General features: G+C 52.7%; 47 protein-coding genes and 2 pseudogenes (1 of these 49 running past the window's edge). 18 read left to right on the top strand and 31 right to left on the bottom strand.

What is annotated here, in order from left to right:
* From OR1_RS21680 to OR1_RS23310, 3 genes and pseudogenes are all read right to left on the bottom strand, one after another.
* Positions 1-3,818, bottom strand: the 5' portion of a protein-coding gene (locus tag OR1_RS21680) for a CxxxxCH/CxxCH domain-containing protein (RefSeq protein WP_082002957.1). Its footprint begins 2,362 nt before the window's first position; the window shows 3,818 of its 6,180 coding nt (coding positions 1-3,818); it begins with the start codon at positions 3,816-3,818; its stop codon lies off the left edge, out of view.
* Between the two features lie 98 nt (positions 3,819-3,916).
* Complete coding sequence (locus tag OR1_RS21675; protein WP_237754300.1) at positions 3,917-7,270, bottom strand: CxxxxCH/CxxCH domain-containing protein; 3,354 nt, start codon at positions 7,268-7,270, stop codon at positions 3,917-3,919.
* Between the two features lie 135 nt (positions 7,271-7,405).
* Positions 7,406-7,603, bottom strand: a pseudogene (locus OR1_RS23310) (CxxxxCH/CxxCH domain-containing protein); the annotation flags it as partial.
* 66 nt (positions 7,604-7,669) lie between these two features.
* Between OR1_RS23310 and OR1_RS22820 the strand changes: the two are divergent.
* Positions 7,670-7,822, top strand: a complete 153-nt coding sequence (locus tag OR1_RS22820; protein ID WP_237754299.1) for a hypothetical protein — start codon at positions 7,670-7,672, stop codon at positions 7,820-7,822.
* Positions 7,823-8,442: 620 nt separating this feature from the next.
* Here OR1_RS22820 and OR1_RS21670 read toward each other — a convergent pair.
* The 12 genes and pseudogenes from OR1_RS21670 to murI all read right to left on the bottom strand — a co-directional run bounded on the left by OR1_RS21670 (position 8,443) and on the right by murI (position 29,586).
* Positions 8,443-12,711: a CxxxxCH/CxxCH domain-containing protein gene (locus OR1_RS21670; RefSeq protein WP_160295253.1), complete on the bottom strand. Its 4,269-nt coding sequence runs from the start codon at positions 12,709-12,711 to the stop codon at positions 8,443-8,445.
* A 670-nt stretch (positions 12,712-13,381) separates the two neighbouring features.
* Positions 13,382-15,958 (bottom strand): CxxxxCH/CxxCH domain-containing protein, encoded by a 2,577-nt coding sequence (locus OR1_RS21665; protein WP_160295252.1) that lies wholly within the window; start codon positions 15,956-15,958, stop codon positions 13,382-13,384.
* A gap of 730 nt (positions 15,959-16,688) precedes the next feature.
* Positions 16,689-19,694 carry a hypothetical protein gene (locus OR1_RS13705; protein ID WP_041972467.1) on the bottom strand — a complete coding sequence of 1,002 codons (3,006 nt, stop codon included), beginning with the start codon at positions 19,692-19,694 and terminating at the stop codon, positions 16,689-16,691.
* 203 nt (positions 19,695-19,897) lie between these two features.
* The gene (locus OR1_RS13700) at positions 19,898-21,271 is read right to left on the bottom strand and encodes a sigma-54 dependent transcriptional regulator (RefSeq protein WP_041972466.1); all 1,374 of its coding nucleotides are present in this window, start codon (positions 21,269-21,271) and stop codon (positions 19,898-19,900) included.
* The gene (locus OR1_RS13695) at positions 21,268-22,782 is read right to left on the bottom strand and encodes a PAS domain-containing sensor histidine kinase (protein ID WP_041972465.1); all 1,515 of its coding nucleotides are present in this window, start codon (positions 22,780-22,782) and stop codon (positions 21,268-21,270) included. Before OR1_RS13695 ends, OR1_RS13700 begins: the two co-directional genes overlap by 4 nt.
* Before the next feature lie 87 nt (positions 22,783-22,869).
* The gene (locus OR1_RS13690; protein WP_041972464.1) at positions 22,870-23,406 is read right to left on the bottom strand and encodes a type II secretion system protein; all 537 of its coding nucleotides are present in this window, start codon (positions 23,404-23,406) and stop codon (positions 22,870-22,872) included.
* Positions 23,406-24,347: a transketolase family protein gene (locus OR1_RS13685; RefSeq protein ID WP_152609899.1), complete on the bottom strand. Its 942-nt coding sequence runs from the start codon at positions 24,345-24,347 to the stop codon at positions 23,406-23,408. Before OR1_RS13685 ends, OR1_RS13690 begins: the two co-directional genes overlap by 1 nt.
* A 69-nt stretch (positions 24,348-24,416) precedes the next feature.
* Complete coding sequence (locus OR1_RS13680; RefSeq protein WP_237754298.1) at positions 24,417-25,247, bottom strand: transketolase; 831 nt, start codon at positions 25,245-25,247, stop codon at positions 24,417-24,419.
* Positions 25,248-25,360: 113 nt separating this feature from the next.
* Positions 25,361-25,612 (bottom strand): annotated as a pseudogene (locus OR1_RS13675) (hypothetical protein); the annotation flags it as partial.
* A 113-nt stretch (positions 25,613-25,725) separates the two neighbouring features.
* The gene (locus OR1_RS13670) at positions 25,726-28,143 is read right to left on the bottom strand and encodes a homocysteine S-methyltransferase family protein (RefSeq protein WP_041972462.1); all 2,418 of its coding nucleotides are present in this window, start codon (positions 28,141-28,143) and stop codon (positions 25,726-25,728) included.
* The gene (locus OR1_RS13665) at positions 28,140-28,760 is read right to left on the bottom strand and encodes a GerMN domain-containing protein (RefSeq protein ID WP_041972461.1); all 621 of its coding nucleotides are present in this window, start codon (positions 28,758-28,760) and stop codon (positions 28,140-28,142) included. The genes OR1_RS13670 and OR1_RS13665 overlap by 4 nt, the downstream gene beginning before the upstream one ends.
* Positions 28,747-29,586, bottom strand: a complete 840-nt coding sequence (gene murI / locus OR1_RS13660) for a glutamate racemase (protein ID WP_041972460.1) — start codon at positions 29,584-29,586, stop codon at positions 28,747-28,749. Before murI ends, OR1_RS13665 begins: the two co-directional genes overlap by 14 nt.
* A 194-nt stretch (positions 29,587-29,780) precedes the next feature.
* On the opposite strand from murI, the gene OR1_RS13655 reads away from it, so the two are divergent.
* The 3 genes from OR1_RS13655 to OR1_RS13645 are packed head-to-tail and all read left to right on the top strand — an operon-like array spanning position 29,781 to position 31,049.
* Complete coding sequence (locus tag OR1_RS13655) at positions 29,781-30,122, top strand: hypothetical protein (RefSeq protein WP_041972459.1); 342 nt, start codon at positions 29,781-29,783, stop codon at positions 30,120-30,122.
* Between the two features lie 26 nt (positions 30,123-30,148).
* Positions 30,149-30,433, top strand: coding sequence for a hypothetical protein (locus OR1_RS13650; protein WP_041972458.1), 285 nt, complete (start codon positions 30,149-30,151; stop codon positions 30,431-30,433).
* Positions 30,434-30,464: 31 nt separating this feature from the next.
* The gene (locus tag OR1_RS13645) at positions 30,465-31,049 is read left to right on the top strand and encodes a putative metallopeptidase (RefSeq protein ID WP_041972457.1); all 585 of its coding nucleotides are present in this window, start codon (positions 30,465-30,467) and stop codon (positions 31,047-31,049) included.
* Between the two features lie 67 nt (positions 31,050-31,116).
* On the opposite strand, the gene OR1_RS13640 is transcribed toward OR1_RS13645, so the two are convergent.
* Together OR1_RS13640 and OR1_RS13635 are read right to left on the bottom strand one after the other, a co-directional pair.
* Positions 31,117-31,521, bottom strand: coding sequence for a hypothetical protein (locus OR1_RS13640; protein WP_041972456.1), 405 nt, complete (start codon positions 31,519-31,521; stop codon positions 31,117-31,119).
* 4 nt (positions 31,522-31,525) lie between these two features.
* Entirely contained in the window at positions 31,526-32,704 is a 1,179-nt protein-coding gene (locus tag OR1_RS13635; protein ID WP_041972455.1) for a VWA-like domain-containing protein, read from the bottom strand.
* Positions 32,705-32,944: 240 nt separating this feature from the next.
* On the opposite strand from OR1_RS13635, the gene OR1_RS13630 reads away from it, so the two are divergent.
* The 9 genes from OR1_RS13630 (at position 32,945) to OR1_RS13590 (ending at position 41,210) form a co-directional block, all read left to right on the top strand.
* Positions 32,945-35,251, top strand: coding sequence for an ATP-binding protein (locus OR1_RS13630; RefSeq protein ID WP_041972454.1), 2,307 nt, complete (start codon positions 32,945-32,947; stop codon positions 35,249-35,251).
* Positions 35,252-35,260: 9 nt separating this feature from the next.
* On the top strand, positions 35,261-36,682 hold the full coding sequence (locus tag OR1_RS13625) for a sigma-54 dependent transcriptional regulator (RefSeq protein WP_041972453.1): 1,422 nt from the start codon (positions 35,261-35,263) through the stop codon (positions 36,680-36,682).
* Between the two features lie 310 nt (positions 36,683-36,992).
* Positions 36,993-37,271 (top strand): hypothetical protein, encoded by a 279-nt coding sequence (locus OR1_RS13620; RefSeq protein ID WP_041972452.1) that lies wholly within the window; start codon positions 36,993-36,995, stop codon positions 37,269-37,271.
* 28 nt (positions 37,272-37,299) lie between these two features.
* Positions 37,300-37,695 (top strand): chemotaxis protein CheY, encoded by a 396-nt coding sequence (locus tag OR1_RS13615; RefSeq protein WP_041972451.1) that lies wholly within the window; start codon positions 37,300-37,302, stop codon positions 37,693-37,695.
* 38 nt (positions 37,696-37,733) lie between these two features.
* Positions 37,734-37,973, top strand: coding sequence for a hypothetical protein (locus OR1_RS13610; protein ID WP_041972450.1), 240 nt, complete (start codon positions 37,734-37,736; stop codon positions 37,971-37,973).
* A 41-nt stretch (positions 37,974-38,014) separates the two neighbouring features.
* Positions 38,015-39,106 (top strand): cytochrome c3 family protein, encoded by a 1,092-nt coding sequence (locus tag OR1_RS13605; protein ID WP_052440456.1) that lies wholly within the window; start codon positions 38,015-38,017, stop codon positions 39,104-39,106.
* 2 nt (positions 39,107-39,108) lie between these two features.
* Positions 39,109-39,786, top strand: coding sequence for a cytochrome b/b6 domain-containing protein (locus OR1_RS13600; RefSeq protein ID WP_041972449.1), 678 nt, complete (start codon positions 39,109-39,111; stop codon positions 39,784-39,786).
* A 25-nt stretch (positions 39,787-39,811) separates the two neighbouring features.
* Entirely contained in the window at positions 39,812-40,354 is a 543-nt protein-coding gene (locus OR1_RS13595; protein WP_041972448.1) for a hypothetical protein, read from the top strand.
* A 166-nt stretch (positions 40,355-40,520) separates the two neighbouring features.
* Positions 40,521-41,210: a hypothetical protein gene (locus OR1_RS13590; protein ID WP_041972447.1), complete on the top strand. Its 690-nt coding sequence runs from the start codon at positions 40,521-40,523 to the stop codon at positions 41,208-41,210.
* Between the two features lie 45 nt (positions 41,211-41,255).
* Here the strand turns inward: OR1_RS13590 and OR1_RS13585 are convergent, their stop codons facing one another.
* Complete coding sequence (locus tag OR1_RS13585; protein WP_041972446.1) at positions 41,256-42,314, bottom strand: hypothetical protein; 1,059 nt, start codon at positions 42,312-42,314, stop codon at positions 41,256-41,258.
* A 135-nt stretch (positions 42,315-42,449) separates the two neighbouring features.
* Here OR1_RS13585 and OR1_RS13580 point away from each other — a divergent pair, with 135 nt between their 5' ends.
* Genes OR1_RS13580 through OR1_RS13570 form a run of 3 tightly spaced genes read left to right on the top strand, consistent with a single transcriptional unit; the run spans position 42,450 to position 43,999 of the window.
* Complete coding sequence (locus OR1_RS13580; protein WP_041972445.1) at positions 42,450-42,833, top strand: hypothetical protein; 384 nt, start codon at positions 42,450-42,452, stop codon at positions 42,831-42,833.
* Positions 42,830-43,411: a YqeG family HAD IIIA-type phosphatase gene (locus OR1_RS13575; protein ID WP_041972444.1), complete on the top strand. Its 582-nt coding sequence runs from the start codon at positions 42,830-42,832 to the stop codon at positions 43,409-43,411. The genes OR1_RS13580 and OR1_RS13575 overlap by 4 nt, the downstream gene beginning before the upstream one ends.
* 12 nt (positions 43,412-43,423) lie before the next feature.
* Complete coding sequence (locus OR1_RS13570; protein ID WP_041972443.1) at positions 43,424-43,999, top strand: flavodoxin family protein; 576 nt, start codon at positions 43,424-43,426, stop codon at positions 43,997-43,999.
* A gap of 67 nt (positions 44,000-44,066) precedes the next feature.
* Here the strand turns inward: OR1_RS13570 and OR1_RS13565 are convergent, their stop codons facing one another.
* The 8 genes from OR1_RS13565 to obgE form a co-directional block, all read right to left on the bottom strand.
* Positions 44,067-44,630 carry a M23 family metallopeptidase gene (locus OR1_RS13565; RefSeq protein ID WP_041972442.1) on the bottom strand — a complete coding sequence of 188 codons (564 nt, stop codon included), beginning with the start codon at positions 44,628-44,630 and terminating at the stop codon, positions 44,067-44,069.
* Between the two features lie 213 nt (positions 44,631-44,843).
* Entirely contained in the window at positions 44,844-46,385 is a 1,542-nt protein-coding gene (gene gpmI / locus OR1_RS13560; protein ID WP_041972441.1) for a 2,3-bisphosphoglycerate-independent phosphoglycerate mutase, read from the bottom strand.
* 173 nt (positions 46,386-46,558) lie between these two features.
* Positions 46,559-47,020 carry a 23S rRNA (pseudouridine(1915)-N(3))-methyltransferase RlmH gene (locus OR1_RS13555; RefSeq protein ID WP_041972440.1) on the bottom strand — a complete coding sequence of 154 codons (462 nt, stop codon included), beginning with the start codon at positions 47,018-47,020 and terminating at the stop codon, positions 46,559-46,561.
* Positions 47,017-47,403 (bottom strand): ribosome silencing factor, encoded by a 387-nt coding sequence (rsfS, locus tag OR1_RS13550; RefSeq protein WP_041972439.1) that lies wholly within the window; start codon positions 47,401-47,403, stop codon positions 47,017-47,019. Before rsfS ends, OR1_RS13555 begins: the two co-directional genes overlap by 4 nt.
* Entirely contained in the window at positions 47,393-48,043 is a 651-nt protein-coding gene (gene nadD, locus OR1_RS13545) for a nicotinate-nucleotide adenylyltransferase (protein ID WP_041972438.1), read from the bottom strand. The genes rsfS and nadD overlap by 11 nt, the downstream gene beginning before the upstream one ends.
* Before the next feature lie 60 nt (positions 48,044-48,103).
* A complete protein-coding gene (locus OR1_RS13540; RefSeq protein WP_041972437.1) occupies positions 48,104-49,360 on the bottom strand; it encodes a glutamate-5-semialdehyde dehydrogenase in 1,257 nt (418 codons plus the stop codon).
* A 14-nt stretch (positions 49,361-49,374) separates the two neighbouring features.
* Positions 49,375-50,496 carry a glutamate 5-kinase gene (proB, locus tag OR1_RS13535; RefSeq protein WP_041972436.1) on the bottom strand — a complete coding sequence of 374 codons (1,122 nt, stop codon included), beginning with the start codon at positions 50,494-50,496 and terminating at the stop codon, positions 49,375-49,377.
* A 32-nt stretch (positions 50,497-50,528) separates the two neighbouring features.
* Positions 50,529-51,569, bottom strand: coding sequence for a GTPase ObgE (gene obgE / locus OR1_RS13530; RefSeq protein WP_041972435.1), 1,041 nt, complete (start codon positions 51,567-51,569; stop codon positions 50,529-50,531).
* A 92-nt stretch (positions 51,570-51,661) separates the two neighbouring features.
* Here obgE and OR1_RS13525 point away from each other — a divergent pair, with 92 nt between their 5' ends.
* Positions 51,662-51,853: a hypothetical protein gene (locus OR1_RS13525; protein WP_041972434.1), complete on the top strand. Its 192-nt coding sequence runs from the start codon at positions 51,662-51,664 to the stop codon at positions 51,851-51,853.
* Positions 51,854-52,035: 182 nt separating this feature from the next.
* On the opposite strand, the gene rpmA is transcribed toward OR1_RS13525, so the two are convergent.
* From rpmA to OR1_RS13500, 5 genes are all read right to left on the bottom strand, one after another.
* Entirely contained in the window at positions 52,036-52,293 is a 258-nt protein-coding gene (gene rpmA / locus OR1_RS13520) for a 50S ribosomal protein L27 (protein WP_041972433.1), read from the bottom strand.
* A gap of 57 nt (positions 52,294-52,350) precedes the next feature.
* A complete protein-coding gene (rplU, locus tag OR1_RS13515) occupies positions 52,351-52,659 on the bottom strand; it encodes a 50S ribosomal protein L21 (protein ID WP_041972432.1) in 309 nt (102 codons plus the stop codon).
* Positions 52,660-52,748: 89 nt separating this feature from the next.
* A complete protein-coding gene (locus OR1_RS13510; RefSeq protein WP_041972431.1) occupies positions 52,749-53,051 on the bottom strand; it encodes a Rieske (2Fe-2S) protein in 303 nt (100 codons plus the stop codon).
* A gap of 26 nt (positions 53,052-53,077) precedes the next feature.
* The gene (locus OR1_RS13505) at positions 53,078-54,601 is read right to left on the bottom strand and encodes an Rne/Rng family ribonuclease (protein WP_041972430.1); all 1,524 of its coding nucleotides are present in this window, start codon (positions 54,599-54,601) and stop codon (positions 53,078-53,080) included.
* Positions 54,602-54,609: 8 nt separating this feature from the next.
* On the bottom strand, positions 54,610-57,126 hold the full coding sequence (locus tag OR1_RS13500; protein WP_082002953.1) for a TIGR03960 family B12-binding radical SAM protein: 2,517 nt from the start codon (positions 57,124-57,126) through the stop codon (positions 54,610-54,612).
* Between the two features lie 287 nt (positions 57,127-57,413).
* Here OR1_RS13500 and OR1_RS13495 point away from each other — a divergent pair, with 287 nt between their 5' ends.
* Positions 57,414-57,644 (top strand): hypothetical protein, encoded by a 231-nt coding sequence (locus OR1_RS13495; RefSeq protein ID WP_041972429.1) that lies wholly within the window; start codon positions 57,414-57,416, stop codon positions 57,642-57,644.
* The last annotated feature ends 27 nt before the right edge of the window (positions 57,645-57,671 follow it).

Below are 57,671 nucleotides of genomic sequence, written 5' to 3'. Positions count from 1 at the left end.
TGGGTCTTATTCAGATGGTTTACATGGGTAACAGCCTTATTGCTCGTGGTTGAACCGGCAGTATCGGTGAATGTCGAGGTGGCCGTAGTATCACTGTGGCACTTGGCACAACCAGTTCCAGCAAGGGTTGCGCTCCAGGCAATAGAAGCGCCATGGCAATAGGTGTTCAAACAGGTACCGCCGCCGACAGCATAGGTGTAGGTAAACGACCCGGCCTTGGCTGGGTTCGGCGTAACGTCATACACCCTGTTGGCATGCTTGGTCGGGTCGGTTATCGTGGTGCCGTTGGTCGTAGTGGCGTAGTGGCACACATCGCAGGTATAGCCGCCAGTTGTAACGTGCTGTGAATGCTTGTTGACCTTGGGTGAACCGGATGTATAGCTAGGGCCGGTAGTTGTACCGCCGGTATGGCACATAGCACAGCTTGCGCTGCTGGTCCAGGTCGGAGCTAGCGCACCCTGAAGAATTGTCCTGTTGTCACCAGCCTGATTTGTCCAGCCGGTACCCTGGCTGTGGCAATAGGTAGTCTGACATGACGTTGCCGTTGACCCGACAATAGCGGTGTTGAAGTTTGCTGCAGCACCGGCATCATGGATTCTGTTGACATGGGCCGATGTTGTCTTAATGGTCGCTGCGGTGGTTGAATTTGCGGTCGTATTAACGACATTGAAATGGCAGGTTGCGCATGCAATCAGGTATCCGCCGGCAGTTGCAACGTGCTTGGCATGTGCGGCCGATGCCGGTGATGCCGTGGAAAGCACACCGTGGCAGGTGCCGCAAGCGCCTTCTGAGGTGACACCCCATGTCACGGTCTGATAAGTGGGGCTAGTGTCGAGACCATTGGAGTGGCAGTAAATGTTCGTACAATCGCCAAATGCCGCACCGCCCGCATCCTTGGCAACCTGACCGGTCGCACCCGAAGCAGCCGATTTATAGGCAGCGGTTGAACCAATCAAGGTAGAGGCAGTAGACAGTCGCCACTGGACGCTGCCGTTGACATGGCCATCAGTCGCACTGGAAACCGTAGCATGACACTTGCTGCAGTTGAAGCCATAGGTAACTGCATGGGCAGTGTGGCTGCCGGTCTGAGGGGCCTGTGCCTTAGTGGCGCCGTGACATGTTCCGCAGTTCGCCTGGCTTGCGCCTCCACCCCAACGCGGATTGGTGTTGCCATTAGAACCCGGCCAGTTGCCATGGCAATAGACGTTGCAGGAGTTATTGACGTTGTCTGTTGTCGTACGGACGGTTGTAGTTCCGCCAACACTGGCTATTGCGGGCGAACCGGCAGTCGGAGAGTTCCCGCTGAAAGTGCCGTATGCAGCTGAACCGGCAAATTTGCCCGGCCAATTGGTGTTGTTTACTACGAAATCAATCTGGATATTGTTGCTCGGGTGGCTTACACCATTAGTGTAATTATTGTGGCATGTGGCGCAGATCATTCCAAGCGTGTCATGAGCGGCGTGGGCACCAACGGTAGATGGGAGCACCGAATCTGTTCCACCGAGGGCGCGTGTTGCTTCGCCATTGTTCACTGCAAGCCCGTTAGGACCTCCGAATGCAAGCGCTACCGGCGGGAAACCGTGGCATGAAGCACAATCGGCCTTGAACCCATTTGAGTGGGCATGACAGCCGGTGCAGTCCTTGTTATTATTCGGGTGAGAAGCATGCTGAACAGGAATACCGACTTTACTGCCGCTGTATTGGTGATAGGCTGTCCTATGGTGGCAAACCTCACAAACGTTTGTAGACGCCTGAGTAGAGTAAGTACGCTGGTCATCGCCCATTACCCCTGGTACGGCATGACTCGCAGAAGTCATTCTTGTAAAGATTACCGGCTTCGGTCCTTCCAGTGTCTGGATCGGAGTGGCAATACGCTTTACGTTTGTGGTATCCGCACTGTGACACCAGGTGCAATCCTTATCATTACCCCACGAACCACCACGATATGTTGAAGAAAGGTTGTTCGCGTTGTGCATCAGCGGACTGTTGAACTGATTGGCAACTGTAGTTACCACGCTGCCGCTTCCGGTTTGTGACGAATGATTGGTGGAATCAGCAGCATTTACAGTAGAGGTAAGCGTATGTCCCAGAGTTGCAGTTGCCTGTGCCTTCACGGTAAATGTCGTATTATAGCTGCTCTGTGCTGCAAGAGTACCAGATGTGGTGCTGCCAAGAGTTGATGGCAGTGTGAAACTTGCCGTATTGCCAGTTTCTGATGGTATTGAAAGGGTAAAAGTGGAACTCGAGCAAGAAGCAGAGTCATTATTGGTAACAGTCAAGGTATAAGCTTTTTGACCGTTAACCGCTACAGTGCTGTTCGCTCCGAGTGATACTGTTGGTGCTGAGCGGGTACAGGATGCAGCAGAAGTCGTATAAGACCGGCTGGCGCTTGTTGCCATGGTGTTACCGGCAACGTCTTTAACGCTCCCGACAGTGTAGTTATAGGTTGTAGAATTGGCCTGACCTGAGATCGGATAAGTAATAGTATTGGTTGCGCAGCTCGGAGAACCTATAGTCGCACCGCTCATAACGATATTACCGGCGGCAGCGGTGGAACAGTCGACGTTTTCACTGAAAACGACTTGTAATGACGTGTTAGGCGTAATGTTCGTGGCAGCGTTTGCCGGAGTGGTACTGGATACGGCAGGCAATACACCGATGCCACCAGCATTGTCAGTGCCGCTGTTGGGAGAACCAATAGGGTTACCTGCCGCGTCTTGAGCATTGGCGACGGTAACCGTGATGTTGCCAGCATTAACCATTTCCCCTGCAGTCCAGGTCAAACGATAGGTATTGCCGGAAACAAGCGCAACGCTGTTCGGATTATTCGCCAGCGAGCCTTTACCGGTGCCTGATACCGTATAGTTGGTTGCCGTAGTAACTCCCGTGCCCATCGCCTCGTTGAACGTGACATCAATAGTGGTGCCCGTATTCACGGCAACTGAAGAAACCGTAGGAGCTGTCGTATCAGAAGTCGCGGCCTTAAGGCTCGCAGCAATCAGCCCAATGCGCCCGCTGGTGACAAATGATACGTTTGTACTTTCCGCTGACACGTTTGCTGATGGTATAGTTGTAATTCTGGCGCATAACGCGCCGCCATTTGTCGTACTGCTTGTCGCAGCGGTGGTATATTTTGCTGGTGTGTATGTCGGTGAGCCGGTCGAACTGGCAACGTTATTGTTAGCAAATATTACCGGATAGTCGTTCGCATTGTAGTTCAGAGATACGGCCGTACCTGATCCTGCGGAAGCTGTAGTCTGGGACCATTTTGAATCGGTAAATGGGGTTGTCTGATCTACTCCGGAGAAGGTAGCACATGCAATCTTGACATCTGTAACGGCAGTGCCTGTTACAGTTCCTGTAACAACGACATTGTTCGCGCCGGTTGGAATGTCGGTATCTTTAATGTACCCAAGCCACACAACTCCTCTACCCGCTGTAGTACCGTTATCACCACCAATTATCTTTGTTGCAGAGACACCACCATAAGTCGCAGTAATGGAATTATTAGTGCCGGTCATTGTAACGCCAGTGGTTGTAGTTGAAAAAGAGACCGCAATCAGCATTATCCTGCCAGTACCAGATGTACCACCGGCAGTAAAGGTAGATGCTGATGTGACATTGGGAGTCAAAGTATTTGGATTGGTGTCATTGATAAATGTCCAACCAGTTACGGAACTGATCGCTGCCTGTACTGCTTTAGGTTTATAAAAACCCTCATACATGAACACAGAGATCGCGAAGGTAAACAGCACGGTAAGTGCGACCTTTGACCAGAGATTCATGCCTCGTATTTTTTTAGCTATAACCTGTCCCATGGTGACCTCACCTCGTAAGAACTATGTATGAAATTAAAGAGTATATGATCAGTTAATAGTGCTCCATCCGGTTACAATCGGATGGAGCACTGTACACTTTAGAGCTTACTGTGGCAGGCCTCGCAGGTGAGGCTACCGGCATTCCATGTTACTGGCTTGGCCATGTGACATGCTACGTTGCTACAAGTTTTTGTCCCGCCGTTCCACATGTTGGTAGTATCAAGCGCAGACTTGGCGATGTCGTAAGCAGCAGGACCATTCTTGTAGTTGCTGCCGTTCCGGTTCCAGTAGCCACCAGCTGCAGTGTAATCGGCAAATGCAGATGTCCTGAGCTGAGCCTTGGATCTGACCTGAATCGGATTGAATGCCATTTCAAGCTTGCCGTTTACATGCATTTTCAGACCGCGGGAATTAGTATCCGTAGCGTAGATCCTGCCAGCCTCTTTGGAGTCATCCGAGTGACAGAATGAGCACTTTGAATTGTATTTGTTACGGGCAAACTCTGTGGTTACATAGTGGCAAATGTTGCAGCTGATCGTAGTAGCCTGAGCAGCATTGCCGTGTGCGGACGAGCGCACCGAGGAGCTGTAATTGCTAAGTTTTCCGCTTGTCCCATTAAAGATATCGTCAGAGTGGATACCAATGGCATGGGCAGTATGCGCTCCAGTAGCAGGGGCGTTGCCATGACACTTGCCGCAACGGTCTGCTCCGTAAGTAGAGCTCCATGGTGTAGTTGTCAGATAAGCCGTCGAACCGTTACTGTGACAGTAGATGTTTGCACAGGTCACGCTGTTAGTACCAACAGCCCCACCGACAGTCGGCGTGTATGTTGAACTTGGGTTCTTCGAACGCATGGTGCCTGCAGCGGCATCACTGGTCAAGATTACATCGACCGTCCCGTTGATGTGTGATGCGGTGCCGTATGGATGGCAACTGGCGCAACCGAAACCGTAATTTGCCCAGTTAGTGCCGTTCAATGGGTCAGTACCGGAAGAGCGGTTTGAAGTATAATTGCTCAGCGGCTGGAACGGCAGATTCTGTTGCGCAAGTTGAGTAGTTGCGAAGCTGCCGCCCATATGCCTGAAATGTGCACCACCGAGGTTCGGGTGGCATGACGAACAGTTCAATGTGCTTGCAGTCCATGCTATCGACTGGTAGGTGCCTTTCCCGTTGGAGTGACACATTACATTGTTACAGCTACCTGAAGTAAAGGTTGCCTTCCAGGATGAGCTCATGGTGGCAAACTTCACGTCTGTTCCATTGACGTTATAGGTACCGTTGATATGGGTGATTGTACCTGACTTAAGGGCTGTTGAACTAGCTGCAGTATTGGAATGGCAATCATCGCAGGTAATGGCCGTGTAGCCCAGGTGCTTAGCATGTGCGCCAGTCGGGGTATGGCATGATGAAGTACAGTTGAGCGCACCAGCCACCGATGTCCAGGAGATTGCCGGTGTCTGGTACGAGTTTTTACCGTTGGAGTGACAATAGATATTGGTGCAGTTACCACCACTGTAACGTGCAGCCCCACCGGCCCTGAGGCCGGAGTAATCCTTGAAGTTGTTTACGTGCTTGGTCTTGTCCGAAATTGCACGTGCCGGTTTAGTACTTACAGTCTTAACATGGCAGTCGACACAGCCGAACGAAACTGCCCCGCTGAAACCGGTTCTGGTGTTGGCTACGTGCTGCAGGTGAGCTCCTGAAAGAGAAGTCGAATTAGTCTCGTTGGCATGGCAACCAGCACAGTCTGAGCTAAGAACACCCTCAGCTGAACCCCAGGTTACGGTCCTCAAACCATTTCCGCCCTTACCATCACTGTGGCAGTAAGTAGTGTAGCAGGAAGCAGCCCCACCGTTTGTCCAAGCAAACGCGGCACTATTATCATTGCCTCCAACCACACCGTTATAATCATAGTATTTCCTGCCAGCAGCGCTGTAGAGGCCAAAGTACACCTCTGCTTTACCAACTGAACTCCTCGAATTAGCAAGGTTCGAATGCTGAGCAGGGGTATAGTGACATGCTGCGCAGGTGAATCTGTAGGCTGATGATGAGCTAAGATTTGACGGAGCATCGTTGAAGGTTGAGAAGGTCTCTACTTCGTAATGCTGCTTATGAGCACCTTTTTTGGTCGCCGAAGAGAAGGACCTGAACGCCGCACCATGGCATGAGTCGCAGGCAATAGATGTTACGCCCCACTGCGGGTTACCGCCACCATGACAAGAGGTATTATTGCAATTTGTACCGTTCCAGGTTCCGCCAACTGCTGCGGAGAAGATGACGTCACGGTTGCCATCAGCATGATGGGCAGAATAATCCTTAAACTTTCCAATTGTTGCACTTACCGTGTGGTCATGGCACTTGGCGCAGGAAGTGGAATTAGCTCCTGTGTTTACGTGACTTCCATGACTGTTCTCTTTACCGGCGCCTGTTGCGTAGTTCGGCTCACCAGCTATCGAGTTGAAGGCTGCGCCCTGAGCTGTCGTCTCATAGCCATGACACCCTTTACAATCAAGGGTTGCACCACCGGTCCAGAGCTTGTTGCCGGTCATGTTCCTGAACTTAGGTGTCTTGGCGCCTGAACTGTGACAGTAAGTGTTGGCACACTGGCCAGCTGCAACAATGCGGCCTGCGCGAGCACCGGAGTAGTCCTTGAGCTTGTTGACGTGGTAGGACTGAGCAGTGATCGTAGTATTATTGGCGAATGTGTTGATAGTCTTTATGTGACATGCTGCGCACTGGAAGCCATTGCCTAAACCGAGCGAAGAGCCGGGGGCAGCGGGATCAATGTGAATGCGGTGCTTGTTGGTATTGATGACATTTGCATGGGCTGCATCACCACCGTGGCAACCACGGCAGTCAAGAACGGCACCCCAAGAAGGCTGAGTTACTACTGCACCGTTCCCGTTTGAATGGCAATAGGTATTGTTACATGTGTTACTTGCATATCCTGCAGTACCGATCGCAGTGTAAAATGAAGTATCAAAACTTACCTGAATCGATCCATTCAGATGCTGGCCGCCAGCAATTAACGTTGTATTGTTTGATGCCGTATTGGAGTGACAGAGGTTACATGTCAGACCTTTACCTTGAACGTGGATTACGTGGTTATTTGCCTGATTCGTTCCGACACCAGTATTTGCATAGACAGGGCTGGATGATGTACCTGCGGAACCGTGACAACCGGTACAATCAAGAGTCGTTCCCGTACCCCACGCAACTGATTGATAAATCGGAGTCCCGGCTGCTTTTTTATTACCATTGCTATGGCAATATAGATTGGCACAACTAGCCGGTGCACTACCAGCAGCCTTGACTGATCCTGCGGCAGCATTCAACGCATCTGACCCATTATAGAGAGGAGTACCGGCATTAAGCGAAGACTGGAACTTTACGTTAACATTTTTATCGGCATGATTAGCACGCGTGCCGGCAGTTATGGCACCACCACTCACAGTTGCCGCATGGCATGTTTCACAGTTAATCACTACGCCCGTCAAGGTACCGTTAGCAAGATGCTGTTTGTGCTTACCTGAACTCATGAGATTGTAGGCAGGAATAGATGTCGTGTCATATCCGTGACATTTGTAGCAGGCCAAAACACCAGTGCCCCACTGTGCTGCAGACTTGCCTTTGAACGGAGCGGCACCTTTTGTACCATCACTATGACAATACAAATTGGAACATGAACCAAAAGTAGTCTTGGTTTGGCTGGGCAGATAATTGATTGTGGTCAACGTTCCGTTATAAGTACCCGAAGCAACGTTGGCAGCATCGCGAATTGTCATCCTAAGCGTTCGATTCCCTGCACTTGTCGCATGTGCGAACTTGTTCGTCTCTGCGGTATGATCAGCATGGCATTTATTACACTTATCGGCACCGGCATAATACTCATTATGCTTGGTGTGGCTACCATCTGCACCACCTGCATAGCTGTTGCCGGAGATCCCAGCTGGTGGCATGCCGTGGCAGTCATTACAGTCATTGGTTGTAGCATCGGTGTATGAAAGAGGTGTTGTTGCGCCCCAAGTTTGTGTCACAGATTCAAAATGGCAGTTCACATTGGAACAACTCCCGAGAGAAACAACGGACGTCTGGTTCTTAAAGGTGGATATACCGCTATATAGTGCCCCGGCCTTTGGTGAACCGTTAATACCGTTTTTCAGGCTTATCTGTCCATCCTGATGGCTGTTGGAGTTATTTGTCATATTATGACAGACATTGCAGTTTGTTAACTGCGCACCAACTGGCTGGTGAGTCTGGTGGTTACCCTGAAATGCTCCTGAATCCGGGTTCCTTGTCGGAGTCCCAGCAGAGTCGAGAGGAGGCATCCCATGACAGGAACTACAGGTCAGAGCGTATTGAGGGGCCGCGTGAGCCACTCCTCCCAGAAACAAAGCAGTAAATAGTGAGACAAACCAGATTATACGTGGTTTCGTTATGCATCCCACTTTGAAATCTCTTTCCATTGCTAGCTCCTTATCGATCACTGGGAACAGGGTAACACTTAAGAATTATTGGTCCTATAAATGGACGTATCTTAGCCTTACATCTATCCAATTGTCAACTTAGTTTTAGATTCAAATACCGGGCGGTGACAGTGTACATCACCGCCCGGGACCTTCATTTACTTCTCAGTGCTCCACTTCAGCGACTTGCCGATGTGGCAGTTCAGGTTGAAGCATGTGCCCGACTTATTGTTAGGCGGTGTTACGAACTTGGCACTTGAGTAGATGCTGAGTGTGCCAGACTTGAACTGCTTGGTCTGAGTCAGTTTAACTGTTACATTAGCAATGTTTGCCTTGATCGGTGTTGTACCGGTATGGCCGTTACTGCCAAGGTTGTGACAAGTAGTACATGCATTGAACCCGTCACCAGGCTTGGTTGTCGGTGCAATGTGAGCAGCAACAGTGTGAGCACCACCACCACCTGAGTAATCTTCAAACTTGGCACCGGTGTAGTTGTTGAGACGGCCGATGTTTGATTTGAGCGTGTAGCCTACGTTACGCGGAACCGGTGGGAAACCGTGACAACTGTCGCATGCTGATGGAGCAAACGCTGCGACTCCACCACCGGTATGGGTGTGGCACTGGAGACAGTTAGTAGTAAAGTGGACTGTTTCAGTAACTCCGGCACGATAGTACTTGGTGGAACGGTGACATGCCTGGCAGAAACCACGGTTCGTTACCAGGTTTACGAATTCAGTACCAGTGAAGGAAATCGACTGTGTAGTAGTACTGAAGAAAGCAATCTGACTCTTGATCATATGGCTGTTGGTGCCGCTGCCATGAGGATCGTGGCAGTTGCGGCAGCCTACTGCAGACTTGGAGTCAAGTGATGCAGTGAAGTGGCCGGGGAGGTTTCTTGCGTTCACGCCAACGGTTGTTGTGTTGTGGCACACAGTACAGGATGTATTGTCATCCTTGTTCAAGCCGGTGCCAAAGCTCGGCTTGAGACGGTTGCTGTCGCCAAGAGTGCCGGAAATGTGCTTTGACTGAGCATCGTGGCAGTCGGTACATGCATTTCCGCTTCCAGCAGACTTGATACCGATATTGCCGGCACCGTGGCCGTAGGTCGAGAAGTTATTCATCAGCGGTGCCGTTGCCCCACTGATTACGGATGCAGTATTAACGTGGCAGCTGCGGCAGGTTATGGATCCAACTACCCAAGATGCGACTGCGTTAGCCGAGGTGATCTGCTTGTGGCAGTTTGTGGTACAGTTACCGGTTGTCAGAACGTTGAAGCTCTTATCAAGGTGAGTTGCACCGTTTTCAGCCGTGAAAGTATGGCACTCGGCGCAACCGACTGTTGCGGTCTTGCTGAGTTTCGGACCTGCTGAGCTACTGAAGTGCTCATAGTGCGCGTTTGAACTGGCAAACGTTGTTGCGATACCGTGACAAGTACCACAGGCGCCGTCTGCTGCAGTAGTCCAACGAAGTGCTGCCGGAGCGACATATGCGCCTTTACCGTTACTGTGGCAGTAAACGTTGGAGCACTGTTGCGTAGCATATCCTGCACCTGTGTTGAACGAGTCGAAGTTTACATCCTTAACTGCGTTGACGTGAGTTGCATAACCGGTTGTTGCGTTAAGAGCGCCGTTGTTACCGGTTGCTGTGGTATTCACGTGACACTTGTCGCAGGTATAAGCAAAGCCTGCGCCACCGCTCACGTGTTTACCGTGGATTGACGAGAGCCCTGTGCCACCGGTCGCGCTAGAACCGGCATGACACGAGGTACATGAAAGCGTTCCGGACCATGCAGGAGTTGCCACCAAAGCGTAGGTATTGGTGCCGCCGGTCGGGTTTGCGTTGGAGTGACAATAGACATTGTTACAGGTACCGGCCGTCCAGCTGAAACCGTTGTCAGAGCCGGCAGCAGTTCCGGCAGGGGAGTATACAGGTGTTACTGTAAGCCCGTATGTAGCAGCATTGAGAGCGCGGAACTTAACTCTGGTTGTATCGTCACCATAGGCTGTTGTGGACCAGTTGGCAAATGCGCCGGTGTTGAAAACGACCTGAGCTGCCTGATTAGCCGATACTGCACCGCCGGCATGTGAAACGTTGACCGCTGACTTTAAAGTATGGCAGTTGTCGCAGGCAAATTTGTAACCGGCGATGTTGGTGTGCTTCTGGTGGGGAACCGTATAAGCAGCGGTCTGGGCACCTGCTCCCTGGTTGGAGTGACAGGAGTTACACTTCAAGGTGCCATTAGCACCCCAGATCGGTGCTGTTCCGGTACCGTGGCAGTATGTGTTGGTACATGCCTTGGTAGTGTTGTTATAGTAACCGGATATGTTGGCAAACGGCAGCTTGGAGAACCTGGCGTCTATAGTCATATCAACGTGATCAGTAGACCCGGCGATAATCGCCAGCCCGGTTGAAGTGGTCTTGTAGTGACACTTGACGCAGTCTGCAGCGCCGGTGACGTGCTTGGAGTGGCTGTTTGCCGTAAGAGATCCAGCAGTACCGCTTGCATAGTCAGGTGAACCAAAGGTTGCTGCAGATCCGTGGCAACCGTCACAGCCAAGGGCACTGCCAGTGAACCAGTTATTGGCTACCATGGACTTGAAGGACCCTTTACCGTTACTGTGGCAGTAAAGGTTTGAACAAACGCCGGTCGAGCTGACATAGTTTGCATTGCCGCGTGCTTTTGCACCAGAATACTCATTGAACTTGTTGGCGTGCTTACTACGGTCAGCCCAGCCCGACGCACTACGTACCTGCGCATGACATTCGTAACACCCGAGATTAGTACCAATCGCCGGGTTAAATGTTGTACTGACGTGCATTGAATGCTTGCCGGAAAGCAGGTTTGAGCCGCTGGTTGATTGGTGACATCCCGAGCATCCAAGGCTAGTTGCAGTACCCCACCAAGTCTTACTACCGGTAAGGTTACGGAATACCAGCGCTGTTCCTGTCTGGCCGCCGTCCTGCGCGTTACTATGACAATAAACGTTCTGGCAGGTGCGTGTCGTATCAACTCCCGGAGCGTGGCCGGTAGAAGGATACGTTCCGCCCCATGTTGCCGAGAAGCTTACGTCAACCTTATTGTTAACGTGATTTGCAGCATTGCTCACCGTTGTGTTACCGCTAACGGTTGTATTGTGGCACTCGACGCAGCCATAGTCATAATAAGTATTTGCAGTGGCATAATCAGAGCCGCGGGCATGCTTAGTGTGCCTACCAGTTGACATGAGTCTGAATTTACCGTTGGTTGCACTTGTTCCACCATGGCAACCGGTACAGTTAGAGGGCATTGCACCACCCCACCTTGGAGTCGACATGACACGGAAGGTTCCGGAAGAAGCGGTTCCGAAGCTGTGGCAATAGATGTTGGTACAGGTAGCGTTTCTGGTGCCGGGTGTAAGTGCGGTTTTGCCTGTCGAGGCATTAACACCATTATAGGTACCGTTAACTGCAGTTGAAGTATTGCTGTACTTAACTGTAACCAGCCTGTCAACGTGGTCAGCAAGGCTTACAACGGCATTGGTGCCGTTAACAGTTGCGGCGTGACACTTGTAGCAAGCATATGGCGTAGCAATTGATGCATTGACGTGCTTGCCGTGCGTGCCGGTCGAGAGGGTTGTACCTGTAACGTGACAGCTGCTGCAGTTCAGGTTTGTTCCCCACTGAGGGGTCTGTTGTACGGTGAAAGTCGAATTATTGGTACCATTACTGTGACAGTAGAGGTTTGCACAGTTTCCAAGCACTCTGGAACCGCTCTGGCTGTCAAGAAAGTTAAGGCCAGTCCCGGAATAAGCCCCTTCGGCCAGTTTCACCTTAATACCGCGATTGCCGGCACTGGTTGCGTGCTGGAATGTCGGAGTGGTGGAATAGTCCGGGTGACACTTGTTACAACCATTAGATGCGAATGGATAATAGGAATCATGCTTTGAGTGGCCGGTTGATGATCCTGGTGAGGCATGACACTCTGAGCAACTTGCCGTAGACGAGAAGTTTGCATCTCCCCATGTGCGGGTAGCAGACTCAAAGTGGCAGCTCACGTCACTACAGGAGCCGAGCACTGGAATTGAAGTCTGGTTCTTAAAGGCTGCAATACCCTGATATCTGGCAGCACCCTTCGGTGATGCATTGATATTTGCCTGGAAGGATATTTTCCCATCCTGATGCGCATGGGAGTTATCCGTCATGTTATGACAATTGTTACAGACACTCAAAGATGGATTTGAAGCCTGCACGTGCCTTTGATGGTTACCTTGAAATGCCCCGGTATTGGGGTCCCTGGCTGCGCCATCCAAAGGCGGGTTACCGTGACACGAACTACATGTCAATGTGTACTGAGGCTCTGCGCTAACGATCGTTGCACCTGACACCAGAAACAATGATGTCAGTGCTAGCAGCGCAAATAAGCCAGCCACTCCGCTACGTCTTCCCATAGACTTTCTCCTTTTGACTATATTTCTCATATATTTCCGTGACCACCTGGTCATATAACTGCAATTTAGCGTTTTAACCGCTACTCAGCTTATTAACAGCTTTATTACATTATTTAATAAAGCTAGTTGAAATCACTATTATTTCTTTATGGCATTGCTCTTTCATTGATGTCCAGATGTCAGAATATTTCGTTTTGCGAGGAGTATTATGCAAGGTAGAAACCAATTTACATGATTTCTTAAATGTTCTATCGCCAAATCGAATGCTATCTTTAATAAAAAATTTTATTGAACAATTCTGGGCATGTTAACCACTATCTTCATTAAAGGCAGTAAATACTATATGGCCGCATAAATATTTGAGCGTATATGCATATTTTAGCGACTAAGCAGGTGGCATTGAAGTGCCCCTGCTCCTTGGAACACACAGGCTTTACACCCGATTAACTTGCCTCCCAGCCTCACAGTTCAAAACATATTTCGTTTCGCAGTATGGATTCAGTCGCTAGAAATATGCTGTTCAAATTCAAGCCAGACGAAAACAATGCAGTTCACAAAAAGATCCGAATATTATCCATAGGCACTCGTTAAACAATAACAAGTCGTGGGAAATTGCAAAAAAAAAGGGGATGGCCTTAACCATCCCCTCAGAACAAGAGTTACCTAAAAGTTAGCGATCTTTACTCCACCGCGGAGTCGGCTGGTAGTGACAGCTGATATTCATGCAGGAACCGGATTTGTTATCCGGAGGTGTCACGAGCCGTGCACCGGAGTAAATGATCTGCAGCGAGTTATTGAATTTAGCGGCAGCATCAATATTCACCGTAATAGTCTGCAGATCCGTGCTGAGATTACCGCTCATACCGTGCGAACTCGGGCTGTTTACGCCGCCGGAATGGCATACGGCACATCTGGACCAACCGTCATCAGGTCGGGCAAAATCAGGAACATGGTTCAAGTGGGCACCGCCACCACCGGAGTAGTCCTCGTAACGAGCACTTGAGAAATTGCCGGAGAAACCATAGGTTGTCTTATAGGTGGAAGCATACAACGGATCCGACTTAGACATCCTGATCGAGGATTTCGGGATCGGCGGATAACCATGGCAACCGTCGCATCCACCGCCACTTTTTGCAAATGCGCCATCAGGACCGCCATGCTTGTGGCATTTCAGGCAGTTTGTGCTGATGTTATGAGTCTGTCCAGTCACGCCGGCCCTGTATACCTTAGTTTGAGTATGGCAAACCTGGCAGAGCCCTCTACCGTTCGGCAATACGAAGCTGGTGTTAGATGAAATAGTATTGAAAGTGATGGTCTGGGCCGTGCTGTTAATGAATGATATCGATGTCCTGATTGAAAACATATTAGTTGTTCCGTGGACATCGTGGCACTGAGTACACGCCATTGTTGCGGTTGGTTTCCCGTAATCAGCCGGCATGAAATGGGTGCTCACGTTTCTGAAGCGAGCAGTCGGGACTTGGCTGACGTTATTATGGCAATATTGACATTGGACATTCGTGGCTCCCTGCAGCTCGGGGATAAGCCTCTTGGTATTGCCATTGACAGGAATGTTGAAGTGCTTGGAATCAGGATTGTGACAACTTGAACATGCCTTCCCAAACTTTTTGTGACCATAACCAGCGACAAATAGCGATTTATCAGAAGCGGTCTTGCCGTCTATTACCGAAAGATTGCCGGCATGACATGATTCACAGGCAAGGCGGACATGCGGAACCTCTCTCCAATTCGGGAGGGGGCTGTTTTTATGGCAATTTGTCGTACAGGTTGCGTTATCCGGGAAATTGATATTGCCATCAACATGAGCCGTAGGATAGGCATGGCAAGAATTACATGATTCCGGTGACTGCTTTGAGTCAAGCGGACCATATGCACTAGAAAGATGGGCAAAGTGCGCATAAGTATCACGTGAAGAACCTGCCGAAGCAAAGTGACACGTACCGCAGGCGCCAGTTGACGGGTCAGACCACACAGGAGCTGTAATCGGAGTGGTTCCTCTGCCATTACTATGACAGTAAACGTTTGAGCATTCTGTACCATCGAGAACCTGACCACCAATTGTGCCGGAGAAACGGCGATCCTTATAGCCGTTGATATGGGTGCCGCCGGTCAACCGTGCCTCAGGACGAAGAGTGGTATTATCGGATACGGTATTGGCATGGCAGTTGACACAGCCATTCAAGAGCCCATTTGTCAAGTGTTTGGTATGCGCGTTAGTAGTCGGTACTGCCTCGTGGCACGAATTGCACCTTTGTTCTGGCGGCAACGTGATTATTGAATTAATATTGTTACCCCAGGTTATCTGCTTGAAGTCAGGGGCTCTATTTACAGGGACACCATTACTATGACAGTAAACGTTCGAACAGGTGCGAGTTGCGGGATTGTACGAAGTCGTGTATCCAGGCGGCACCATGCCGGCCTTTGTGCCGTTAAGACTCTTGAATACATCCTGGAACGTACCGTTACCGTGGGTATTGCCCTTGTGGCATTCATTACAACTGAACATATAATAATTGTTCGCGTCAGTTCCTCCCGCATGACTCTGATGCGGAGATAACGACTCGTCAACTGCCCCAGCTAAGTTTTTATATCCCTTTCCGTAACCGTAGGGACCACCCTCTATATCAACCCTTGGCGGCATGCCATGGCAATCGGTACAGTTTGCCGAGAAACCCGCTTTATGGGTGTGGCATTGCTCGCATGTAGCGGCTGTTGTCGGCGATTTGTGCTGTTCAATCGTATCGGGAAGCGTCTTGTGACATGCCAAACATACACCGAACTTGTCCTTGTTATAGTTACGCTGCGAGAGAGAGGTGTACTGGAAAATTACTTTAGGATTTCTTCCGTTTGAGATTGCCGACGTGTAGGCCATGAAGCGCTTGATCAAGAACACGTTAGGATTGCTATTACCGGCATCGGCATCATATTGAACTTCATCGACATGAGCGCCATGGCAGTCAGCACACTGAATGTTTTGCTTCTTCAATGTCCCGTTGTGGCTCTTGACTTTTGCATTTGCATCATCATCCGTAGTCTTGTGACAGTTTGTGCAGATATTCCGGTCAGAAGCGTTAGTCCCCTTCAGGTCAGTCCTCAAGAGATAGCCAGTCGAGCTCGAAATCCTGTTAAAAATCACTGACGAGAAGTTATCAAGCGTTCTGCTGTTTGAATCCGAATGATGAACCCCATGGCAGGTCGAACATAATACTTTACCGCCGATGATCTTCATTTCCGCGGTGGTGTTAGCCGGATTAGAGTTGACAGGCGGATAAAAATACTCCGCGGATTTACGCTTAGCAATGGAACTGTAGTTTACGTTAACCGGGTGAGATCCGTAACTTTGAGAGGGTACGTTTCTGGGCCTATGGCAGTCTAAACACATCTGGTCTTGATCATTGGGAACACGCAGAAATGGCTCTGCCACTGAATCAGCGTAACCGGTGGCACCATGGACCGAGTGACATCTGGCACAAAACAGTTTGCCGGCAAACATGTTCGCAACTGAAGGGTCAGATGGGTTTGGGCCCAATAATGCAGGGTTTGTAGGGGGTAAAGCGCCAACCCTGGGATTATTATCAGAATTTTCCCAGTTATGGGAACTCTTCATTGAACCTGGAGTCAGAACGCCCAAGCTGGGACCGGTCTGCGCTGATTGATCGCTAACCACATAAGGATAAATCTGAGCATAACGCGGATCACTCGATCCATATCTGTGACAGTTAAGACAGATGTTGTTGTAACCAGAGTTGCCAAGTGTCTTATGTGTTTGATGGCACTTAGTATTACAATCTGTTTGTGTGTCATGCGGTGGTCTTGCATAAGCAAGACATGGCACCAGCACCGCCAAAACAACTGCAATTAAGCAACTCTTGATACACGACTTGTTCATAGCACGCTCCTGAGAAAGCATGTAAATTTTCCTTGTACTCGTATTGACAAAATATTCATTAAATAATTTTCTAGTAACCAACGCTGTATCCATTCAACTTTCTAATCATAAGGAGACAGTCAACAATGTCAATATAGCCATCCGGATTTGCTGCACCGTTTTTGAGAGGGCCGATATCCCCATGTGCCAGCTGTTGCGGCGTAAGCTTAGCAAAGCCTGGATAATCAGGAGCAACTTTTGGCCCATAAGAAGAAACCTTGGTAAGACAAAGATTAGCATCGTCTTGAGTGAATCCGTTAACACCATCCATATTCCCATCTGGAACTGCCGGGAAGCTCCTGGTAACGTTACCAGCGGCATCGGCAGCAACAATAATGGTGTTATACGGGTCACGAGTTGCACCCATTGTTACGGTCCATGTTTTGCCTGCGTCAGTATAAGCAATCGTGTAATCGTTCGGAGCTGACAGCGGTGCATTTGTGGTTGCATTTATAACTGATATAGATGCACCGGGTTCAATCGTTCCGGTATATGTAGACTGGCTGCATACGCCATCAGGACTCCCAGGGCATGCGCTGAGGCATGAAACGAACACACCTTGATTGTACGTACAGATGGTTGAATTGTACCTAGGAGTATAGTCAAGTGCCGGCGGAGTCTTATCGAAAATAATATTACGCACAACCTGACTGGAAGCGCCATTGGAATCATTGGCGGACAGAATAACGGGGTAAGACCCCTCGGCATCAAAAGTCACATTAAATGGCGCCAGACTGGCAACGACATCAGTTTTCCCCTGGAAGGTCTTAGTCAGGATCACCGCAGTCCCATCCATGGCCTTCAACTGGTAAGTGGACGAATTGGTTGCCGAGTCCACCTTCGGTTCTACTATTGTCGCTTCCGGGTTGGCAGGATCATACACAAACGTCACCTTTGCGGTAGAACCGTCAGATCCCTTGATCTGGAGGTCATTCAAGCCATCCTTTGTTACCGAGTCATAATTCAAGTTAAAACGGGTGCTCCAGGTTTTATTTACCGCATCAAACTGATCGACGGGCAAATCATTGACGCTAAGCCCGGTCAGCTCTTTGTCAAAGGTTCCGGACAACGACTGCCCAGACGCAACCGTCACGACTGAAGCATCGGCGACATCAGGAGATGTTAAAGTAATTTTCGACAGATTCGGATTATACTTAATTGCATTCTTCGTCCTACCGCCAGAAGTTGCGGGATCAGGGATTCTGGTTTCATTACCAGCGAGGTCCTTTGCTACCACATCGTAGTAAGTAACTCCGGACAATGCCACACTAAATATCCCATTCTTCGTCAGTGTCGCCACCTGACTCGTAAGCGGAGTTGTCGCATCTGCTGCAGCATAGCTATTAACGGTTACGCTCTCGAGCAGTCCTTCCGGATCAGAGACCAGACCGGTGATGTTCTGAATCTGATCACGCACTGTCGAGTCATGAGCAACTACAGAAGCCTTTAGCTTTGGCGCTTTGATATCAAGAACAATATTATGAACAGCCTGGCTAGTTTGAGTTGCATTTTTCGTTGCCTCTACCGTAATACCTGCATTATTGCCTTCGGCGAGAGTTATACCGGCAGACCACCGGGAAGTATTTATATTCGCATCCACACAATTGGTCGGCGATGGATTACACACTCTGACCGTATCGGCATCCGTATCTCCTGCCAATGTCAAAGCAGCGGCCTTAACATAGTTAGGAACCGGATCAACCTTTATCGACGGCCCATTAACAACATACTTTACAGTGGCAGTCTTGCTGTCAGTCGATGTGGAATCATTCTGAGCCACTACCAAAATCTGGTTATCCGATTGAGCAAGGCCGGCAATATTACAAGACCAAGCCGTGCCATTGACTACTCCCCGCACAAGCGGCACCCCGTTAAGAACACACGAAACCGCTGAACCAGCAGTGACTGTACCACCGACCTGGATCGACGAGGTATTAACGACGTTATAAGGAACATCAAGAGTAATCACAGGCGGAGCCGGGACAGCAGTCGCCGGGGTATTCCCACCATCAACACCATAAAAAATCACATTTCCTTTACCATTTACCACGATAAGCCGCCTGCGGCCCTGATCAAATGCCGCATCAACCGGCAGGTGCAGCTCACCTTTTGCAGGATCAAAACCATAATCACCCATAAACCCGAGAAAAACAGGAGTTGAATTAGGATTTGACACCCCTGCTGGATCTATTGCCTGGATAGTACTATTGAAGGTATCGACAACATACATTCTCTTCAAAGCCGTACCATCATACTGGAACGTGACGGCCTGTGGACTTGAAAAGGTAAGCGATCCGGCTGGCCCATTCACGCCAATACCACGCACAAACGTGCCATTCTTTTGATAGAAACGGATGCAACGTGCCGATGAATCGCCGAGCACACGCTCATCAACAACTGCAAGCAAGCCACTCTGTTTTTCAAAGGAAATAAACGAAGGGACTGACGTTGGCACACCAGCCAAGGCATTAACTCCCACCGGAGCCCCCCTGACACTGAATCGCTCGCTGTCGCCCGCATAAACGCCTTCCAGGCTGAACTTATTAACCGTTAGCTCCTTAACGTCAACAACATAAATACGTCCGTTTGCACCGACACCATCATCAACAGTAATACCATCCGCAAAACCAAAACTATATTCCTGGCCGGAAGAATTTCTCAAACGGGCAATCTCCAACCCGCTGACCGAATCAACAATAGAACCATACGAATGGCCGAAAGCAGAAATGGTGACAACAAGATTGCCGTTCGGCAAAATCGCTACCGACTGCGGCACCCCCGAAGTCTTTATCTTCTGCAGAAGCACGCCAGAGGCATTATACTTAAGAAGGCCGGCATTTCTTGGATCCGAGACATAAAATCCGCCGTTATCCATAACTGCGATTCTTATCGGCGCCCGCAGCTCTGAACCGACTCCGCCCAAGGGTTTTGCCCATGTAGGCATTGATATCGCTGCAGCAGTCATAGGCAGCGAAATAACTGCCACTATCAGCGAGATGACCAGCAATGCTAATTTACTTTGAACTCGTGCCGCCATTTTATTTCCTCCGGTTTTATTGGAGATTCGTTCCTTGTGATTTCGGTTTCCACGCTTACAGTATCGTCATTAATGCAACATGGGTGCCCATTACCCATCCGCAATCATCAGTATTTTTTAAGCCATTAGTTGCAGGACTCGCTATGGCAGGACAGAATCACTCAATTACAGCCAGTTACTGAGCCAGCGCATTATAAGCTAAGTTATTTAAGAAATCCAAACTTTTTCATCCTGTATCTGAACGCATCAATCCCCAGATTGAGTTTCTTGGCAGCCTTGGATTGGTTCCAGTCACAGTTTTCCAGCGCCTGACGGATTAGCTCCTTCTCAACTTCTTCTATATCTACTCCTTCAGGCGGAAGTTTGAATGTGGTTACTTGTGGAGTTGCAGCTGCAGATGATTTTGCGACGATTTCCAGAGGGAGGTGTTCAAGGAGAAGGGTTTCTTCATTACCGAGAATAATCGCCCGTTCGATAACGTTTTTTAATTCCCGCACATTGCCGGGCCAGTTATAGTCGGCAAGCATTTTCTCCGCAAGGCCCGATATTCCTTTCACACTCTTGTTGAACTCCTTATTAAATACGTCAATAAAGTGCTGAGCAAGAAGCAGAATATCCTCTTTGCGCTCTCTCAAGGGTGGAAGGTAAATGGGGATCACCTGAAGCCGGTAGTAAAGATCGTTCCGAAAATTTTTCTCCTCGATTGCTTTGATCAGATCCCTGTTGGTGGCAGAAATAATTCTGACGTCCACTGAAATTGCCTTGGTACCCCCGATGCGCCTGAAGTTCCGATCTTCAAGAAACCTTAACAGCTTGGCTTGCATACCAAAATCCATATCACCAATTTCATCTAAAAAAACCGTGCCGCCATCGGCCAATTCAAATAATCCTTTTTTGGTAACCTTGGCATCGGTAAATGATCCTTTTTCATGCCCGAACAGTTCGCTTTCCAGCAGCGTTGCCGGAACAGCCGCGCAGTTTATTGCTACAAACGGCTTATCAGAACGGCTGGAAGCAAAATGGATCCATTTGGCGACAAGTTCCTTTCCAGTCCCGGATTCCCCCTGGATAAGAACTGTCGAGGCTTCACTTTTCGCAACCTTCTGCATCATATCCAGCACATTACCCATATGCCGGCTTTTGCCGATGATATTTGGCGACCCAAACTTCTTATGTTCGCTGCGAAGGCTTGCTACCTCTCTGCGGAGATCAGATGTTTCAAGAGCCTTTTTGATGACAATTGCCATCTCTTCAAGGTTAAAAGGTTTGTTTATATAATCGTAGGCTCCCAGACGCATTGCGGTGACAGCGGTCTCAAGTGCTCCCTGTGCCGTCACCATTATGACAATGATGTCTTCGTCGTTTTCCTTGATCTTCTCAAGAACCTGAATCCCGTTCAATCCGGGGAGCTGGACATCCAGAAGAACGAGATCAGGCTGCTCCTCGCGAACAATCCTGAGGGCATCTTCGCCAGATCCGGCAGTCAGTACGTCATACCCCTGCTTTTTCAGATTCTGCTCCAGAGACCAGCGAATCAAGTGCTCGTCGTCTACCACAAGGATACGGGTTTTCTTCATTGCGGCTCCTTTATCAATGGGAGCCCTGGTCCCTTTTGCAGATCCATGTCCTGGACTCCCGGAAGATTGATTATGAATTTAGTGCCCTTGCCGCACTCACTTGTTACATTAAGAGTGCCGTTGTGTTGGCTCACAATTTTGTGGCAGATTGCCAAACCAAGTCCGGTCCCTTGGGCTTTAGTGGTGAAAAATGGCGTAAACAGCTTTTCCAGTACCTGATCAGGAATACCCTCACCGGTATCGGCAATGGTTATCTGAACAAGGCAGTTTCCTTCTTCAATCAATTTTTCGGTAATCAGGGTTAGCTCTCCCCCACCGGGCATTGCCTGAAAAGCATTAAGAATGAGATTGAGAAAAACCTGCTGCATCTGCTTCGGATCTACATAAACATAAGGGAGATCCTCGGCAATCTGGAGTTTCTTGTCGATATGCTTGCCTCCCTTGTATTGGGAAGCAAACACCAGCGTTTTATTCAAAATCGCATTTATATCCGCATAAACGAACTCCGGGGGAGAAGGCTTCCCGAAGAACAACATATCGTTCACTGTCTTGTCGAGACGTTTAACTTGGTCCAGAACCTCGGTCAATATGTCAGAACGAGGATCGGAATTATCGAAATCTTCCTTTATTATACTGATGGCGGCAGCAATTCCGGTAAGGGGATTCTTGATTTCATGGGCTATCCCCGCAGCCATCTCCCCAACAGATGCCAACCGATCAGCCCGTTCCATCTGTTGAAAGTGAAACTGCTCCAGCTCTTTCTTGGCAACATCAAGCCGATCAACCATTGAGTCAAAACTGGTAGCTAACTGCCCCACTTCATCCTTGCCGATATAATTCATACGTACCGTAAGGTCACCCTTCTCCACCTTTGCCATGTTGTTTACAAGCAAGTTCAATGGTTTGCGGACAAATTTCAGCAGGACCAAGGATATGGCAATTGACAAAAATGCAATAATAGCCGCTGTGGAAATAAAAAAGAGCTTGGTTGCCTCCAGCATCCTCTTTTGGGTCTCTGACAGCGAGTAGTTTACATTGAGAACACCGATCACCCTCGCCTTATGGCCATGACAGGCATGACAAGGCTCTTCGTTATAAATGGGTTTTATCATCTTCAGCAGATCACCCAGCCCGTCTACGGTATAAACCCCCTCTTTCTTGTTATGAACATAGAGATTGTAATCGGAGCCATCAACCGGTTTTCCCACTTCCATTGGATGTGAAGACCGAAGTACCATCCCATGCGGGTGAAAGATGCGAACACTGGTGAGCTTGGGGTTTTGACCAACCATTTCGAGAATCACCTGGACATCTTCGGTATTCCCGATCCGCATGGAATTGTAAATGCTGGCTTCAACTGTCCTCAGCAGCAACTCGGTGTTTTCTCGCGCAGAGTTGATCAGCTGAGCCTGTTCTTTACGAAGGTTCAGGAACGCAAAAAAGCTTATACCGAAGGCCAGCAGGATGATCGATATGCATATGACCCGGGTTGTCAGGCTACGGAATATCAACCAAACTCCTTAAAGATGAGATCTCGAAGTGAGAGAAATAAGACTTATTAACCAGCCAAACCTTGTGCCGCACAGTTAAAGAATTGATCATTGCAGTAATGGTGATTTGGGCATCTGAACCTTAAGCGATCCTTGCAGCTGAGTCTGACCGTACACAAATTCCCATTCGCTGTATTTGGTCTTCCCCTCGAAGGTAATGTATTCTTCAGGAAAGCCTGCTTGCTTCAAAGGGGCCGCGTCGCTTTTACTCTTGACGCCGATAACGCCGACAAAGGGTTTGCCTTTTACCGGGCCGGAAATGACTTCCCATTCCTTACCCGTCACAGGATCGGTGTAGATCTGCCTGAGGTAACGGATGGTAGTGAGTGACCGTGGGTCCTTGAGTAAATCCTTGAGCTCTCTGAGCGGTGTCGCGGCATGCTGGCCGGACCTCGGAGTGTACCAACTCGTAATTGCATCCTTTATCTGGGAGCCCCGGAAAAAGAGTTCCTCTTCCCGCTCACGCTTCATCAACGCAGACCAACTCTGACCGACCATGCCCAGCATTATTCCCATGATCATGATCATGAACAGGGCAGCCAGATAGGTAAATCCCCCGCAGTATTTACGGGAAGAAAGGGGCATCAGTTCCTCTTCTTAAGTGCTTCCCTGGCGGAGTCAGCAAGATCGTCCGCAGTAAGACCAAAATATTTCAGCAGCTCTTCGGCCTTCCCTGATGTGCCGAACCGGTCATTGATCCCAATCCGGTGGACTGGGACAGGACACAGCTCGGAAAGCAGTTCAGCCACAGCTCCCCCGAGGCCGCCGATAATCGAGTGTTCTTCGGCGGTAATTATCAGCTTGGTCTCCTGCGCGGCTTTCAGGAGAATATCCTGGTCAAGCGGCTTGATTGTCCCCAGATGAACAACCCGGGCGGAAACCCCTTCCTTCTTGAGAATCTCTGCTGCCTTCACGGCTGCAGCGGTCATCAAACCGGTAGTCACAAATGTAAAATCGGTGCCGGGAACCAGTTCGCACCCTTTGCCGATTTCAAACCGGTAATCATCGGGGAAAAGAGTCGGGACCTTGTTACGCCCCAGCCGCACATAGACCGGCCCTTTAGAACCGGCAATCGCCCTGATAGCGGCTTTTGTCTCAACCCCGTCAGCAGGCACGATAACCGTCATGTTGGGAATTGCCCGCATGATGGCAACATCCTCTACCGACTGGTGCGAACCGCCATCCTCTCCGACGGTTACCCCGCCATGTGTTGCTACGACCTTCACATTCGCCTTGGGATAGGCAACCGACTGGCGAACCTGCTCCCAGGCCCGGCCTGACGCAAAAATTGCAAAGGTCGACACAAACGGTATCTTGCCTGCCGCGGCCAGGCCAGCCGCAGTTCCTACCATGTTTGCCTCAGCAATCCCCATGTTGAAAAAACGATCGGGGAATTTTTTCGCAAAGAGAGCTGTTTTCGTCGACCCGGAAAGATCGGCATCAAGAACCACTATCTGTTCGTTATCCACGCCAAGTTCAGCAAGAACCTCACCATAGGCATCCCTGGTGGCCACCATTCCGCTCATATATTAATTATCCTTTCTGGTAACAAGTGAGAAAGCTTCCATTGCCGGGTTAGCCGAGGCTGAAAGCTCTTACAAATTGCACTGCTCTCCCAAACATTCAAGCGCCTTCGGCAGTTCCTCATCGCTGGGCGTTACCCCATGATATGAAGCCTTGTTCTCGAAGAATGAGACCCCCTTGCCTTTTACGGTTCGGGCAACAATCACGGTCGGTTTTCCCTTTAAGAGTTCGGACTGATCAAAGGCATTGATAATCGCGCCAATGTCGTGTCCGTCGATTTCAATGGTGTGCCACCCAAAGGCGCGGAACTTTTCCGCAATGGGGGTGACGGCCATGACACGCTCAACCTCCCCGTCGATCTGCAGCCCATTGGCATCTACCACGGCACACAGATTGTCCAGCTTGTAATGGGCCGCCGCCATTGCGGCTTCCCATACCTGCCCTTCCTGTAACTCACCATCACCGAGCATTGTGTAGACGCGATTTGCTTTTCCGTCCAGCTTCAACGCAATGGCCATCCCATTGGCCATTGAAAGACCCTGCCCCAAAGAACCGGTACATACTTCAACTCCCGGCGTGACTTTACTGTCCGGATGACCCTGGAGATGGCTCCCGAGGCGACGCAACGTCATCAAATCCTCTTTAGGGAAATAGCCCGCATCGGCAAGAGCAACATACTGAGCCGGCGCGGCATGCCCCTTGCTCAGCACAAACCGGTCGCGGCCCGCCCACAAAGGCTCGGCCGGATTATGACGCATTTTATGGAAATACAGTACCGTAATGATGTCTATTGACGACAGGGAACCGCCGGTATGGCCGGACTGAGATTTGTGCAGGGACTTGATTATGGAAACGCGCAGGCTGCGTGCCTTCTCCTCAAGTTTTGCGATGGTTTCTTTCACTGGGGGATAATCCTTTCTTGGGAAATCTATGTGCATATAAAGCCGGGGAAGGGAGCTGATCGAGAATCCTAACTGGCGCCGGGAAGTAATGGTCAGGAAGCAAGTTGCGCAATACGATCGTCAAATTCTCCGTTTTTCAAGTTCCGAAGCATTTCCTTGTGCTGCTCTTTCATCAGTTCCTCTACTACCTTTTCAAGTTGATCGACCTTGATTATGTCGGCATAGCTGGTCTTTTTTGATGCCAGAATTGTCCCTTCAGAATAAAGAAGTGTGGTAATCAGAGGATTGGATATGCCACTGTCTTCCGTCTGAACGTGGTAAACCGCACCTTTGTACATTACGTTATGATTAAAACCCACGACCATCGTTCTTGCACCATTAGATCTATAAGTCCGCCAAATCGCGTAGAGGGTAACGTATCACACCCAAAGCACAGATGCAATAATCTAAAAATGCCGCGGATCCGGCTTTTGGTCAGTCAGTTACGCCCCAGCAGCTCTTTTATTCTTGCTACCGCCTCCATGGCGTCCCTGGCGTACAGATCCGCACCAATGCGATCCGCGTATTCCTGGGTAACCACTGCCCCTCCGACCATCGAGAACGTCTTTATCCCTGCCGACTTCAATCGATCGAGCACATTCTCCATTTCAGACATGGTTGTGGTCATTAGGGCGGACAGTCCGACAGCATCCACCTGCAACTCGGATGCTTTGCGCACGATCGTATCGGCAGACACGTTCTTCCCCAGATCAACCACCTCGAAACCATGGTTTTCAAGCAGGGTGCAAACAATATTCTTTCCGATATCGTGGATGTCCCCTTCAACCGTTGCCATGAGTATGCGCCCTTTACTCTCCAACCCTACGCCCTGCATCTCCTGCTTCAGCCGGGCAAATGCGGCCTGCATAGTCTCGGCAGATCGCATTACCTGAGGAAGAAAAACCTGATTCTTCTCGAACCGTTTACCCACTTCCTCAAGCCCGGGGAGCAACCCTTCATTACTGACCTGAACCGGGGCAAGTCCTTCTGCAAGCGCTTCCTCCACCAGGGACACAACCTGGTCACGGTCCCCATTGATTACCGCCGCCGCCAGACGCCCGCGGATTTCGACAGGCATCGCAGCAACGGATGGCGGCTGCACCGCATCACCCAAGTCCCTATATGCCTCTATATACGCCGAAGAGTTTTCGTCCCGGTTGAGCAGCACCATTGCGGAGCGGAAGGCATCCATCATCTGACGCTCCTTGGGGTTTATGATCGCGGCATCGAGCCCCGCAGCCATTGCCATCGAAAAAAATACCGCAGAGATGACAGGGCGTGCCGGGAGACCGAAAGATATATTGCTGACCCCCAGAACCGTATTGACCCCCAGGGAGCTCTTCACCAGCCGCAAGGCACGGAGGGTCTCCATGGCCCCCTTCTGTTCGGCGCTCACCGTCAGGGTCAGTGAATCTATCAGAATGTCTTTACTTGGTATTCCTGCCTTACCGGCAGCATCAACCACCTTTGCAGCCACAGCCAGCCGGCCTTCGGCAGTTTTCGGAATGCCTTGCTCATCAAGGGCGAGGCCGATAACTGCCGCCCCGTATTTTTTCACCAGCGGAAGTACCCGGGCAAGGCTCTTATCCTCGCCGGAAACCGAATTTACCAGGACCTTTCCATCGGCAGCCTTAAGCCCGGCTTCAAGCGCCTCCGGACTCGACGAATCCAGAACCAACGGAGCCGGAACCGTACCGGTCAGACAGAATACTGCCCGCTCCATGGCTGCCGCCTCGTCAATGCCGGGAGTGCCGACATTGACATCCAGAAGTGCCGCACCGGCCGAAACCTGTTCAGATCCCTCCTTGCGGATATAGGATACTTTCCCCTCGCGCAGCTCGGATGCAAACCCTTTCTTGCCGGTGGGATTTATCCGTTCGCCGATAATGGCAACCGGGTTGTCTCCACCTACGGCGACATACCCGGTTCGACTCGACAGCAAGGTCAGGCCCGAAGATGGGCCCACCTGACACATCGACTGATCCTTGCCGGCAAGAGCATCCTTCATCACCCGGATGTGGTTTGGAGTGGTGCCGCAGCAGCCGCCGATAATCCTTACTCCCAGATCAAGGAACCTGTCGTGGTAAAAGGTCATCTCCTCGGGAGAGGCAGGAAAAACAGTGACCCCGTCCTTGAGCTGCGGCAGACCGGCATTTGCCTGGGCAATCAGAGGAAGCCCCGTTACCTTTCGCATCGCAGCAAGGATATTGTAAATGCCTTCCACTCCGAGCCCGCAGTTGGAACCGATTATGTCGGCGCCAACGGCTTCCAGCGTTATTGCTACAGCTTCGGGAGAACTCCCCAGGACACTCCTGCCATTATCATCGAAAGTCATCATCGCAACAATCGGGATAGAGGCGGATAGTTCCCGCACAGCGATTACTGCGGCACGAAGCTCTTTGATATCAAGAAAGGTTTCAAATGTTATCAGGTCGGCTCCGGCCTCAATAAGAGCCGAAGCCTGTTCGCGGAAGACTGCCGCCATCTGGTCAAACGACATGTCTCCCACTGGCTCGACAAAACGGCCGGTAGGTCCGATGGATGCTCCGACATACGCGGCGTTGCCCGCCACTTCCCGTGCTATCTTTACAGCAGCGGAGTTTATCTCCTTTAGCCTGTCCTGAAGACCGAAGTGGGAGAGCTTTTCCCGGCTACCGCCAAAACTGTTTGTGACAATAATATCCGCACCGGCTTGCATGTATTCACGATGCACCCCGGCAACAATGTCCGGCATATTCAGGTTCATCTCTTCCGGAGACTGCCCCGGTTTCAGCCCTCGTTCCTGAAGAAGCGTCCCCATGGCCCCGTCAAGAACCAAAACCCTGTCTTTGATTGCATTAAGCAGTGCAGGCTTCATTGCTGTCTCCTTTGGGGTGCAGACTCTGTAGGAGTCGAGTCGCTTTGCTTCTCCAAGGTAAAATCAGGCGGCAAAGGTTCCCGGAGGTCAAGATGCCCTTTGAGTGTCGCCAAAGGCTTACCGTCAACAAGAAACCTTACGTTTTTCACCTGGGGGAAATTGATGGCAATCGAATTCACCACCGAATAGACCGCTGCCATTTCCGCATCTGAACCCGAAATCAATCCTTCCTGCAACTCCTTACCGAAATCGATCGTCAGAGTATCACCTGCGAAGCTGACCCCATGGTACATGGTTGTTTCCGGCAATGTCGGGTAAAGCTCTCCAATAGGGCCGTTAATCAGTTCTCCCAGAACTTCTTCGGCGCAGTCATCCAATCCTGAGCATGGCTCTATGACACGGGACTCCCGTAACAGTCCGCCCCCTTCCGGGGCAGCAAAAAAGAGAGTAATCGTTTTTACCCCTTGTTCAGGCACCTGCTGGGCTGGAGGTGGTTGGGGCACAGGTCCCCGATTTAAATATTTCCTCAAAAACAGCCCACCCAAAACAACGGCCAGAATGACTATGCCGGTAATTACCAGGTGGCGCACTTTCTGAGCAGGGTTATTCCCCTTCATCAGCGCCTTCTCCTTTTATTAATGACTGATCGAGATCGACCTGGTAAACATCGCCCAGTTCACCACCCAGAAAACGGTTGCCAACCCTTATGAACCCTGCGGGTACGTCAGTGACAAAGTAATGGTGGTTCCCTTTTTCCGCAACCGGACGAAGCAGGTCGTGTTCACCCAGGATACCGGCTACGGTTCGCGCGGTTTCCTCGGCAGAGTCAACCAAGAGTACTTCGTTACCCATAACCCCTGCAATTACCTCTTTGAGCAGAGGATAGTGAGTGCACCCCAATACCAGCGTATCAACGCCACCCTCTTTCAACCCCTTCAGGTAGATTTCGGCAGTCAAACGGGTCACATCATTATCGACCCACCCCTCCTCTGCAAGCGGTACAAAAAGAGGACAGGCGCGCGTTACGACCTGAACATCAGGAGAGAGCCGCTTGATTGCCTTTGTGTAGGCGCTGCTCTTTACGGTCCCTTCAGTACCGATGACCGCAACTTTTCCGGTCTTGGTCACAGATACCGCGCGACTGGATCCGGGCTCAATCACCCCCACTATCGGAATGGGGAAAGCCTCTTTGAGGGAATCAAGCGCAACCGCCGAGGCGGTATTGCAGGCAACAACAAGCAGCTTGATATCTCTGCTGACCAGGAATTCCGTAATCTGGTGCGAGTACCTGATCACGGTCTCGGGAGATTTGGTACCATAGGGAACCCTGGCAGTATCGCCAAAATATATTGTGTCTTCCTGAGGTAATGTCTTCACGATCTCTTTTAGGACCGTAAGCCCTCCGACGCCTGAATCGAATATGCCGATTGCCTTCCAAGACATCCTTTTTCCCGTCTTTCCGAATTACTCTGAATCAACCGATTGCCGCGAAAAATAAAATAGAAATCTTATGATAGCTCCATAATCAAGTCAAGGCATTTACAAAATATACAAATATGCTACTCTTGCGTGAATATCATGGGCCATATTTGGTTGCACGCCAACCAGGAAGCCATTCCGCAGCATTTGGAGGCTCAATGGAAAAAGAGGAATTACTTAAAAAAACCGAACAGGCGGTTTCCCCCTTTGAGACGGAAAACATAATAAATTTTATCAATAACCTGACATTCAAGTCAGCCATGGAAAACCCGTGGATAATCGGGATATTCGCGGTTATCTTCTTCTACGCGATAATTAAGCGGTCCAAACCGGTGCTCCTGTTCATGTTTGCCGCCATATCAATCATGTTTCTGGTGCGCTTCACGCTTCACGGGGTCGAGGGAAACGAACTAACCCTCAGCTCTACGCTGCCATTTGCCTTCGGAGGCCTGGCAATAGGTGGCGTTCTAATCTATTTCAGCTTCATTAAGGGAGACTGAAACACATTTATTCAGGAGAGTGGTTGATGAAACTCAGAAAACAAGACTGGATATTCATTGGTATTGCAGTGATAGTGCTGGCAATTTTCCTGGCTATTTCAGGCGAAGAGAAGACCCACAAGGTTCCCCTGGACGACAAGCACAAACCGTTCTACGAGATTGTTAAAAACAGCGGCAAGATGGAGGCGGACAAGGGTTGCCCAACGTGTCACAACGAACAGGGAGGCGTCCCGTTCCCTCCGAAACACCCGCTTAAACCCAAAGACGGCCCTATGAGGTGCCTCTTCTGCCATAAGCTGCAGAAACAGTAACTCGCAAAATGTTCCGGGATTGTGCCGTCACATGTCAACCCTGAACCTGACCGGCGCTCTGGACAGGCTGATCGCTGACATTGCCGCCAGAACAGAGGGGTTGAGCCACATTCTGCCGTCAAGGCTTCTGGTCTGCCTGTCTCCAACCCGCAGTGGGGGAATCCACGGCGTATATGCCAAGATTCACCCCATGCGGTTCGCAGACGGGTCGCTCACGAAGCAGGTGCGCCGCGGCAGAAAGACCTACACCTGTACAATGCCGCAGATCAATTCCCATGGCGAAGAGATTCTGTACGTCATCTACTTTCTGTTCCCGAGATTTTTCGACCTGTCATTCCGTGAAAAGCTGATTACCATCTTCCATGAGCTGTACCATATCGCCCCGGAATTTAACGGCGACATCCGCAGATTTCCGGGAAGGAACTATGCCCACGGCAGTTCCACGCGCAAGTTCAACGAAGCGATGGGGATCATGGCCGACCGGTACCTTGAAAAGTTACAGGACGAGGAACTCGTCGAGTTCCTCAGGTTTGACGTCCCTGCCCTGCGTACCCGCCACAAGGCCCTGGTGGGAAGAAAATTCAAGACACCCCGCATCATTGTTGCCGCAAATTGAATCCGGCAGAGTTCGGCAACGATTCCGGCGGAGCGCATAACAGAGGGCTTTGCGGCGGCATCAAGAGCTACATATCGCCGGTCAGCTCCTGCAAAAGGTAGAGCTTGGGGTTAAACGACCTGATCACGGTGATGATCTCCGCGAGTCGTTCCGCATCAACCCCCTCCTCCTGGTCAGTCCCCTGGAAATACGGGAACCCCTTGGGGAGCGGAGAATACGAGCCGTTCCGCAGCAGGGAAACATCCACCATGTCATTCACTCTCCCCCCCACTTCCCAGGGGTCGCGATAATTAAACTGGCGCGCCACTATCTGCAGCCCCATACCGTTCCCGAAAGCCGCCTTGACCTCAAAGGAAAAATCCCGCGGCGCCCCGTAACTCTCGCTTCTGCCCGACCTTGACGCCACATCGGCGCCTGCCCGTTCAAGCATTTCCTTAACACTCTCTTCTGTCATCACCGTCATATCTGACATCCAGTCAAACCTCCAGTCTCAATTCCACCCCCCACGGCACCGGCTTCTCGCCATCGGCGGTCAATACCCACAAGGTCGGAAACTCCATCTGTTCCGGTGCGTCACCAAAGCCGTCAGTGATATAGATGATCGCTGCCGGCAAAGGAGACATTGACTGAGCATACTCGAAGACCGGCCGCAGGTCGGTAAAACCGCCACCCTGGTAACTGACAGCATGCACGTTTTCCCCTTTGAAGCTCTCGACCCTCTGGATCCGGCTGTTGGCGTAAAGCACCGTTATCTGAGCATCCCTCCCCCTGGCGATCCCCATCAGTTCGCGGGCAAATGATTCCCGCAACGCCAGGATATTCGTCGAATCACTCACATCGATACCGATCAGCAGGTTCAGCCGATGTCGCTTCCTGGTTCCCGGCACCTCATGGTTGAAGCGGCGGTGTTCCCTCTGCCAGGTCGATTGTCTTCCCACACGCCCAGCGGTCGCCACAAACTGCCTCAACACCTGTCTCCAGGGTATCGCCGAAGGTCTGAGCAGGTTGTCAACCAGGTTCAGTATGTCAGCCGGCACTTCGCCATCGCTCTTGAGCCGGGCTTCACGGGTTATGCTCCGGACCATCTCCTCGGCCAGGCGCAGCGGAGTGCTGTCACTCTCCTGCCAGCAGCTGTGGTCGTCTGACGTGCCAGCCTGTTCTACAGGTTCCCCCGAGTCGCCGGCGCCAACCTCCCCGCCGTGATCCCGCTGTGCTGCGCCAATACCCCGGCCGGACAGGTTGCCGATGTCGAATCCGGGCACCAAAAGGGCGTAATACTCTTCCGCTGCAAGACCGTCAGGAACCTCGAACTCCGCCGGCATCGGTGAACCGGCCGGCATCCCTTCGATCGTCGGGTTAATCGCCAGGTCGCAGCATATATCCCAGCAGTGACGATTCCGCTCTTTTCTCCGGGCCATGTGCAGGTGCAGCAAATGCTTTACACAATGTTCGAGAAGCGCTTCCTGAGAACCCGGCGCCAGGGCGGCAAAAGCCTGCTCGTTGACACAGAGCAGCGGGATTCCGTCCCGGATCGTGACTCCCAGCGCGTGCGCCGTCGTAACCGCGACCCGATGCAGGTTGAGAATGAATTCCCCATAGAACGGCCGTTTCTTGAGGAGTCGAACTATTGCGTTTTCCAGGACACGTGATTTCATTGGCACCTATAGCCATGGTCAACCGCGACCGGTTGACATCCGATTCCGCGGAAACAACAGTGTAACACCAGATCTGCCGGGCATGCAATATTCACAGGTTAAAACATACATGACGGCATTCCCGACGCAGAATGATGTGTCCCCCCGGGAACACGGAAATATTGACTTATCTTGCAAAAGAGCGATAATAAATTAATCGTTATTAATTCTCTATCATGCCACCCTTGATGAGGTGCCTGGATGCGCGACATATTCCTCAAAACCAGGCTAACCCCGCTGACCATAGCACTCATCTACTATGTATCCGGGATTACCTGGATTCTCCTTGCCAACTCCATCCCTGACCTGCTTTCCAACATATCTCCCCATCTGTTACGCGACGCGGACCAGTTCGGGCGCTGGCTCTTTGTTACTCTTACCTCATGCATGATTTACTACCTGGTCAGCAAGAGCGAATCGGCGATCAAGCGCCGTAAGGAATCGCTCAGCAATCTCAACAGAGCGCTGAAATGTTACAGTTCATGCAATCAAGCCATGATCCGGGCTACGGACGAGTTCCAGCTCATGAGCGAGGTCTGTCGTACCTGTGTCGAAATCGGCGGTTATCGAGTCGCCTGGGTCGGCATTGCCGAAGAGAACGATGAGAAATCGATCCGCCCCGTAGCTCAGTGGGGAGACGAAAAAGGGTACCTGAACAACCTGAAAGCCAGCTGGGGCGACATAGACCATGGCAGGGGCCCTACCGGAACCGCCATCCGGACCGGCAAGTCCATTGTTGTCCAGCAGATCATATACGACCCGATGTGGGAACTATGGAGAGAAGAGGCGATCAATCACGGCTTCGCCGCATCGCTCTCTCTCCCGCTCACGGCTAACGGCAAGGCTTTCGGTGCACTGGTTATTTTCGCAGGGAACAAGGGAGCATTCAACAACCGTGAAGTCTCGCTACTGGAAGAACTGGCAGAGGACCTTTCCTACGGCATTACCTCGATACGCACCAAAAGCGAGGGGGAGAACTCCGAAAAAGAGCGTAAACTTCTGGCATCCGTAATCCAGCAGTCCAATGACGGAATCATCATTGTTGACGGAAACGGAACCGTAAAGTATGCAAACCCGGCCATCGCATCGATAACCGGCCTCTCTCCCGACCGGATGCTCGGCAGTCCGCTCTCGCGCCTCCAGAATACGGAAATCGACAGCGCTTTCTATGAATGGATCTGGGGCAACATGCAGAAAAAGTTCCCGATCAACCGGCGCTATTTTGATTTATCAGTGAAAGATGAACGCACTGAACTCGACTGTTCGTTCTGGACGGTCTCCTCTCTCGACGGGCATTCAGCAAGCCATGTCGTCCTGATCAGGAATGTGACCAGCGAACAGCGCCTCGAAAGACAGCTTCGCCAGGCGCAGCGGATGGAGGCGCTTGCCACCCTTGCCGGCGGCATCGCCCACGATTTCAACAACAGCCTCGCGTCGATCATCACCTGTGCAGAACTGGCCAGAGACGATCTTCCGGAGGACTCTCCCCTGGCCGAACTGCTTGACGTAATTCTCAAATCCGGGCAACGGGGCCGCAACCTGGTCAAACAGATCATGACTTTTTGCCGCAGAACGGAACAGGACCGACAGCCGCTGCAGGTTCAGGGGATTATCCACGAATGCGTCCGGTTGCTCAGGGCATCGAGCCATGCCAATATCGAGATCAGGGAATCGATATGCAACGAACCGCCGCTGATCATGGCAGATCCGACCCAGGTCCACCAGATCATCATGAACCTCTGCACAAACTCCATCCAGGCAATGAAAGACCAGCAAGGGGAAATCCTGGTCAGCCTGGACGAAGTCGATATCCACGAGGAAACTGCCGAGCGGCTCACCGGGCTGATCCCCGGGCCGCACCTCATGCTGACGGTTAAGGACAATGGCTGTGGCATGGACAACAAGACCACGGAGAGGATATTCGACCCGTTTTTTACCACCAAGCCCCCTGCCGAAGGGACCGGCCTCGGCCTCTCGGTGGTCCATGGCATTGTCAGAAGCTACGGGGGAACCATTGCCGTCGAAAGCGAAGTGGGCAACGGAACCAGGTTCAGGGTTTTCCTCCCCTGCACGTACTGCGATACTGCCACCCAACAGCGATCGCTGGAGACCTCATCTGCTTCAGGGACCGGAAGAATTCTTTTCGTGGATGATGAAGAAGATGTTGTCTTTACTGGGAGAAAAATGCTGGAACGTCTGGGATACTCGGTTGTTGCGCATACTGACAGCGTTAGGGCACTTGAAATGTTCCGCATGCAGCCAGGGGAATTCGACCTCATAATCACCGACCAGTGCATGCCCCAGATGACCGGCACCGAGCTTGCCCGGGAGATAGCAGGCATCCGCAGCGACATTCCGATCGTACTCTGCACCGGCGACCTTTCCGGGGGGAGAGACGGCAACGAATCGTACACCACTCCCAACTTTGTCCACGAGATTGCATACAAACCGCTGGAACGGAACGAGATGTCCAATCTTATCCGGAGGGCTCTGGAACGAGTTCATTAGGGGAACACTATGGCCCGCATTCTTGTCATCGATGACGATGAAGGCATCTGCCTGACCCTACTTCATGTGGCGCGCCGGGCCGGGCATGAAGCCATTTACGCCCTGACCCTCGCAGAAGGGTGGGAACTCGCCTCTTCAGGTGAATTCGACATTGTCTTCCTTGATGTCAGACTTCAAGACGGTAACGGATTGGAGCTGCTCCCCAAATTCGGCGCCTTATCCGGCTCCCCGGAAGTTATCATTATCACCGGATTCGGTGATGCGGAAGGGGCAGAACTGGCGATCAGAAGCGGTGCATGGGATTATATCGAAAAAGGGGACTCGGCAAAAGCCTTCTCCATGTCTCTTTCCAGGGCGATTGAATACCGGGCGCAAAAGCTTGCCGCCCGGAAATGTGCACAGATCGTATCGTTGAAAAGAGATGCCATAATCGGCACCAGTTCCAGCCTGAAAGAATCCCTTGATCTGCTTGCAAAGGCGTCATGCACTGACACATCAGTCATGATCACCGGCGAAACCGGCACCGGCAAAGAGCTCTTTGCCCGGGCAGTCCATGAAAACAGCCACCGCAGCACCGGTAGATTTGTGGTGGTGGACTGCGCGGCAATGCCAGAGCATCTCATAGAAAGCATGCTTTTCGGTCACGAAAAGGGTGCTTTCACCGGTGCCGACCATGCCCGGGAAGGGCTGGTCAGGCAGGCTGACAACGGCACACTGTTCCTGGATGAGGTCGGCGAACTGCCGCAGAGCATCCAGAAAGCATTTCTCCGTGTCCTCCAGGAACACAGTTTCCGCCCGATCGGAAGTCCGGCCGAGGTGTCCAGTAACTTCAGGGTTGTTGCCGCAACCAACCGCGATCTTGACCAGATGGTCAACTCCGGGAGTTTCCGGCAAGACCTGCTTTTCAGGCTCAGGGGGTTCGAGATCCACCTCCCTCCTCTGCGGGAAAGGCTCGAAGATCTCAAAGACCTGGTGCGGACATTTGCGGATCGGTCTTGCGAACGCCACGGCATACCGCCGAAAGGGCTATCCACCGAGATCATCCAGACACTGCAGGCGCTTAAGTGGCCGGGAAATGTCAGACAGCTCGCAAACACTGTCGAACAGGCAGTTGGTGCCGCAGGTCTGGAACCGGTGCTCTTTTCCATGCACCTCCCGACAGAAATACGGGTCGAAGCAGCCCGCTCATCGCTAAAATCGGCACCTGGACATCTCCAAACAACCGATCCGGCAGACTCTTGCAGCCCAATCCCGTTACTCTCCCCACTCCACGAGTTCCGTGAATCGATCTATAACGAGGCGGAACGGAAGTATCTTAATAATCTCATGGAACAGGCTGGGCATGACATTACCGAGGCCTGCCGCGTCTCCGGACTGTCCCAGTCAAGGCTGTACGCTCTCCTGAAAAAACAGCACGTCACCTCCCACTGACATTCGCCAGCCCGGATTCCTGAAATACAGGAATTTCCTGTTTTCCGGGAATTCCTCCCCCCTTCAAACATTAATTAATCTCGACTAATATTTATTTAATTTTATTAGCATTTACAAATTTTTCTACAAATATCAGATTCCCGCAATGCAGGAATCATCCCTCTCGATCACTAGCATTCACCAACCGACCCAATCCGTAAAAAACCAGTTATTTTAGCATATTACAGTTTAATTAGTGCGCTTTAACGGTGTGGCACTCCGGTTGCTTTAGTCATTACAGGTAATCAGAAACCAAAAGGAGGGAAAAGCCATGAAAGATTCAGGAAAGAGATCATGGGGCGAGGTTGCTGCCAACGGAGTCATCATCGCCATGGTAGTTATCGGCACGATGCTGTTTGTAAGCCTTCCGGGGGCAGCACAAGGTGAAGGGTTGATGTCAAAACTCTTCCTCGGGTTTCTTGGTGCAATCATTACGGTTCAGATAATCCCGGCCATTGTCATGATTGCAGCCATGGTCAAAGGGGTAGCCGGAAGTGCCAAGCGCCTGGGAAAGCATTCTGCAGTTCCGGAAGCCGGAACGGAAAAATAACCTCATCAGACCGATTGGAGAAAAGGCCATGAGCGAGAGGGGAATTTTAATAGCAGACAGCGACTCAAAGCTGCGATCGGAAATGGCGGATTACTTCTCCCGGCAAGGCTACCAGGTAGAGACAACCGACTCGGCGGTGCATGCCTTTTGTGCCATTTTGCAGAAAAAGACTCCGGTCCTGCTGCTAGGGCCGGACTTTGACCGCAAGATATCATCCGCAGAAATGGTCAACCTGCTTAAGATGTGTAACCGTCAACTGGCGATCATACTGGTCTCGGAAAAGTTATTGCTCCCGCAGGCAAGGAAAATCCGCCAGGAGGATATCTTCTACCACGCCCTCAGACCGGAATCACCGAACGACCACAAGGAAGTGCATAAGGCTGTCGAATGTGCATTCAACAAATTGAACCGCACCAGACACTAAGAGCAGCAGCTCAGGTATCGGAGAAAAGGAGGAATATCATGAAACGGTTCGCAATGACATTAGGGATAGCGTGGCTGATTCTGCCGGTGGTTCCGTTTATCGCCGCAGCAGGAACCGGGCGTGAAGATGATGGCGGATTCTTCTTGTGGTTCTTTATAGGCCTCTGCGCACTCATAGTAGTGTTGCAGTTACTGCCGGCAATCACGAGATTGATCGGGCTCGCCAGGGAAACAAAGGTTGCGGAACCGGAACCGGCACCGGAAAACAGGGAGAAATAACTCCGTGGCAGGAGAATGAAACTAACAGGGAGGGAACGACCGTGAAAGCAGCCAGTTACATTGTCGCAGTAATCATACCTCTAGGGACGGCATTGGCCCTGTCAGCCTTCACCCGCATTGCATCGGCTGCAGAGGTCCCGGGATTTGCTTTCGGCTCCCCGGACAAAAACAGAGTCTGCCTGACCTGCCACAGCAGTGTCGGAGCAGTCGGCAAGAACAATTACATCGACCCGATGAAATTCTCACGATCCACCCATGCCAGAATCGGTTGCAGCACCTGTCACGACGCCATTGGCAGCACTCACCCGGACGGCCGCAGAAGCGGGATAAGCACCGGATGTCTCGACTGTCATCAGGCTATCGGCGCTGAATACGTTAACAGCGACCATGTGCGGAATGCCTCCTGCGGTAGCTGCCACAATCCTCACACGGTCCTCACCCTATCGGAAATCAGCAGTGAAGAGGTTCGCAGGCAGTGTTCCGGTTGTCACAAGCCGGAAATGATGTGGTCGCAGCACGCAAGATGGCTGCCGCAGGCAGAACTGCATCTGGAAACCATTCCCTGCATAACCTGCCATACGGAGAGCAGGGAACTGGTGGTTACCATATCAATTGTCGGCAAGAAGATGGCTGAGAGCGGAACCGGTCTCCAACCGGTATCCCATGCCGCACTGAAGAGGCTCGTGCAGGGCGGAGATATCCGGCGGATAATTGACCGGGACGGCGATCAGAGTGTTTCCATTGCCGAGTTGAAGGATTTCCACAAGAATCCTCTTTACGACGAATACTGCCTGGCAGGGGTAATGACCCCTTCCAAGATCAGCCATACATTCAAAATAATCAACAACCGCTGGGACTGCACCTACTGCCATGCCAAAGGGCCCGGTGCAGTAAAATCATCCAGCATAATCCTGCCGATGGAAGACGGCTCCGTTACGAGCATCCCGGTGGAAAAAGGGGCAATTCTGGAAGCCTTGAACAACATCCCGGATCTCTATCTCATGGGATCGAGCCGGAATGAATTCATGAACAAAATCGGACTGGCCATCCTGGGAGGCGGCATGGTAATGCCGGTCGGGCACGGGGTTCTACGGTTTCTGACCCGCAGAAATCGTAACGGAAAGGAGCATTAGTCATGAAAACGAAAATATACCTCCAACCAACACCGGTCCGGATCTGGCACTGGATCAATGCAACCGGGTTCATCGCCCTAATACTGAGCGGCATTCAGATCCGTTTTCCTGAATACGTGCATTTGTTCGGCAGCTACAAAAGCGCCATCACCCTGCATAATGCCGCCGGTCTGGTAGTGGCGATCTCCTTCTCTCTCTGGTTTTTTTATTACAAGATAATTGCCGGTACTATTCTCAAAATCTATATGCCGAACAGTGAAGATTTGCGCCACGGGCTGCTGCGGCAAGGGATCTTCTATTTCTTCAAATACTTCAAGGGGGAGCCCAACCCTCACCACACCACCCCGGAAAACAAGTTCAACCCGCTGCAAAAGTCGGCATATCTGGCGGTCATGTTCATCCTGGTGCCGATGGTGAGCCTGACGGGAATACTGATCATGAACGTTACCCCGCTCCGCGAACTGGTGCTGCTTGCCGGCGGGCTGAAGATTCTCGCCAACCTTCATTTCCTCTTCGCCAGCTCTCTCTGCGCCTTCCTGTTTACCCATGTCTATCTGGCCACCCTCGGGCATACGCCGCTGGAGCATTTCAAACCGATGTGGACCGGCTGGGAAGAGATTGACGAAAGCGAAACGCACGGCCAGGCGGCGGATCTCGGCAAAGCAGAAACTGGAAGATAAATGAGTGATGATAAGGAGGAGAGCCATGAACTCCATCAGAACGATAAACTGCAAAGAGAGATCCGGGGCTTCTGAGGATGGCGTGACCTTTATCCACGATCCGGCAGTCCGGAAGGCAGGGATCATGAAAAGCATCGAAACGGTCCAGCTCCATACACAAAAGGGGTTATGGGGGCTGCTGCTATTCCTCGCCGCCAGCCTGATTTGCTGGAGCCTGGCAGACTATGACCTGTTCGGGCCGTTGCTGCCCGGCATGACGCAAGTGATCGAACCACAAACCTTTCTGTCCATGATCGACATCGTGTTCGTGGTATCGACAATTTGTGACATAATTCTGATATCCGGACGGCTGAATGATGGCAGCAAGCCGGAGCGAATATGGCTTCATGTCGGGTTCAGAACGATCTTCTATCTGTTTTACCTTCTGGGAGGCTTTCTCCCGCTCCGCTTCTTCATAGTCTTTACTGCCGGGCTGATTGTGATCGGCTTCGAACAGGCAGTCCTCTACCTCTACGAATCTAGGACCGTCCGGGAAGAGCAGCAGTTGTTGAGTGCCATGGGAATGTAGGCATTGCCTCTCTCACCCTGCCCCACGGAATTCCGTGGGGCATAATCTTTTCCGGATTGCTTGATTTTAGTCAATGAATGCGGTGCGATAATCTGGCATTGTGCATGTCATGCCATCACCGGTAAGACCCCTTGTTCAGCTACCCAATAATGCGGAGAAAACTGCAATGCGAATGGCAACGCCCGGAAAATCCTTCCTGCTTCTGGTCATCATACTGCTTGTGCCAACCGCTGCGATTGCAGCACCGACGATATCCTGCCACTGCTTCAAAGATCGCGGCTACGATCCGGCGCAGCCGACACTGGCCGACCCGTATTTCCTGGCCACAGCTCAGAACTCACTGTTTGCGGCCGTCTTCGGCGTTGATAAAAAGAACGTCGTGCTGAAAAAGCAGCTGGGGACATCCAGCGACGACCTCTGGATTGCCTACTGGATTGCCTTGAAGACAGGGAAAGCTGCGGAACCCCTGCTGCAGCAAAAGGAGTCGGGAAAGAGTTGGCGGGAAATCGTCACTGAATCCAAGATTCCGGCAAAATCATGCGGCCCGTCATTCGCAGCGGCTTTACAGAACAATGCCCGGAATCCCGGGCTGGCAGAAACCGTGGTCAATGAGCTACTGAGCGGATATCGTCTGCTTTCGAACTCCGACCTGACCCTCCTGCGCAAGTCAGGGGCATCCAATCAGGAGCTGATCATTGCCGCCCTGCTGGCCGCAAAGACGAAACAACAGGCCATCCGGTATTATCACGAGGTGAAAACCGGGGCAAAGAGCTGGGGGGCGCTCCTTGCCAGTGCCGGGATCGAGCCGCCGGAGATACAGGAAGAGTTTGCCGCCCTGCTCAGAGCAAAGCGGTAGGTTACCGGACTGGCAAGACTGGCCGGTACTGCCGGTCAGACATTGTCACGCCTCGGCGCTGATCCCCCGGATCGCTTCCAGAACGACGCCGTCATAGCGGTCCTGTGCCAGCAGCGCAGCAACCGAAGGGATTTTCAGCAGCGATTTTACCAGGGCGAAGCGGAGATCCCTGGGCAAGATATCGATGTAGGCGATCAGGTGTTCTTCGCGAAGAGGGGTCATTTCGATCCCGTCCCGCAGCAGCTCCACGAGGCCGTTCATGGTGGCTGCCTGCAGATCGTCCCGCTGATCCCGGACCCGATCAACAACCTTTGGCCAGTTGTCGAGCAACTCAAGCGCGGCCACCGGCCGGTGGCGGTTTTCGGCGCACCAGCGCAGAAAGGCGATCGCAGCCTCCTGCCCCACGACCCCGGCACAGACCTCCGTAGCCAGTTCCTGTGGAAAGCGGCACTGCTCGCGGATCCTGCTGACCATCTCCCACCCCCGTTCCGACGGCTCGGCCAGCATCTCCATCGGATTACTCCCTTTGGCCAGAAAACCGGGATTTACGGCCATGAACTGTTGCACTTCCTTGTCCAGGCCCCGGTTACGGGCATAACGCGCCCAGCAGGTGTAATCGGTTTCAACGTACAGCATCACCATCCGGTCGATCAATGCCCGGTCCAGCGGCGCCACTTGATACGTCCCGTCCGGCGGGTTGATGGTGACCACGACCCGGTGCCGGTGGTGAAGCTTGTGCGTGTGCAACGCCCGCTGCTGCCCCTCGTTGGGGGGCTCGACAAACTGGAAGATCGCCTGCAGGGTATCTTCCTGCTGGGCGCGGTTAAGCTCGTCACAATGAATCAGGGTTGGCGGGTCATCGTCGGTGGGCCACCACGAGGGGCGGGACCAGTGCATCACCCCACCTTCCCGGTAAGGGATTCCCACCAGGTCGCCGACTTCCATCTGGCCCAGGCGCAGAGGAACATACCGGTAGTTGATATCCCGGCTCACCTGGATGATCCCGGCGGTCTTCCCCACCCCCCTGTGCCCTACCACGCACGGGGTAAGATCGGTCTTGGTCACCATCTCCCTGAGCACGGTTTTCATCTGTTCAATATTCATCATCGTCCTCCCGGATCGAGTTAACGCGACACTATCAAGTAAGCCACCTCATTCCCGGCCAGTCAACCATTTTCAGCGCTTCACAACCGGGGTTTGCTGGTGTAGTATTCAGTGAGATCGAACAGGAGGGATACCGTGACTAAAGGTTACAACGCCAACCAAGAGCGACTGGCGGCGATAAACTCGCTCGGGAAGAATCTTGCCAAGCGGGCCGGGTTCGTATGCGAATGGTGCGGCGCTAAAGACGACCTGAGGCCATGGGACTACGCCCCCAGGACAGAACCGTCCGAGGCCGGGCTTGCCCTGCTGTGCAGCCGGTGCCGGGAGTTGGCGAGCGGTGTCAAAGGGGACGAAAACGAGCTTCGATCCATCCGGAACGCCCTCTGGAGTGATGTGCCGGCTGTTTCCGAAGGCGCGGCCCGGGTGCTGGCACGTTGCAAGGAACCGTGGGTGCGGGAGGCGATCGAAGAAAGCCTGATTGACGATGGCGTGAAACAGGAGATCCTGGCAGGGCGATGAATCACGCTGTCTACGGGTTCATAGCCGGTTTTCGCAACCGGCAGAAGCTGGCATCTATTCTGCGCGCATCCCCCAGGGATCGGGAAACCCATGCCATCAGTCCTGAGGCGCTTAAACAGAGTGGCGTAACGGTGCTGGCGCTCGACTTCGACGGCGTACTTGCCCCCCACGGCAGGCCGGAACCGGTAGCCGAGATCACGGAATGGCTCGCAAACTGTTGCACGGTTTTCGGGCCGGACCGGATCTACATCCTCTCGAACAAGCCGACTCGCGAACGGATCGACTGGTTCAACTCCCGTTTCCCCGGAATGCGGTTCATCTCCGGGGTCAGGAAAAAACCTTACCCCGACGGACTGGACAAGGTCATCGAACAGGCAGCCGCAACGCCTGCAGAGGTCATCCTGCTGGACGACCGGTTACTGACCGGTGTCCTGGCGACCTGCCTTGCCGGAACCAGGGTTGCCTACATCAACAGACCTTATACCGATTTCCGCAACAATCCGGTGCAGGAACTCTTCTTCGCCGCCCTGCGCACGGTTGAACGGATACTGATAGCTCTTGTCCCGGACAAAAAGTGAAAGGAGTAACATATGAAGATAGCCTGCCTGCTCGGCAGCCCCAGGAAAGGGTCCTGCAGCTCCGCAATAGCGGGACAGCTCGTACATGCTGCAGTCGGACTCGGTGCCACTGCTGAAACATTCACCCTGAACGACCTTAGTTACCGCGGCTGCCAGGGATGCTACGCCTGCAAGAAATCCCTGGACCACTGCATACTGAACGACGACCTGACCGGAGTGCTCGAAGCCGTCCAGGAGGCCGACATCCTGGTAATGGCCTCACCGGTATACTACGGCGACATAACCGCGCAGATGAAGGGATTTTTCGACCGGACCTTTTCTTATCTCAAGCCTGACTACCTTACCAATGCCTCACCGAGCCGGCTGGCCCCGGGCAAAAAGATGGTAATGATTCAGACCCAGGGGCACCCCGACGAAAAATCCTTTGCCGACATATTCTCCCGGTACCGGATGTTCCTGGACTGGACCGGCTACACGGATTGCCGGCTGATCCGTGCCTGCGGACTGTCTCCGGATTCGTCTCCCGAAACCCTTGCCCCATACCTGGATCAGGCGAAGCTCCTTGCCAACGAGCTGCTCAACCCCTGATACAGCACAAAAAAACCGGCATTGTCAAAATGGCAATGCCGGTTCGTACCATCAGAAGCAACCGCTCTTATTTGGTATCAAGCTCCGGGAGATACAGCTCAGCCTCGGGACCACCCTTGCCGCTGAGTTCGGTTTCCACCCACTCGCCGATTTCACGCTGGACAATCGCCTTCATCTGCTGCTCCATCTGCTCGCGGCGTTGCTTTGCCAGCTGCGGAATCTGCCTGACCTCGTAATGAACATGGGGACCGGTCGAGCGCCCGGTGCTACCGGACAGGGCAAGAACCGTTTTAGTGTCGACCTCCTGGCCCGGCTTGACGAGAATCTCGGCATTGTGGCCATAGAGGCTGACATATCCCTTGCCGTGCTCGACCGCAACCAGGTTGCCGTACCCCTTGTACTGGCCGGCAAAATAGACCGTTCCGGCCTGGGTGGGGAAAACCGGGGTCCCGGAAGGCACCGAGATGTCATACCCGTTGTGCCAGACATGACGGCCGCTGCCAAAAGGATCGAGCCGCCAGCCGATGCCGGAAGTAATATGGCCGCCGTCAACCGGCGATTTACGGGCCGCAAAGCAGGGGGTGGCCATCAGAACGGCGCAAAGCACCAGGATTATTTTCGCTATTTTCATCGGAAGCCTTTAGTTTCAAGGATGCAGGATTAGCAGACTTTATATCCTATCGGCAGGCATAAGGATTTCTTCAGTAACCAGGGTCACAGGATACCGTTTAAGGTGAGATTTTTCAAGGCCAGTGGTGCTAAATTCTACAAAAACACACAAGCCATCTTGTCGCAGAGCTCTGACAAGACGGCTTGTTAAGGCAAAAAACCCTGTATTATCTAATTATTCAATAAGGCTGTGCCCCGTCATTTCCTGCGGCTGGGCCAGCCCGAGCATGGCAAGCATGGTCGGTGCGATGTCGGCCAGGCGACCACCCTCTTTCAGGCTGCTCCCTTTGCGGCTGTCATCCACCAGCACCAGCCAGACCGGGTTGCAGGTGTGGGCCGTGTGCGGACCGTTGCTCTCCGGGTCCCACATCTGGTCGGCGTTGCCGTGGTCAGCGGTGATCAGGAGCGCGCCACCCTGTGCTCTGACCTTGGACACCAGCCTGCCGACACAGCTGTCAACCGCCTCTACCGCCTTGATGGCGGCAGGAATGATGCCGGTATGACCCACCATGTCGCAGTTGGCGAAGTTGAGCACTATGACATCGTAAAGGCCGGACTCGATACGTTTTTCCAGTTCGTCGGTCACCAGATATGCGCTCATCTCGGGCTTCTGGTCGTAGGTAGCCACCTCTTTGGGCGACGGAATCAGGCAGCGCTCCTCGTTGGGGAACGGCTCCTCGACCCCGCCGTTGAAGAAAAAGGTGACATGGGCGTATTTCTCGGTCTCGGCGATGCGCAGCTGCCTGAGACCTGAGCGGCTGACGACATCGCCGAAGATGTTCTTCAACTCCTCGGGGCCGAAGGCTATTGGCAGGCCGAAGGTGGCGTCATACTCGGTCATGCAGATATAGGAGGAAAGCCGCGGCCTCTGCTTGCGCTCGAATCCGGGGCAGTCATCTAGGGCCAGGGCCCGGGTGATCTCCCGGGCGCGGTCGGACCTGAAGTTGAAGTAGATGAAACCGTCGTTGCCCTGTAACCTGCCGACCGGTGCGCCGCCGGAGGTAATGACCGTTGGCAGCACGAATTCGTCGTTCTTGCCCGCAGCATAACTGGCCGAGATTGCAGCTGCTGACGAAGCCGCCGTCTCCCCCTCGCCGCAGACAATGGCATTGTAAGCCATTTCCACGCGATCCCAGCGGTTGTCCCGGTCCATGGCATAGTAACGGCCGATTACGGTGGCGATCCTGCCGACCCCGATCCGCTTGATCTCGGTCTCCAGCTGCTCAAGGTAGTCGATCCCGCTTTTGGGCGGGGTATCGCGGCCGTCCAGGAGACAGTGGATGAACACATCTTTCACCCCCTCGCGCTTTGCCAGCTCCAGCAGGCCATACAGGTGGGTGTTGTGAGAATGCACCCCACCGTCGGAGAGCAACCCGGCCAGGTGGAGTCTGCCTCCGGCCGCCTTGGTTCGGGCGATGCAGTTGAGCAGCACCGGATTGGTGAAAAAATCGCCGTCCGCAATCGATTTGCTTATCCTGGTCAGGTCCTGGTAGACAACCCGGCCGGCGCCGATATTGAGATGGCCGACCTCGGAGTTTCCCATCTGGCCGTCCGGGAGACCGACAGCCATCCCGGATGTCTGGACCCGGGTATGCGGGTAATCTTTGAGCAGATTATTGAGATTGGGGGTATTTGCCAGGGCAACGGCATTGTTCTCTGTCTGGGGGTTGATCCCCCAGCCATCGAGGATCATCAGCAGTAACGGTTTTACAGGCATAAACTCCCCCTTTAATTAAACTGATAGTATCGAAGCTCACCGAAGAGAGATGGCACAGCAGAAAGCTCCATATGCAAGGATTGCGAGACCTGAGGAGCGAGTCGTAGCCGGAGGCTGTCGCAGCGAGGAAGGTCGAGCGTAATGCAGCAGATGGACTTTATGCGAAGCCGTCATCAATGATGGTACGATTCGTTGTTGAGTATGGTCAGTCCGCGATAGATCTGTTCCAGCAGAAACGGGCGGACCATCTGATGCGTGAAGGTCATCTTCGACAACGACATGGTACGGTACGCTGCCTTGCGAACCGCGTCATCGAAACCGTAAGCGCCGCCAACGGCAAAGACCAGCTCCTGGGTGCCGTGGTCACGCTCTCGGCCGAGGAAAGCGGCAAAACCGGTCGAAGTAAACTGCTCACCGGCCTCATCCAGCAGGATCAGCCGCGCCCCTTTCGACAGGGTCTTCAGCAAGCGCTCACCTTCTTTCAGGCGCATCTGCTCGGCCACAGTCCCTTTTTCTTCCCGAACCTCGCTGATCTCCAGCGCCAGGTAGCGCCTTACCCGGCCGCTATACTCATCGATACCGCGGCGCACCCACTCTTCCTGGGTCTTGCCGACCCAGAGAACGCGGAGCTTCACGCTCCCTTGCTTTCCCAGAGGTACTTTTCAGGAATCTCCACCAGCGGCGCCGCCTGCCAGAGGCCGTCCAGGTCATAGTAATGCCTGAGATCCTCGATAAAGACATGGAAGAGAACGTCGCCGTAGTCAATGACAACCCACTTCCCCTCTGCCATCCCCTCTATATCCAGCGGCTTGCCGAATTTCTTCAGCCCGGTCCGGACCGATTCGGCAATCGCCTGAACCTGCTTGTCCGATGTCCCGCTGGCGATCACCAGGTAATCGGCAATGCTGGAAAGCCGGGCAATCTCCAGAATCCTGACTTCATAAGCCTTTTTGTCCAGAGCATATTCGGCGCATTTCAATGCGCGATCCAGGCTGCTGATCTCTTTTTTAACGCTCATCTGCGTATAACCCCTGTTCAATAATGTACCGCTCCACTGCTGCAGGAACCAGGTAGCGGATGGACCGCCCCTGTCGCACCAAAATGCGGATACGGGTTGAGGAGATGTCGAGCAGACATTCCCCCAGATAATGGACCTTACGGCCCGAACAATGATCGAGCCGGTTCGCGGCGCGATCGTAAACGAAATCCTGTCTGACTCCTGCGGGCAAAGCATCGAACAGAGATGTGACTCTGGCGCCCGGGCGCTCCACCACGACAATGTTTGTCCGTTCGAAGATGGCGCGGTATTCATGCCATGTCCCGAATTCAACGAACGAGTCGCTACCGATGATGAAGAAAAACTCGTCACCCGGCATTTGCGCGCCGAGTGTCCTCAAGGTATCGATTGAGTATGATTTCCCGGCCCGCTCCCCTTCGATACGCGACAGCTGAAACGCCTCGTTGTCCGGGATGGCCAGACTTACCAGTTCACAGCGAGTATCAAACGGCAGTTCTCCATGCATCGGCTTGTGCGGGGGGGACGCGGCCGGGATGAACAATACCCGATCCAGGCCGAGACAATCCCTCACCTCTTCCGCTATCCGGAGATGAGCGAGGTGGATCGGATTGAATGTGCCGCCGAGTATCCCTACACGCATCTTGATAACCCTTCATAGGGAGGGAGGTTTTCCCGCAGCGCTGGAGCAGCCGCGGCATTACTAGTCACGAACCTGACCGTCGCCGTAAACGATGAATTTCTGCGTTGTCAGGTCTTCCAGCCCCATCGGTCCGAAGGAATGGAGCTTGGTGGTGGATATCCCGATCTCGGCCCCCAGCCCCAGCTGATTGCCGTCGGCAAAACGGGTGGAAGCATTGACCAGCACGCAGCTCGAGTTGACCTCGCGGATGAAACGCTGGGCATTGGCGTAGTCGCTGGTGACAATCGCTTCGGTGTGCAGCGAGCCATAGGTATTGATATGATCGACCGCCTCGTCCATGGAACCCACCACCCTGCAGGCCAGGATCAGGTCGAGAAACTCCTCGTGCCAGTCCTGCTCCGTGGCTTCCTTGGCCTGCGGGGCATGCGCACGAAACAACTCGTCACCCCGCAACTCCACATCAAGCTTGCCGAGTGCCGCCGCAATCAGCGGGATGAACTGCGGAGCGGCATCCTTATGGATCAGGAGGGTTTCCAGTGAATTGCACACACCCGGACGCTGGGTCTTGGCGTTGACGATGATCCTCTCGGCCATGGCAAAATCCGCCGATGCATCGACGAAAACATGGCAGACCCCCTTGTAATGCTTTATTACCGGGATCTTCGAATGCTCCACAACGAAACGGATCAGGCTCTCGCCGCCGCGGGGGATGATCAGGTCGATCAACTCCTCCTGCTTCAGCATCTCCAGCACCCCTTCCCGCTCAATAAAGGGGATGACGGCCAGCGCTTCGGCAGGGATTCCGGCCTTGATCATCTCATTCTGCAAAACAGCGGCAATGGCCCGATTCGAGTTGATCGCTTCGGAACCGCCGCGCAGGATGACGCTGTTGCCCGCCTTGAGGCAGAGGGCAGCGGCATCGGCGGTGACATTCGGCCTGGCCTCGTAGACAATGCCGATGACACCGAGAGGTATCCGCATCTTCCCGACCATCAGGTCATTCGGGCGCTTCCACATCTTTGTCACTTCGCCCACCGGGTCCGGCAGCGCCGCAACCTCGCGCAGGGCGTCGGCCATCCCTTTTATCCGTTTGTCATCCAGCATCAGGCGATCGAGCATTGCCGCCGAAAGCCCCTTTGCCGCGCCGGCCTCCAGGTCTTTTGCGTTCGCCGCAATCAGTCCGGCAGAACCTGCCTCCAGTGCCTCTGCCATTGCCAGAAGCAGGTCGTTCTTGGCCCCGGACGAAAGCCGGGCCATCCGGTGCGAAGCCTTTCTGGCGTTCTCGGCGATCTGCCTGATCTGTTCAGCTATAGTCATGTGCGCAACCTCTCTCAGACGAGTATTACCAGATTGTCCCGGTGAATCACTTCGTCGCCGTAACGGTAACCGAGAATATCCTCAAGCTCACTGCTCTGGTGACCTTTTATCAACAGGCATTCGCGGCTCGAATAGTCGGTCAGGCCGCGCCCGATCTCATTGCCGTCCCTGGAGCAGATACGGACGCAGGCACCGCGATCGAACTCACCATCAACGGCAACGATTCCCGACGGCAGCAGGCTTTTTCCATGCTGGCGGAGCACTTTGGCCGCCCCGGCATCAACGATGATCCGTCCGCGCGGTCTGAGGGTGTAGGCGATCCAGTGTTTGCGGCGGTTCAGGCTCACTGCGGCAGGCATGAAAAGTGTACCCAGTTCCTCTCCGGCCATGAGTCTTTCCAGGATTCCGTCCCGTCCCCCGTTGGCAACGATAGTCGGAATGCCGTAACGCCCTGCTTTTTTCGCAGCAGCGATCTTGGTAGCCATGCCGCCGGTGCCGACCGAAGAACCGCTGCCACCGGCAGCAAGCTCGATCTCTTTCGAGATCCCTTTTACCAGCGGCACGAGGCGAGCGTCAGGGTTCGACCGCGGATCGGAATCGTAGAATCCGTCAATATCGGTGAGGATGACAAGAAGGTTGGATTCGGACAGGTTGGTGACCAGGGCGGACAGATTATCGTTGTCCCCGAACTTGATCTCCTCGACCACTACCGTGTCGTTTTCGTTGATAATCGGCACCACGTCACAGGAAAGCAGGGTATCGATGGTGGCGCGGGCATTGAGAAACCGCTGGCGGTCGGAAAGGTCTTCCCGGGTCAGCAGCATCTGGGCAGTATTGATACCGAAATGTGCGAGCGCCTGTTCATAGGCATTCATCAGCCGGGGCTGGCCAACTGCGGCAGCGGCCTGTTTCTGGGGGATCGTCCTGGGACGGTCGTTCCCGAGCAGACTCCTACCCGCAGCAACGGCTCCCGACGACACGACAATTACCTCTATCCCATTGCGCCGCAGGAAGTCGATCTCTGCAGCGAGAGCCGCTATTCTTTTCCTGTCGAGATCGTTATCGGCTGTTGTCAGCACCCTGCTGCCGATCTTGACCACCACCCGGCGTACGTTTTTCAACAGCTCCCTGCGCATTCAGATCCTTAGCCCCGGTAATCTGCAGAATATTAGCACTCTTGATCGGCAATCGCAATCCGTTCGGATGCGTCATCGGTCCAGAGATAACCGGCAATCTCGTCCAGCAACTCGGGGATTCCCTCACCGGTCAGCGCCGAGATCGGAAACACGGCAATCCCTTTCGCCTCGAAATACGGCTGCATTACCGTCAAAAGCTCGCGCACATCAGGAAGATCCATTTTATTCACGACCACTATCTGCGGCCTTTGGGCAAGCCCTTCATCGAACTTGGCCAGTTCCGCATTAAGGGTCTCATAATCCTTGATCGGGTCGGAATCATGCGTTCGGCAAGGGTCAAGGAGATGAAGCAGAATTCTCGTCCGCTCTACATGCCTTAGAAAACGGTGGCCAAGCCCGGCCCCCTCGTGGGCGCCCTCGATAAGACCAGGTATATCGGCCACGACGAAAGAACGGTAGTTTTTATATGCCACAACACCGAGGTTAGGCACCAGCGTGGTGAACGGATAATCGGCAATTTTCGGCCGGGCAGCAGAAATCTTGGTGATCAGCGAAGACTTGCCGACGCTCGGGAATCCCAGCAACCCGACATCAGCCAGCAGCTTCAGTTCCAACCGCAGGCATCTCTCTTCGCCGGGTTCGCCGGGTTGGGAAAATCGCGGCACACGGTTGGTGGAGGTCTTGAATCTGGCATTACCCTGGCCGCCGCGGCCACCCTTGAGAATGACGATCCGTTCCCAGGCTTCGGTCAGGTCGGCAAGGATTTCATCAGTTTCGGCATCCTTTACCACGGTCCCGACAGGTACTTTTATGACCAGGTCATCCCCGGATGCGCCATGCCGGTCCTTTCCCATGCCATGCCGTCCCCGCGTCGCCTTCTGGTGGGGACGCTGCTTCAGGTCAAGCAGGGTGGAAATCCCCGGAATCGCCTCGATAATGACGCTGCCGCCGTTACCGCCATCGCCGCCGTCCGGCCCGCCATAGGGGATGAACTTCTCGCGGCGGAACGAAACACAACCGGCACCGCCGTCACCCGATCGGGCGTATATCTTGACCTCATCGACAAATTGCATAATAGGTTCCCGACAAATTTACTCTAAACAGCTTGCATACTGTGCAGATAATGATAAAAATATGAACGCAGGCTGCATAAGGGAGGTATCCCATGAGTGTAAGCACTGTTTCAAGCCAGGCGATGATGCTCAAAGAGCAGATGACCCTCTATCAGCTGGGGATGGAATCGATAAAGCAGCAGGCCGATTCCCAGCAAAAGATGGCGAGCATGCTCAACCAGCAGGCCCAGAAAGTCGCGCCGCCCAAAGATCCTCAGGGAGGAGGATTTTCCACTTACGCCTGACAAAACCACCCTGTCAACCCGTGACTATAACAAACAACCGGGTATGTAGCCCGTGCCCGCATGACACTGCATATGTATAACAAAACCCGGCAACAAACCCCTTGCAGCCTGCACATCCCTAAGAACAGAAAGCCCGGAACCATAAAGCTCCGGGCTTTCTCATAAAGTTATGCCATTCCTGCTCAGTTGGCCGGGTAGACAGATACCTTCTTGCGGTCACGACCCATACGCTCGTACTTGACCACACCATCAACCAGGGCAAAGAGCGTGTAGTCCTTGCCACACCCGACGTTAGTGCCGGGATGAATCTGGGTGCCGCGCTGGCGGTAAATGATATTACCAGCCCTTACCGCTTCTCCACCGAACTTTTTACATCCGAGTCTCTGGCCGTCAGAATCGCGTCCGTTACGACTGCTGCCGACCCCTTTTTTATGTGCCATTTGTGCTTCCCTTCTGCTGTTACCGGTTACCGCGCATCAAGCACCGGTCACTGCCTGTTATGCGTTGATCTTTTCAATCTTAAGGATGGTTCTCGGTTGACGGTGCCCGTTAAGCTTACGGGAGTTCTTGCGCCTTTTGGACTTGAAAATCAGGATCTTCTTGTCCTTCCCCTGTTCGACAATCTTGCCGATCACGGAAGCGCTTGGCACTAACGGTGTTCCGATTTTAACCGCATCGCCGCCAACCATCAGGACTTCCCCAAGTTCAACAGTGTCACCCACTGCCCCCTCGAGTTTCTCGACCTTAAGCAGGTCGCCCTCGGAAACTTTATATTGCTTCCCTCCGGTTTTTACTACTGCGTACATGTACCTTCACCACCTTTATAGTTTAGATGAGCGTTGAAAAATACCCCATATCGGTCGAATGAGTCAAGCTTTTTTTCATTGTCGACATTTCACCCCAGTTCAACGTAGACATCATCACCATCAATTTTGACCGGATAGGTTTTGAGCAGAAATTCCGGGTAATCGATGCAGGCACCGGTTCTCAGATTGAACTTGTAGCCGTGCCTTGGGCAGGAGAGGGTCGGGCCGTCCTTTACGATGCCGGCATTTAACGGGCTCCCCTGGTGCGGACATTCGTTTTCACAGGCGAAGATCTCACCTTTGACATTCACAAAAACGACCTGAACCCCGTTCAGTTCAACCACCTTTTTCCCCCAGTTGGGGATATCGTTAAGTTTTGCCGCCAGTTGCATCGGCAGGGGCTCCTTTCAGGCAATATTCAATTGATGAGGATCTCGAACTGTTCCTGGTGAAAACCTGGCTTTGCCCTCACAGTGATTCTCTTCTTGAACTTTCGCTCCAGCTCTTCCAGCCCCTTCCGCTCCTCGTCGTAAAGAAGATCGGCCACCTGGGGATGCACAGTCAGCATCGCCTTGGTCCCTCTGATGTCCAGCATCTCGCGGCGAAGTTCGCGGAAAATCTCATGGCAAATGGTGGTCTTGGACTTGACGTACCCTCGCCCCTCGCAGTACGGGCACGGTTCGCACATCATCCTCCCCATGCTTTCCCGTACCCGTTTGCGGGTCATTTCCACCAGGCCGAGCTCAGAAATTTTCAGGATATTGGTCTTCGACTTGTCGGCCTTCATCGCCTCTTCCAGTGCCGTGAAGACCTTTTCCCGGTTCACCTCTTTCTCCATATCAATGAAGTCGATAATGATTATCCCGCCGATGTTGCGCAGCCTCAATTGGTAGGCGATCTCCTTGACCGCCTCAAGATTGGTCTTGAGAATGGTATCCTCAAGATTGTGCTTGCCGACAAACCGGCCGGTATTCACATCGATCGCCGTAAGTGCTTCGGTCTGTTCGATAATAATGTAGCCGCCGCTCTTGAGCCACACCTTGCGCCCGAGCCCGCGGCTGATCTCGACTTCAAGCCCGAAGTTGTCGAAGATCGGCTCCTCCTCGTCGTACAGCTCGATGGAGTATTTCATCTTCGGCATGAAAGTCGTGATGAACTGCACTATCTTGTCGTGCTCAGGTTTCGAATCGACGACGATGCGATCCACGGATTCGGTAAGAATGTCACGCACAACCTTCTGTGTCACATCCAGATCGGAATGAATCAGGGCCGGGGCATGAACCTTTTCCTTTTTCTTGGCGATTTCATCCCAGAGCTTCAGCAGGTACTTCATGTCTGCAAGGAGATCGTCTTCGCTCTTTCCTTCTGAGACCGTCCTGACAATGAACCCGCTCCCGGGAGGCTTGATCCGCTCAACTATCGATTTAAGCCGCTCGCGCTCTTCCTCCTCCTCGATCCGGCGTGAAATCCCGACATGATCAACAGTAGGTATATATACGAGATGGCGCCCGGGCAGCGATATATGAGCTGTTATCCGGGCTCCTTTCGTACCGATAGGCTCCTTGGAAACCTGCACCAGCAACTCCTGCCCCTCCTGGAGAAGATCCTCAATCGGATGCATGGGATGGATCACCGGCTCGTCGGATTCAGTCGGCTCCTGCACATCGTCCTTTTTGTTCCCATTCCCTTCCATGAACGATTCATACTCGTCCATGGCGTCAAAGACATCCGCAACATAAAGGAATGCGGCCTTTTCCAGGCCGATGTCCACAAAGGCAGCCTGCATACCGGGAAGAACCCGTACCACCTTCCCTTTGTAGATATTCCCCACAATCCCTTTTACCTTACTCCTCTCAATATAGAGCTCCGCGATCGTGCCGTTTTCAATGAGCGCAATCCGGGTTTCGTGAGGAGCGGTGTTAATTACCAGTTCATTGGCCATGTTAGTCCCTATATATCAACGCGAGAATCGGAAAAAATCACTTCCGTCTTTTCTATCCGGCAATCGGCCAGCAGCTCCAGAGGTAAGCCGGTAATTGCCGAGGCAAATTCCAGCGGTTTACCCCTGGAAACCACCATTTCCAGGATGGTGCCGTCAACCATCTTCAGTTCTTTGAGCTCTTGCCGCAGGTCCAGTTCGGTTGTCTTGCCCCGCTTTTGACGCACCCACTTGCATGAGTCCAGAGCGACAAAAGCGGTAACCTGTTGCGCAAGATCAAGATCGAAATGTTCCCATAATGTGACCCTGTATCTGACAGCATCAATGATAACCGACAGAGACGGGCTGTTCAACGGGATTTCTTCTGCAAATACAATTCTTACCCCTTCGGGAAGAACTCGATTCAGATCACTGGCCACCGACGCGGCACTGATCGATTCATAGACATCCATATCCATATATTCACAGTAAGACTCGACACCTACAGACAGAGCCGTAGCAAACGAAAACCTCGGATGGGGATGGAAACCCTGTGAATACCGCATCGGTATCCCTGCTCTCCCCACTGCCCGGGAAAACATGTTGAGCATCTCCAGATGGCTCAGGAACCTCATCGTGCCGGTCTTTGTAAAGCTCATCCGAATGCGCCTTATCCCAGGCCTTTCAACGGCAGCGCCGTCACGCGGATTGATCCGCTGCGTCACTCCGTCACTCTCCGCCCCGAGAGTCCTCATTTTGACGCGATCAAAGTCGCACACCCCGCAACCGGAGCAGGCCCCGTTGCGGCAGTCCTCGGTGTAAACCCCGGAGCCGGAACGTTCAAGTTCCCGCAGTAGAAATTCTTTCGAAACCCCGAAATCTAGATGATCCCAAGGGAGGATCTCGTCCATCCCCCTGCGCCGGTGATACCAGTTCGGATCAATCCCGCTGTCGCTGAACGCCTGTTGCCAGCGAGCAACGTCAAACCGTTCGCTCCAGCCGTCGAAACAACACCCCAGTTTCCTCGCGCGCAACAGCACCTTCGCGAGCCTGCGATCCCCCCGGGCGAATACCCCTTCCAGCATGGAAAGCGGCGCATCGTGCCACTTGAAGTTCAGCTTACCCCTTCTAAGCTCATTACGAAGGAACCTCTGGCGCGACAGGGTTTCTTCCTCGCTTATCTGCGGTTCCCACTGAAACGGGGTATGAGCCTTGGGGACAAAAGTCGATACCGACACATTGACTTCACCGCCACGACCGGCAGTTTTCGCCTGGAATTTGACCTTTCTCGCCATCGAAACAATTGCGCTGAGATCTTCTTCGGTCTCGCCCGGCAGCCCCATCATGAAATACAACTTGATCAGCCGCCACCCGGCGGCATAGGCAGAATAGGCATTCTGCAGCAGATCATCCTCGCTGATTCCCTTGTTTATTGCCGTGCGCAAACGTTCGCTTCCCGCCTCCGGCGCCAGGGTGAACCCGGTTTTTCTTACCTTCCTGATCTCCTCAACGAGTTCCGGCGTAAGAGTGCCGACACGCAGCGAGGGCAGCGATACGGCGATCCGGTCATCGACATAGGTCGCCATCAGAGTCTTGAGCAATGGCTCAATTCTGCAGTAATCCCCGGCCGAGAGGGAAAGCAGTGATATTTCCTCGTAACCGGAGTTGCGTAATGACTCGGCAACCAGCTCAAGAATTTTGTCGGGAGATCGTTCGCGCACCGGGCGATAGATATAACCGGCCTGACAGAATCGGCACCCACGTGTGCATCCCCTGGCTATTTCGATACTGACCCGGTCATGGACTGCTTTCATAAACGGAATGACCGGCTCGACCGGGAATAACGCCTGGTCAAGATCTGACACGAAGCGGCGTCGAACCGGGCCGTACCCCGGGCGCAAAGAACTGATGCAATTTATGCGGCCGTCGGTTGCATAATCAACCGCAAAGAACGACGGGACATAAACCCCTTCAATCATGGCAAGCCGGGAAAGAATCTCTCCACGAGACACCCCTTGTTTCCGTGCCAGGTGAACGGTCTCGGCAATCTCAAGCACTGCATCCTCGCCGTCTCCCAGGAGGAAGGCGTCGAAGAAATCCGCAAGGGGTTCCGGGTTGGCACAACAAGGACCGCCGCCGATTACCAGAGGATCGTTGTCTCTCCTGTCCTTTGATTCGACAGCTATCCCCCCCAGTTCGAGCATGTTAAGAATATTAGTGTACGAGAGTTCGTACTGCAGGGTGAACCCTACTATCTGGGCGGCAGATAACGGGGTGGCAGTTTCAAGCGAGCTGAGAGGAATACCCTCACTGCGCATCAGCTCTTCCATGTCCGGCCAGGGAGCAAAAACCCGCTCAGCAGCAATCCAGGGAACTTTATTCAGGATGGAGTAGAGGATCTTTATGCCAAGATGACTCATCCCGACCTCATAAACATCGGGGAAAGCCAGCACAAAGCGCATCTCGGCCTCGCGCTTTATTACGGAACCCATCTCCTGCCCGATGTAACGAGCCGGTTTTTCAATATCAAGAAACTGCTTATCCCGCACATACCCTCCGATACAACTTTAAAACCGTTGCGAAGTTGCCGCAGAATACTACCAGAAGCCCGGGAAAAGTGGCAAGCGAATTGCTAAGCTTCCAACATACAGCAACTCCAATTCCACCCCATTTGCGGTATGCATTTGCCGATTTCAGGCAGAAAAGAAACCGCCCCTCCATACCCAGGCTCAATTTCCCCTGCAATTTCGATGCGATAAGCTCTCAAGAAAACCTGGCATACCAATTGCTTTCCTTTGATACCAGATTGAATCAAAACACTAAAAGGAGAATTACAATGAAACAAGTTCTTGCCGCCCTCGTAGCAGTTGCATTCGCCACCACATGCTTTGCAGCTGAAGCAAAGAAAGAAGTTGCTCCGGCTGCTGGCGCCACTGCTGCTGCTCCTGCTGGCGAAGTGAAGAAGGAAGAGAAGAAGCCTGCTAAGAAAGCCAAGAAAGCCAAGAAGGCCAAGAAAGTTGAGAAGAAAGAAGAAGCTCCTGCCGCTCCTGCTGCAGAGAAGAAGTAATCTTTCTCAAACGGATAATAATAAAAG

The sequence above is a fragment of the Geobacter sp. OR-1 genome (assembly GCF_000813145.1).
Classification (GTDB): Bacteria; Desulfobacterota; Desulfuromonadia; order Geobacterales; family DSM-12255; genus Geoanaerobacter.
Note: the sequence above shows the minus strand (reverse complement) of the source record. Positions and strands in the feature narration are given on the sequence as shown.

Excerpts from the sequence above, each read along its gene's own strand:
- OR1_RS22820 (WP_237754299.1), top strand. The coding sequence starts at position 7,670 with ATGGCATTTATTACACTTATCGGCACCGGCATAATACTCATTATGCTT.
- OR1_RS21670 (WP_160295253.1), bottom strand. The coding sequence starts at position 12,711 with ATGGGAAGACGTAGCGGAGTGGCTGGCTTATTTGCGCTGCTAGCACTG.
- OR1_RS21665 (WP_160295252.1), bottom strand. The coding sequence starts at position 15,958 with ATGAAGATCATCGGCGGTAAAGTATTATGTTCGACCTGCCATGGGGTT.
- OR1_RS13705 (WP_041972467.1), bottom strand. The coding sequence starts at position 19,694 with ATGGCGGCACGAGTTCAAAGTAAATTAGCATTGCTGGTCATCTCGCTG.
- OR1_RS13700 (WP_041972466.1), bottom strand. The coding sequence starts at position 21,271 with ATGAAGAAAACCCGTATCCTTGTGGTAGACGACGAGCACTTGATTCGC.
- OR1_RS13690 (WP_041972464.1), bottom strand. The coding sequence starts at position 23,406 with ATGCCCCTTTCTTCCCGTAAATACTGCGGGGGATTTACCTATCTGGCT.
- OR1_RS13685 (WP_152609899.1), bottom strand. The coding sequence starts at position 24,347 with ATGAGCGGAATGGTGGCCACCAGGGATGCCTATGGTGAGGTTCTTGCT.
- OR1_RS13670 (WP_041972462.1), bottom strand. The coding sequence starts at position 28,143 with ATGAAGCCTGCACTGCTTAATGCAATCAAAGACAGGGTTTTGGTTCTT.
- OR1_RS13665 (WP_041972461.1), bottom strand. The coding sequence starts at position 28,760 with ATGAAGGGGAATAACCCTGCTCAGAAAGTGCGCCACCTGGTAATTACC.
- murI (WP_041972460.1), bottom strand. The coding sequence starts at position 29,586 with ATGTCTTGGAAGGCAATCGGCATATTCGATTCAGGCGTCGGAGGGCTT.
- OR1_RS13655 (WP_041972459.1), top strand. The coding sequence starts at position 29,781 with ATGGAAAAAGAGGAATTACTTAAAAAAACCGAACAGGCGGTTTCCCCC.
- OR1_RS13650 (WP_041972458.1), top strand. The coding sequence starts at position 30,149 with ATGAAACTCAGAAAACAAGACTGGATATTCATTGGTATTGCAGTGATA.
- OR1_RS13645 (WP_041972457.1), top strand. The coding sequence starts at position 30,465 with ATGTCAACCCTGAACCTGACCGGCGCTCTGGACAGGCTGATCGCTGAC.
- OR1_RS13640 (WP_041972456.1), bottom strand. The coding sequence starts at position 31,521 with ATGTCAGATATGACGGTGATGACAGAAGAGAGTGTTAAGGAAATGCTT.
- OR1_RS13635 (WP_041972455.1), bottom strand. The coding sequence starts at position 32,704 with ATGAAATCACGTGTCCTGGAAAACGCAATAGTTCGACTCCTCAAGAAA.
- OR1_RS13630 (WP_041972454.1), top strand. The coding sequence starts at position 32,945 with ATGCGCGACATATTCCTCAAAACCAGGCTAACCCCGCTGACCATAGCA.
- OR1_RS13625 (WP_041972453.1), top strand. The coding sequence starts at position 35,261 with ATGGCCCGCATTCTTGTCATCGATGACGATGAAGGCATCTGCCTGACC.
- OR1_RS13620 (WP_041972452.1), top strand. The coding sequence starts at position 36,993 with ATGAAAGATTCAGGAAAGAGATCATGGGGCGAGGTTGCTGCCAACGGA.
- OR1_RS13615 (WP_041972451.1), top strand. The coding sequence starts at position 37,300 with ATGAGCGAGAGGGGAATTTTAATAGCAGACAGCGACTCAAAGCTGCGA.
- OR1_RS13610 (WP_041972450.1), top strand. The coding sequence starts at position 37,734 with ATGAAACGGTTCGCAATGACATTAGGGATAGCGTGGCTGATTCTGCCG.
- OR1_RS13600 (WP_041972449.1), top strand. The coding sequence starts at position 39,109 with ATGAAAACGAAAATATACCTCCAACCAACACCGGTCCGGATCTGGCAC.
- OR1_RS13595 (WP_041972448.1), top strand. The coding sequence starts at position 39,812 with ATGAACTCCATCAGAACGATAAACTGCAAAGAGAGATCCGGGGCTTCT.
- OR1_RS13590 (WP_041972447.1), top strand. The coding sequence starts at position 40,521 with ATGCGAATGGCAACGCCCGGAAAATCCTTCCTGCTTCTGGTCATCATA.
- OR1_RS13585 (WP_041972446.1), bottom strand. The coding sequence starts at position 42,314 with ATGAATATTGAACAGATGAAAACCGTGCTCAGGGAGATGGTGACCAAG.
- OR1_RS13575 (WP_041972444.1), top strand. The coding sequence starts at position 42,830 with ATGAATCACGCTGTCTACGGGTTCATAGCCGGTTTTCGCAACCGGCAG.
- OR1_RS13570 (WP_041972443.1), top strand. The coding sequence starts at position 43,424 with ATGAAGATAGCCTGCCTGCTCGGCAGCCCCAGGAAAGGGTCCTGCAGC.
- OR1_RS13565 (WP_041972442.1), bottom strand. The coding sequence starts at position 44,630 with ATGAAAATAGCGAAAATAATCCTGGTGCTTTGCGCCGTTCTGATGGCC.
- gpmI (WP_041972441.1), bottom strand. The coding sequence starts at position 46,385 with ATGCCTGTAAAACCGTTACTGCTGATGATCCTCGATGGCTGGGGGATC.
- rsfS (WP_041972439.1), bottom strand. The coding sequence starts at position 47,403 with ATGAGCGTTAAAAAAGAGATCAGCAGCCTGGATCGCGCATTGAAATGC.
- nadD (WP_041972438.1), bottom strand. The coding sequence starts at position 48,043 with ATGCGTGTAGGGATACTCGGCGGCACATTCAATCCGATCCACCTCGCT.
- OR1_RS13540 (WP_041972437.1), bottom strand. The coding sequence starts at position 49,360 with ATGACTATAGCTGAACAGATCAGGCAGATCGCCGAGAACGCCAGAAAG.
- proB (WP_041972436.1), bottom strand. The coding sequence starts at position 50,496 with ATGCGCAGGGAGCTGTTGAAAAACGTACGCCGGGTGGTGGTCAAGATC.
- obgE (WP_041972435.1), bottom strand. The coding sequence starts at position 51,569 with ATGCAATTTGTCGATGAGGTCAAGATATACGCCCGATCGGGTGACGGC.
- OR1_RS13525 (WP_041972434.1), top strand. The coding sequence starts at position 51,662 with ATGAGTGTAAGCACTGTTTCAAGCCAGGCGATGATGCTCAAAGAGCAG.
- rpmA (WP_041972433.1), bottom strand. The coding sequence starts at position 52,293 with ATGGCACATAAAAAAGGGGTCGGCAGCAGTCGTAACGGACGCGATTCT.
- rplU (WP_041972432.1), bottom strand. The coding sequence starts at position 52,659 with ATGTACGCAGTAGTAAAAACCGGAGGGAAGCAATATAAAGTTTCCGAG.
- OR1_RS13510 (WP_041972431.1), bottom strand. The coding sequence starts at position 53,051 with ATGCAACTGGCGGCAAAACTTAACGATATCCCCAACTGGGGGAAAAAG.
- OR1_RS13505 (WP_041972430.1), bottom strand. The coding sequence starts at position 54,601 with ATGGCCAATGAACTGGTAATTAACACCGCTCCTCACGAAACCCGGATT.
- OR1_RS13495 (WP_041972429.1), top strand. The coding sequence starts at position 57,414 with ATGAAACAAGTTCTTGCCGCCCTCGTAGCAGTTGCATTCGCCACCACA.